At 56.1% G+C, this 55942-nt stretch carries 60 protein-coding genes, 2 tRNA genes and 1 pseudogene (1 of these 63 cut by a window edge); 28 read left to right on the forward strand and 35 right to left on the reverse strand.

What is annotated here, in order from left to right:
* Positions 1-223 (reverse strand): annotated as a pseudogene (locus FYJ63_RS03370) (ornithine carbamoyltransferase); the annotation flags it as partial.
* A 34-nt stretch (positions 224-257) separates the two neighbouring features.
* A complete protein-coding gene (locus tag FYJ63_RS03375) occupies positions 258-1475 on the reverse strand; it encodes an arginine deiminase (RefSeq protein ID WP_154543792.1) in 1218 nt (405 codons plus the stop codon).
* A 276-nt stretch (positions 1476-1751) separates the two neighbouring features.
* On the opposite strand from FYJ63_RS03375, the gene FYJ63_RS03380 reads away from it, so the two are divergent.
* Positions 1752-3380: a class I adenylate-forming enzyme family protein gene (locus FYJ63_RS03380; RefSeq protein WP_338106806.1), complete on the forward strand. Its 1629-nt coding sequence runs from the start codon at positions 1752-1754 to the stop codon at positions 3378-3380.
* Between the two features lie 242 nt (positions 3381-3622).
* A complete protein-coding gene (locus FYJ63_RS03385) occupies positions 3623-4210 on the forward strand; it encodes a dioxygenase family protein (RefSeq protein ID WP_154543985.1) in 588 nt (195 codons plus the stop codon).
* Here FYJ63_RS03385 and lipA read toward each other — a convergent pair.
* Complete coding sequence (gene lipA, locus FYJ63_RS03390; RefSeq protein WP_154543794.1) at positions 4108-5130, reverse strand: lipoyl synthase; 1023 nt, start codon at positions 5128-5130, stop codon at positions 4108-4110. The two genes, FYJ63_RS03385 and lipA, sit on opposite strands and share 103 nt — an antisense overlap.
* A gap of 227 nt (positions 5131-5357) precedes the next feature.
* Here lipA and FYJ63_RS03395 point away from each other — a divergent pair, with 227 nt between their 5' ends.
* The 6 genes from FYJ63_RS03395 (at position 5358) to FYJ63_RS03420 (ending at position 12406) form a co-directional block, all read left to right on the forward strand.
* Positions 5358-6362 carry a LacI family DNA-binding transcriptional regulator gene (locus tag FYJ63_RS03395; RefSeq protein ID WP_338106807.1) on the forward strand — a complete coding sequence of 335 codons (1005 nt, stop codon included), beginning with the start codon at positions 5358-5360 and terminating at the stop codon, positions 6360-6362.
* A gap of 326 nt (positions 6363-6688) precedes the next feature.
* Positions 6689-8461: an L-fucose isomerase gene (locus tag FYJ63_RS03400; RefSeq protein ID WP_154543796.1), complete on the forward strand. Its 1773-nt coding sequence runs from the start codon at positions 6689-6691 to the stop codon at positions 8459-8461.
* An 8-nt stretch (positions 8462-8469) separates the two neighbouring features.
* Positions 8470-9924, forward strand: a complete 1455-nt coding sequence (locus FYJ63_RS03405; RefSeq protein WP_195839324.1) for a rhamnulokinase — start codon at positions 8470-8472, stop codon at positions 9922-9924.
* An 11-nt stretch (positions 9925-9935) separates the two neighbouring features.
* Positions 9936-10586 carry a class II aldolase/adducin family protein gene (locus FYJ63_RS03410; RefSeq protein ID WP_154543798.1) on the forward strand — a complete coding sequence of 217 codons (651 nt, stop codon included), beginning with the start codon at positions 9936-9938 and terminating at the stop codon, positions 10584-10586.
* Positions 10587-10592: 6 nt separating this feature from the next.
* On the forward strand, positions 10593-11921 hold the full coding sequence (fucP, locus tag FYJ63_RS03415; protein WP_154543800.1) for an L-fucose:H+ symporter permease: 1329 nt from the start codon (positions 10593-10595) through the stop codon (positions 11919-11921).
* 59 nt (positions 11922-11980) lie between these two features.
* Complete coding sequence (locus tag FYJ63_RS03420) at positions 11981-12406, forward strand: RbsD/FucU family protein (protein WP_154543802.1); 426 nt, start codon at positions 11981-11983, stop codon at positions 12404-12406.
* 50 nt (positions 12407-12456) lie between these two features.
* Here the strand turns inward: FYJ63_RS03420 and FYJ63_RS03425 are convergent, their stop codons facing one another.
* Positions 12457-12711: an AbrB/MazE/SpoVT family DNA-binding domain-containing protein gene (locus FYJ63_RS03425; RefSeq protein ID WP_154543804.1), complete on the reverse strand. Its 255-nt coding sequence runs from the start codon at positions 12709-12711 to the stop codon at positions 12457-12459.
* A 129-nt stretch (positions 12712-12840) separates the two neighbouring features.
* Here FYJ63_RS03425 and FYJ63_RS03430 point away from each other — a divergent pair, with 129 nt between their 5' ends.
* Positions 12841-13002: a hypothetical protein gene (locus tag FYJ63_RS03430; protein WP_154543806.1), complete on the forward strand. Its 162-nt coding sequence runs from the start codon at positions 12841-12843 to the stop codon at positions 13000-13002.
* A 270-nt stretch (positions 13003-13272) separates the two neighbouring features.
* On the forward strand, positions 13273-13425 hold the full coding sequence (locus FYJ63_RS11465) for a 5-methylcytosine restriction system specificity protein McrC (protein ID WP_407717217.1): 153 nt from the start codon (positions 13273-13275) through the stop codon (positions 13423-13425).
* Between the two features lie 169 nt (positions 13426-13594).
* Here FYJ63_RS11465 and FYJ63_RS03445 read toward each other — a convergent pair whose 3' ends face one another.
* A complete protein-coding gene (locus FYJ63_RS03445; RefSeq protein WP_229769924.1) occupies positions 13595-13816 on the reverse strand; it encodes a hypothetical protein in 222 nt (73 codons plus the stop codon).
* The gene (locus tag FYJ63_RS03450) at positions 13813-14061 is read right to left on the reverse strand and encodes a ribbon-helix-helix domain-containing protein (protein ID WP_154543810.1); all 249 of its coding nucleotides are present in this window, start codon (positions 14059-14061) and stop codon (positions 13813-13815) included. The genes FYJ63_RS03445 and FYJ63_RS03450 overlap by 4 nt, the downstream gene beginning before the upstream one ends.
* 177 nt (positions 14062-14238) lie before the next feature.
* On the opposite strand from FYJ63_RS03450, the gene FYJ63_RS03455 reads away from it, so the two are divergent.
* A complete protein-coding gene (locus FYJ63_RS03455; protein WP_154543812.1) occupies positions 14239-14511 on the forward strand; it encodes a hypothetical protein in 273 nt (90 codons plus the stop codon).
* 208 nt (positions 14512-14719) lie between these two features.
* Here the strand turns inward: FYJ63_RS03455 and lipB are convergent, their stop codons facing one another.
* Positions 14720-15391 (reverse strand): lipoyl(octanoyl) transferase LipB, encoded by a 672-nt coding sequence (lipB, locus tag FYJ63_RS03460; RefSeq protein ID WP_277025867.1) that lies wholly within the window; start codon positions 15389-15391, stop codon positions 14720-14722.
* 296 nt (positions 15392-15687) lie between these two features.
* Here lipB and FYJ63_RS03465 point away from each other — a divergent pair, with 296 nt between their 5' ends.
* A complete protein-coding gene (locus FYJ63_RS03465) occupies positions 15688-16869 on the forward strand; it encodes a sialidase family protein (protein WP_154543814.1) in 1182 nt (393 codons plus the stop codon).
* Here FYJ63_RS03465 and FYJ63_RS11470 read toward each other — a convergent pair.
* The 3 genes from FYJ63_RS11470 to FYJ63_RS03475 form a co-directional block, all read right to left on the reverse strand.
* Positions 16850-17170, reverse strand: coding sequence for a transposase-like zinc-binding domain-containing protein (locus FYJ63_RS11470; RefSeq protein WP_420846015.1), 321 nt, complete (start codon positions 17168-17170; stop codon positions 16850-16852). The genes FYJ63_RS03465 and FYJ63_RS11470 overlap by 20 nt on opposite strands.
* 341 nt (positions 17171-17511) lie before the next feature.
* Positions 17512-17585, reverse strand: a tRNA-Val gene (locus tag FYJ63_RS03470).
* Between the two features lie 120 nt (positions 17586-17705).
* Positions 17706-18527 (reverse strand): copper homeostasis protein CutC, encoded by an 822-nt coding sequence (locus tag FYJ63_RS03475; protein WP_195839325.1) that lies wholly within the window; start codon positions 18525-18527, stop codon positions 17706-17708.
* A gap of 146 nt (positions 18528-18673) precedes the next feature.
* On the opposite strand from FYJ63_RS03475, the gene FYJ63_RS03480 reads away from it, so the two are divergent.
* Positions 18674-19102 (forward strand): cell wall-binding repeat-containing protein, encoded by a 429-nt coding sequence (locus FYJ63_RS03480; RefSeq protein ID WP_229769925.1) that lies wholly within the window; start codon positions 18674-18676, stop codon positions 19100-19102.
* A gap of 34 nt (positions 19103-19136) precedes the next feature.
* Here the strand turns inward: FYJ63_RS03480 and FYJ63_RS11005 are convergent, their stop codons facing one another.
* Positions 19137-19319, reverse strand: a complete 183-nt coding sequence (locus FYJ63_RS11005; RefSeq protein ID WP_195839330.1) for a hypothetical protein — start codon at positions 19317-19319, stop codon at positions 19137-19139.
* Between the two features lie 325 nt (positions 19320-19644).
* Between FYJ63_RS11005 and FYJ63_RS03485 the strand changes: the two genes are divergently transcribed.
* A complete protein-coding gene (locus FYJ63_RS03485; RefSeq protein WP_154543818.1) occupies positions 19645-19989 on the forward strand; it encodes a hypothetical protein in 345 nt (114 codons plus the stop codon).
* Here FYJ63_RS03485 and FYJ63_RS03490 read toward each other — a convergent pair.
* Together FYJ63_RS03490 and FYJ63_RS03495 are read right to left on the reverse strand one after the other, a co-directional pair.
* A tRNA-Met gene (locus FYJ63_RS03490) sits at positions 19968-20044 on the reverse strand. The two genes, FYJ63_RS03485 and FYJ63_RS03490, sit on opposite strands and share 22 nt — an antisense overlap.
* A gap of 269 nt (positions 20045-20313) precedes the next feature.
* Positions 20314-23544: a UPF0182 family membrane protein gene (locus FYJ63_RS03495; protein ID WP_420846017.1), complete on the reverse strand. Its 3231-nt coding sequence runs from the start codon at positions 23542-23544 to the stop codon at positions 20314-20316.
* A 256-nt stretch (positions 23545-23800) separates the two neighbouring features.
* Here FYJ63_RS03495 and FYJ63_RS03500 point away from each other — a divergent pair, with 256 nt between their 5' ends.
* Complete coding sequence (locus FYJ63_RS03500; protein WP_154543820.1) at positions 23801-24487, forward strand: hypothetical protein; 687 nt, start codon at positions 23801-23803, stop codon at positions 24485-24487.
* Between the two features lie 18 nt (positions 24488-24505).
* Here the strand turns inward: FYJ63_RS03500 and FYJ63_RS03505 are convergent, their stop codons facing one another.
* A complete protein-coding gene (locus FYJ63_RS03505; protein WP_154543822.1) occupies positions 24506-26041 on the reverse strand; it encodes an ATP-dependent helicase in 1536 nt (511 codons plus the stop codon).
* A gap of 153 nt (positions 26042-26194) precedes the next feature.
* Here FYJ63_RS03505 and FYJ63_RS03510 point away from each other — a divergent pair, with 153 nt between their 5' ends.
* On the forward strand, positions 26195-27193 hold the full coding sequence (locus FYJ63_RS03510; RefSeq protein WP_154543824.1) for a hypothetical protein: 999 nt from the start codon (positions 26195-26197) through the stop codon (positions 27191-27193).
* Positions 27194-27271: 78 nt separating this feature from the next.
* On the opposite strand, the gene FYJ63_RS03515 is transcribed toward FYJ63_RS03510, so the two are convergent.
* Positions 27272-28699 carry a zinc-dependent metalloprotease gene (locus FYJ63_RS03515; RefSeq protein WP_154543826.1) on the reverse strand — a complete coding sequence of 476 codons (1428 nt, stop codon included), beginning with the start codon at positions 28697-28699 and terminating at the stop codon, positions 27272-27274.
* Between the two features lie 18 nt (positions 28700-28717).
* Between FYJ63_RS03515 and FYJ63_RS03520 the strand changes: the two genes are divergently transcribed.
* The 5 genes from FYJ63_RS03520 to FYJ63_RS11010 all read left to right on the forward strand — a co-directional run bounded on the left by FYJ63_RS03520 (position 28718) and on the right by FYJ63_RS11010 (position 32117).
* The gene (locus FYJ63_RS03520; protein ID WP_154543828.1) at positions 28718-29956 is read left to right on the forward strand and encodes a YlbL family protein; all 1239 of its coding nucleotides are present in this window, start codon (positions 28718-28720) and stop codon (positions 29954-29956) included.
* Positions 29957-29968: 12 nt separating this feature from the next.
* Positions 29969-30727: a ribonuclease PH gene (rph, locus tag FYJ63_RS03525; protein ID WP_154543830.1), complete on the forward strand. Its 759-nt coding sequence runs from the start codon at positions 29969-29971 to the stop codon at positions 30725-30727.
* Entirely contained in the window at positions 30724-31443 is a 720-nt protein-coding gene (gene rdgB, locus FYJ63_RS03530) for an RdgB/HAM1 family non-canonical purine NTP pyrophosphatase (RefSeq protein ID WP_154543832.1), read from the forward strand. The genes rph and rdgB overlap by 4 nt, the downstream gene beginning before the upstream one ends.
* 207 nt (positions 31444-31650) lie before the next feature.
* Positions 31651-31920: a hypothetical protein gene (locus FYJ63_RS03535; protein WP_154543834.1), complete on the forward strand. Its 270-nt coding sequence runs from the start codon at positions 31651-31653 to the stop codon at positions 31918-31920.
* A gap of 32 nt (positions 31921-31952) precedes the next feature.
* The gene (locus tag FYJ63_RS11010) at positions 31953-32117 is read left to right on the forward strand and encodes a hypothetical protein (protein WP_195839326.1); all 165 of its coding nucleotides are present in this window, start codon (positions 31953-31955) and stop codon (positions 32115-32117) included.
* Between the two features lie 55 nt (positions 32118-32172).
* Here FYJ63_RS11010 and murI read toward each other — a convergent pair whose 3' ends face one another.
* From murI to clpS, 3 genes are read right to left on the reverse strand one after another with little or no spacing between them, the layout of a single operon-like run.
* Positions 32173-32979 (reverse strand): glutamate racemase, encoded by an 807-nt coding sequence (gene murI, locus FYJ63_RS03540; RefSeq protein ID WP_338106808.1) that lies wholly within the window; start codon positions 32977-32979, stop codon positions 32173-32175.
* Between the two features lie 4 nt (positions 32980-32983).
* Positions 32984-33847 (reverse strand): DUF2017 family protein, encoded by an 864-nt coding sequence (locus tag FYJ63_RS03545; protein WP_154543839.1) that lies wholly within the window; start codon positions 33845-33847, stop codon positions 32984-32986.
* A 13-nt stretch (positions 33848-33860) separates the two neighbouring features.
* The gene (gene clpS / locus FYJ63_RS03550; protein ID WP_154543995.1) at positions 33861-34151 is read right to left on the reverse strand and encodes an ATP-dependent Clp protease adapter ClpS; all 291 of its coding nucleotides are present in this window, start codon (positions 34149-34151) and stop codon (positions 33861-33863) included.
* A gap of 139 nt (positions 34152-34290) precedes the next feature.
* Here clpS and FYJ63_RS03555 point away from each other — a divergent pair, with 139 nt between their 5' ends.
* Positions 34291-35877, forward strand: a complete 1587-nt coding sequence (locus tag FYJ63_RS03555; protein WP_195839327.1) for an amino acid permease — start codon at positions 34291-34293, stop codon at positions 35875-35877.
* Here FYJ63_RS03555 and FYJ63_RS03560 read toward each other — a convergent pair.
* On the reverse strand, positions 35827-36039 hold the full coding sequence (locus FYJ63_RS03560; protein ID WP_154543843.1) for a hypothetical protein: 213 nt from the start codon (positions 36037-36039) through the stop codon (positions 35827-35829). The two genes, FYJ63_RS03555 and FYJ63_RS03560, sit on opposite strands and share 51 nt — an antisense overlap.
* 21 nt (positions 36040-36060) lie before the next feature.
* Here FYJ63_RS03560 and FYJ63_RS03565 point away from each other — a divergent pair, with 21 nt between their 5' ends.
* Positions 36061-37404, forward strand: coding sequence for a nicotinate phosphoribosyltransferase (locus FYJ63_RS03565; RefSeq protein ID WP_154543845.1), 1344 nt, complete (start codon positions 36061-36063; stop codon positions 37402-37404).
* Positions 37405-37559: 155 nt separating this feature from the next.
* On the forward strand, positions 37560-39377 hold the full coding sequence (locus FYJ63_RS03570; protein ID WP_154543847.1) for a zinc metalloprotease: 1818 nt from the start codon (positions 37560-37562) through the stop codon (positions 39375-39377).
* A 75-nt stretch (positions 39378-39452) separates the two neighbouring features.
* Here FYJ63_RS03570 and FYJ63_RS03575 read toward each other — a convergent pair whose 3' ends face one another.
* From FYJ63_RS03575 to FYJ63_RS03600, 6 genes are all read right to left on the reverse strand, one after another.
* The gene (locus FYJ63_RS03575) at positions 39453-39758 is read right to left on the reverse strand and encodes a DUF3039 domain-containing protein (protein WP_420846016.1); all 306 of its coding nucleotides are present in this window, start codon (positions 39756-39758) and stop codon (positions 39453-39455) included.
* An 89-nt stretch (positions 39759-39847) separates the two neighbouring features.
* Positions 39848-40132 (reverse strand): HU family DNA-binding protein, encoded by a 285-nt coding sequence (locus FYJ63_RS03580; protein WP_154543851.1) that lies wholly within the window; start codon positions 40130-40132, stop codon positions 39848-39850.
* A 170-nt stretch (positions 40133-40302) separates the two neighbouring features.
* Positions 40303-41490, reverse strand: a complete 1188-nt coding sequence (locus tag FYJ63_RS03585) for an LL-diaminopimelate aminotransferase (protein ID WP_229769926.1) — start codon at positions 41488-41490, stop codon at positions 40303-40305.
* Between the two features lie 48 nt (positions 41491-41538).
* Positions 41539-42174 carry an ABC-2 transporter permease gene (locus FYJ63_RS03590; RefSeq protein ID WP_154543853.1) on the reverse strand — a complete coding sequence of 212 codons (636 nt, stop codon included), beginning with the start codon at positions 42172-42174 and terminating at the stop codon, positions 41539-41541.
* Positions 42171-43121, reverse strand: a complete 951-nt coding sequence (locus FYJ63_RS03595; RefSeq protein WP_229769927.1) for an ABC transporter ATP-binding protein — start codon at positions 43119-43121, stop codon at positions 42171-42173. Before FYJ63_RS03595 ends, FYJ63_RS03590 begins: the two co-directional genes overlap by 4 nt.
* Positions 43105-43497 carry a GntR family transcriptional regulator gene (locus tag FYJ63_RS03600; RefSeq protein WP_154543855.1) on the reverse strand — a complete coding sequence of 131 codons (393 nt, stop codon included), beginning with the start codon at positions 43495-43497 and terminating at the stop codon, positions 43105-43107. The genes FYJ63_RS03595 and FYJ63_RS03600 overlap by 17 nt, the downstream gene beginning before the upstream one ends.
* Positions 43498-43661: 164 nt before the next feature.
* Here FYJ63_RS03600 and FYJ63_RS03605 point away from each other — a divergent pair, with 164 nt between their 5' ends.
* A complete protein-coding gene (locus tag FYJ63_RS03605) occupies positions 43662-43895 on the forward strand; it encodes a hypothetical protein (protein ID WP_154543857.1) in 234 nt (77 codons plus the stop codon).
* A complete protein-coding gene (locus tag FYJ63_RS03610) occupies positions 43895-44284 on the forward strand; it encodes a PIN domain-containing protein (protein ID WP_154543859.1) in 390 nt (129 codons plus the stop codon). The genes FYJ63_RS03605 and FYJ63_RS03610 overlap by 1 nt, the downstream gene beginning before the upstream one ends.
* A gap of 229 nt (positions 44285-44513) precedes the next feature.
* Here FYJ63_RS03610 and FYJ63_RS03615 read toward each other — a convergent pair whose 3' ends face one another.
* The 4 genes from FYJ63_RS03615 to dapF all read right to left on the reverse strand — a co-directional run bounded on the left by FYJ63_RS03615 (position 44514) and on the right by dapF (position 47674).
* A complete protein-coding gene (locus FYJ63_RS03615) occupies positions 44514-45755 on the reverse strand; it encodes a Fic family protein (protein ID WP_154543861.1) in 1242 nt (413 codons plus the stop codon).
* 133 nt (positions 45756-45888) lie between these two features.
* On the reverse strand, positions 45889-46098 hold the full coding sequence (locus FYJ63_RS03620) for a helix-turn-helix domain-containing protein (protein ID WP_268233701.1): 210 nt from the start codon (positions 46096-46098) through the stop codon (positions 45889-45891).
* Positions 46098-46577, reverse strand: coding sequence for a DUF2975 domain-containing protein (locus tag FYJ63_RS03625; protein ID WP_154543865.1), 480 nt, complete (start codon positions 46575-46577; stop codon positions 46098-46100). Before FYJ63_RS03625 ends, FYJ63_RS03620 begins: the two co-directional genes overlap by 1 nt.
* A gap of 107 nt (positions 46578-46684) precedes the next feature.
* Positions 46685-47674 carry a diaminopimelate epimerase gene (gene dapF / locus FYJ63_RS03630; protein ID WP_195839328.1) on the reverse strand — a complete coding sequence of 330 codons (990 nt, stop codon included), beginning with the start codon at positions 47672-47674 and terminating at the stop codon, positions 46685-46687.
* Positions 47675-48185: 511 nt separating this feature from the next.
* Here dapF and FYJ63_RS03635 point away from each other — a divergent pair.
* Positions 48186-48566, forward strand: coding sequence for a hypothetical protein (locus FYJ63_RS03635; RefSeq protein ID WP_154543869.1), 381 nt, complete (start codon positions 48186-48188; stop codon positions 48564-48566).
* Between the two features lie 128 nt (positions 48567-48694).
* Here FYJ63_RS03635 and FYJ63_RS03640 read toward each other — a convergent pair whose 3' ends face one another.
* Together FYJ63_RS03640 and FYJ63_RS03645 are read right to left on the reverse strand one after the other, a co-directional pair.
* A complete protein-coding gene (locus FYJ63_RS03640) occupies positions 48695-49912 on the reverse strand; it encodes an NADP-dependent isocitrate dehydrogenase (RefSeq protein WP_154543871.1) in 1218 nt (405 codons plus the stop codon).
* Positions 49913-49996: 84 nt separating this feature from the next.
* Positions 49997-50194 (reverse strand): hypothetical protein, encoded by a 198-nt coding sequence (locus FYJ63_RS03645; protein ID WP_154543873.1) that lies wholly within the window; start codon positions 50192-50194, stop codon positions 49997-49999.
* 37 nt (positions 50195-50231) lie between these two features.
* Here FYJ63_RS03645 and FYJ63_RS03650 point away from each other — a divergent pair, with 37 nt between their 5' ends.
* Positions 50232-51473 carry an ATP-binding protein gene (locus FYJ63_RS03650; RefSeq protein WP_268233702.1) on the forward strand — a complete coding sequence of 414 codons (1242 nt, stop codon included), beginning with the start codon at positions 50232-50234 and terminating at the stop codon, positions 51471-51473.
* Between the two features lie 125 nt (positions 51474-51598).
* On the opposite strand, the gene FYJ63_RS03655 is transcribed toward FYJ63_RS03650, so the two are convergent.
* The 4 genes from FYJ63_RS03655 to FYJ63_RS03670 all read right to left on the reverse strand — a co-directional run.
* On the reverse strand, positions 51599-52825 hold the full coding sequence (locus FYJ63_RS03655; RefSeq protein ID WP_338106809.1) for an ATP-binding protein: 1227 nt from the start codon (positions 52823-52825) through the stop codon (positions 51599-51601).
* A 135-nt stretch (positions 52826-52960) separates the two neighbouring features.
* Positions 52961-54823 (reverse strand): AMP-dependent synthetase/ligase, encoded by a 1863-nt coding sequence (locus FYJ63_RS03660; protein ID WP_229769946.1) that lies wholly within the window; start codon positions 54821-54823, stop codon positions 52961-52963.
* 251 nt (positions 54824-55074) lie between these two features.
* Positions 55075-55455, reverse strand: a complete 381-nt coding sequence (locus FYJ63_RS03665) for an intracellular motility protein A (protein WP_154543877.1) — start codon at positions 55453-55455, stop codon at positions 55075-55077.
* 31 nt (positions 55456-55486) lie between these two features.
* On the reverse strand, positions 55487-55942 hold the end of the coding sequence (locus FYJ63_RS03670; RefSeq protein WP_338106811.1) for a bifunctional phosphoribosylaminoimidazolecarboxamide formyltransferase/inosine monophosphate cyclohydrolase. It continues 1386 nt past the right edge of the window; 456 of the gene's 1842 nt are visible here — the last part of the coding sequence; the start codon falls outside the window, past its right edge; its stop codon occupies positions 55487-55489.

A 55942-nucleotide genomic window follows, 5' to 3' on the forward strand; every position in this document is an offset into this window, starting at 1 on the left:
TCACATGCGCACCCTGATCGTAAGCAGCCACCTCAAAAGAACAACGAGTACGCGTCGAAGTCTTCTCAAAAATCAACGCAATATTCTTACCCTTAAGGTACTGAACCTCGCGACCTTCCTTCTTCGCAGCCTTCAACTGAGCAGCCAACTCCAGGAGCTCAACCCACTCGCCAGGAGTAAAGTCCAGTTCCTTCAAAAAGTGACGTCCATGAAAATCAGTCATGTTTTCTTTCCTTTTCTATCGATTTTGGTGGTTTCTAATCTCGTACAATCGGGCAAGTCATGCAGTGAGAGCCGCCTCGCCCGCGTCCCAGTTCAGCACTGGGAATTTCCAGGACCTCAATGCCTTTCTTCCGCAAGAACTCATTGACGTCTTGGTTTTTGTCGTAGCCGACAATAACGCCCGGTTCCAAAGCCACGAAGTTGAACGCGTCATTCCATTGGTTGCGTTCGGCCTCGATGGAGGGCTCGGAGGTGTTATGTACCACGATACTGTCCACGCCAAGCGCCTTTGCGATGACGTCGTACATTTCTTCTGGCTCGTGGAAGTCATAAACCACTTCGCCCGGCTTGTCGCCAGGAGTCAAAACAGTTGTGGGGCGCAGGCCCATGTTGGGATACTTCACAAAGGTGGCGTGGTCAATCATCGTCATGACCGTATCCAAGTGCATCATGGCGCGGGCTTCGGGAAGGTGAACCGCAATCACCCGTTCCATTTCACCACCCGCAAACAGGCGACGCGCGAGGCGTTCGATTGCCTGGCCCGTGGTGCGCTGGCTGACGCCAATCATCACCGTGCCGTTACCGAGGACCTCAACGTCGCCACCTTCCATCGTCGCCGGCCCCTCGTCCAAACCATCGGCCCAGAAGGTGAAGTTTTCTTCGGTGAAGCGCGGATGCCAGCGGTAAACAGCCGTGTAGTTCACGGTCTCGCGTTGACGGGCCACCATCTTCATCGAGTTAACCGCAACGCCGGAGCCAACCCAGCAGGAGGTGTCGCGGGTAAACAGATGGTTCGGCAGGCAGCGCAAGGCCATGTAGTCAGGGTCTTTTCCGACGAGAACCGGCGATTTAACCTCGCCCATCCGCTTATTTAGTTCCCGCTTGGTGATACCGCCGATGAGTAGCTCCGCTAACTCGCGTCCGTTCATGTCTTCGGCGAGGCGCAAGAAAGCGTCGTTCAAAACGTTGCCGTACCAGCGCTCATCGAAAGTTTCTTTCAAGACGTATTCGCGAGCCGGAGCGATTTCCAGGGTTTCCGCCAAGAGGTCGTTGAAGTCCCAAGTCTTGATTCCGCGCTCTTTAAGCAAGTCGGTGAACACTTTATGTTCTCTTTGCGCCTCTTCGACCCACACCACATCATCAAAGAGCAGGAACTCGGCATTGGAAGGCGTGAGTCTGGATAATTCGCGATGCGGGGAATGCACGATCACTTCCCGCAGTTTCGAGATTTCAGAACTTACGTTTAGGGTCATCTCTGTCTCCAAAAGTTGTATATCCTGCAGTTATTCGGCTTTGAACAACCGCTTGCCTTAACACTACACCAAACTTGTACGCTTGTACAGTACATTTGTACGGAAATTTTTTAGGAAAAAATATTTTTTTGTATCATCGCAGGTCATGTAGTATTTGCAAAAATAAATTTATCAAGAATTTACCTTTATTTTCGGAGAGTTTGTCCTCTCATGGCGTGTCTTTGAGTTTCCCCGCGGGGTGTTCTCGAACCCTTATCGGGACACTAGAATGAGACGGTGCCTAGTGAAACCATCGATTACTCACCTCTGAAATTACTGCACGGGGCTGCGCTGCGCCACCCGGGTAGAAAGTCCCTAATTTGGGTTCGAGAAAAAACTTCTGTCGAAAACCTCCGTGAATCCGAGACTTGGAGCGTGTCCGAATCCTTTGCAAGAGTCGTAGCGCTGGCTCGGGCGTTTCGCGACTGGGGCGTAGCGGCAGGAGACCGCGTCGCCGTAATCGGGAAAAACTCGCCGTGGCATCTCGTGGCCTTTGCTGCCGGCAGCGCCATCCCCGCCATTACCGTTCCGATTAATTGGCAACTTCCCCAAGCGGAACTAGCCGAGACCCTGGCGCATTGTTCTCCGAAGGTCATCCTCGTTGATGAGACAAACCGCGCGAAAGTCGAGTCCGCGCTGGCTCGCGCTTCCGCGGGTTCCACGATTCTCGTCACCTTTGCTGAACTCGCAAGCCTTACGTCTCCGGAAGTTTTGGCGAGATCGGTTTCGAGCGACCCGCTCGCCTTGGCGATTGCGGCCTCCAGAGGGCTCGGGCCAATTCCCGTCTGCGGTGACTCCACCGCCGGCGCCATCATCTACACTTCCGGCACTGCCGCCCGCCCGAAAGGTACCTTGTTGACCTACAAAAACCTCTGGTGGGGGTGCCTGAACTTCCGCGAAGCCTTCGAATACTCCCCCGATTGCGTCGAGGCAGTCGCCGCTCCCCTGTCCCACATCGGGGGGTTCAACGGAACGACTACGGATCTCTTCACGAACGGCGGGACCGTAGTTGTGTTCGAGAAATTCGAGCCACGATTGCTACTCGCGGCGATTGAAGCCTTCGGGATTCAGATGATGTTCGGGGTTCCGACCATGTTCCGGCTCCTGGCTGACGTTGCCGAGGCGAGCGCCTTCGACACCTCGAGTTTTACCCGCGCGCTCGTGGGCGGGGCAGCGTGGGACCGCGAGTTGGCGCGGCGGGTGGTCGAGCTCGGCTGGGGGCCAATCAATATTTGGGGAATGACCGAACAGAGCGCCTCCGGAGCCTGCCTCACGACCGATGTGATGGCGGGTCGTGAGGTCGGAGTCGGGCGGTCGTTTCCCCATATCGAGCTACGGGTGAGTGGCCTTGACGGCGAGCCGGTTCCGGCGGGAGCTATTGGCCAGGTCGAGTGCCGCGGGCCCAGCGTGACTCGCGAGTACTTTCGGGATCCCGAGCTCACCGCGGCTGCGATTGACCCCGAAACCGGCTGGTTTCAGACCGGAGATTTAGTTCTCCTAGATGAAGATGGGTTTTTGCGGCTCATGGGGCGCCTCACCGACACCATTAATTCCGGCGGGGAAAAAATCTTCGCCGTCAAGGTCGCGAGCGTTTTGGCCGCTCACCCGCAGGTGGCGGAGGTCCAGGTTCTCGGAATTCCCGATCCGCTTTGGGGAGAAGTCGTGGGAGCGGTTGTAGTTCCGCGAGGATTTCTAACCCTCGCGGACCTTCAGGATTTCGGAAGACCTACTCTCGCCCCATACGAGCTTCCCCGCCGACTCGCTCTTGTTGACGCGATTCCCCTCAATGCCAACGGAAAGCCCGACCGAGAGTCCCTCCGCGCCCTGTTCGAAACCCACGACGCCTCGCGAGAATTCAGTGACTAGGCGTCCTGGGCGGCCACTTTCGAAGCTAATATTCGGGACGCGATTTTCAAAATCGCAGGTGAACGCGATTTGATTTTATTGCCCTGCTCTAAAAGGGCACTCAAAGTGGCCACCCAGGACGCGGGCATCGGAAAATCAGCCGCATTGCCCGCCTAGAGAGCTAGCGCCGGACGCGGACTCGCGGGAATTAATCGAGATAATTCCGGTTTTACTAGGCAAGAGGAGGAAATTACGTGACTAAAATGCCAACTGTTTTCTTCGGCCACGGCAGCCCGATGATTGCCCTAGACCACAACGAGCTAACCGGGGGGGTCGCCGATTTGGGGCGAACTGTCCTGGATAAATTCGGCAGGCCGCAGGCGATTCTCATGGTGTCCGCCCACTGGTACACGCGAGGAACCTGGGTTCAAAGCACCTCCCGACCTCGCCAGATATACGATATGGGCGGTTTTCCTCCCGCGCTTTACGAGGTGAAATACGAGCCGGACGGGTTTCCTGCCCTCGCTCCGCGCGTCATCGAGCTGTTGGGGAATCGGGCAAATGTGGACGACTCCTGGGGTATAGACCACGGAACTTGGACCGTGCTGGTTCACGCTTTCCCGAAGGCAGACATTCCGGTCGTCCAGCTTTCCGTCAATGCCGAGATTAGCCCCCAAGCAAGTTTCGAGATCGGCCGGCAGCTTAGTTGCCTCGTTAATGAATTCGCGACAGTAACATCCACTCGCGGTTATCGCTCGGCCCGAGCGATAACCGTCTCAGCCTCTTGCCGCGCAGGAGCCTCCCCGAGATCCTCGAGGTGGGCAAACTGCGGCGGAATCAGGCGCTCATAGTGGCGCATGGCCTCCACCCAGAGTTTTCCGGCGCGGTAGGAGGAGCGGACTAGCGGCCCGGACATGCAGGCGGCAAAACCCATGTCCAGGGCGAGTTCTTTCAACTCCAGGAATTCCTGGGGTTTCACCCAGCGCTCCACCGGCAGGTAGCGCTCGGAGGGGCGCAGATACTGGGTCAACGTCAAAATATCGACGCCGGCATCAAGCATATCCCGCATGGTTTTCTCGACCTCGTCGCGTTCCTCTCCGAGTCCCAGAATCAGGTTCGATTTCGTGATGAGCCCTCGCGAGCGGGCTGCCGAAATCACATCCAAGGTACGTCGATAATCGAAGGCCGGTCGCACCGTGCGCATGAGCCGCTCCACGGTTTCGAGATTGTGGCCAAAAACCTGGGGTTCGGCGGCAAACACTTCCTCCAACCCATCGCGGTCTCCCCCGAAGTCATCGACGAGTAATTCCACGCCGGTCTCGGGGCACAGCCGATGCACATCGCGGGTCGCTTCGGCGTAGAGCCTAGACGCTCCCCCGGGCTGGTCGTCACGGGCCACGCCGGTGATGGTGACATATTTGAGGCCCAGGTGCCGGACGGTCTCAGCCAACCGCCGCGGTTCGTCTGGGTCAAGCGGCTCGGGTTTTCCCGAGGCAATATCGCAAAATCCGCAACGCCGCGTGCAAACCGCCCCGCCGACGAGGAAAGTTGCCTCGCGGTCCTCCCAGCACTCGTAGATATTCGGACATCCCGCTTCAGCGCAGACCGTGTGGAGTTTTGCCCCTTGCATGAGCTCGCGCATCTGTAAGTATTCCGGGCCGCTCGTAGCGGTGACGCGCAACCATTCGGGGTGTTTTTCCCGCGGCGTTTGCGCGTTTCGCACCTCAAGGCGCAAGGGCTTGCGCGTGCGTGCGGATTGGAGTGTCGACAATTTTCCCCCTCGGGTTTTCCTCCCCTCTATTTTGTCACACTTCCTTGGCTCCCGCGATTTGGGCATCGTCACAGTCCCTTGCAACACTGCCCCAAATCGCAGGAGTTGCATTGAGACTTCCCCAAAGCGGGGAGACTTCCCCTGTAGACATCCGAAATCGGGACGCAGCCCCTCGTTTAGAATACGAGCCGGAGCAATCCAGCTTCTATCTGGGGTAAAATGCTTTAGTGACCAAGCGAATCGTGATGAAGGACGTAGCCAATCTGGCGGGAGTGTCCGCTCAGACCGCATCTCGGGTTCTCTCCGGAAAAGGCTACGTTTCTGAGCAAACACGAGCGAAAGTTCAGCAGGCAGTCAGTCAACTCGGGTATCGTCCCAATATCGCCGCCTCCTCGCTGGCCTCCGGAAAGTCCCAACTCGTCGGGGTGCTGATTGTCGGGGAGCTTTCCTACGGGCGAGCCCTGGCCTACATTCGTTTCGAACAGTTGCAGAGCAAGAAATGCCATTTCGTGGTTTCAGCATCAGCCGAGCCCACAGAAAGTGCGGAGCTGCGAGAATCCCTGGACTTCCTCCAATCCATTCATCCCCAAGCCTTGGTCATCATCAGCCAAAACCAGGCGGCAGTCAACTTGCTCCTTCCTCATCTTTCCCAGCCGGCAGTTATCGCCATGAACCATCCCGTGCCGAGTTCTGAGGTTGGCAGAGTCGAGTTGGAACAAGTTGACTCTACTACCGCCCTGTTGACCCACCTTTACGAGCGAGGTTGTCGGCGGATTGCCCACCTCAGCCCCGATATTGATGAAGTTGATGCCATAGTTCGAAAAAACACCTATATCGATTTCTGCCAGAAAAACTCCTTGGCTCCGCTCATCATTCCCGTCCGCGATTGGTCCGCTAAAGCCGGCTTCGCAGCCGCTCACGCCCTTGCTAAGGGAGCCTTTGATGCCATCTTCGCCGCCAACGACTATCTGGCGCTGGGCGCTGCGGAATGCCTAGAAAACGACGAGAATCTCCTTCCCGGCAGGGATTACGCTCTGGCCGGTTTTGACGATCTGGAAGCCTCGGTCTATTCTCGCGGCGGCCTCACTACCGTACGCCAGAAATTCCCCGAACTGGCAACCGCAATCGACTCCCAGATTGTGGATCAACTTGCCGGACGCCCGCCCGCAGTCGTAAAGATTGAAAATGAGCTAATCGTGCGGGGTTCTTCCGCAAATTTCTCTCGTCACTAAGTGATAACTAAGTGATAGCAGCAAGCCGGTCCAACCAGTGTCGGCACTCTCCTGATTTATCTTAACACACCCGAACATTATATGTTAGCGTTAACCTTTTACCCCTTAATGGATTAATATTCTTCACCAATTGTCCGGAGATAAGATTAACTGTATCAAAACTCTAAACTCCCTCTATCACAGGGTTTATCTCTTAAGATCCTCCGTCTAAAAATCCCCAAAAATTAAACCCTAAAAAACCCTTGACACCTGAAATGTTTGCGCTAACATTAAATCGTTGGTGACGGGGAAGTCCCAACATTCAACGAAGAAAATCGGAGGAAATCATGACGACAAAGCCAGTTATAGCCGTACGCCCCATCATTGATGGGCGTCGTCGCGGCGTCAGGGAGGCATTGGAAGAACAAACCATGCAAATGGCCCAGACTGCGGCCCAACTCATTCGGGATAACCTGAAGTATCCGGATGGCACCCCTTACGAGGTCGTAGTTGCTGACCGCACCATCGGACGCGCCGGAGAGTCCGAGGCCGTCCGCGAACAGTTCGCTCCCTACGATGTTTGCGGCGAGCTCACGGTGACACCTTGCTGGGACTATGTCACTGAAGTTTTGGATATGGATCCGACCATCCAGCACGCCCTGTGGGGTCTAAACGCCACCGAGCGCCCCGGCGCGGTGACGCTCGCCGCCGCAATGAGCGCCTACGCCCAGTTCGGCATCCCCGCTTTCGGCATTTACGGGGAACACGTCCAGGAGGCCGATGATACTGAGGTTCCTCCGGAGGTCAAGGAGAAGATTCTCCGTTTCGCCAAGGCTGCTGTGGCCGTCGGCCAGATGCATTTCAAGAACTACCTCCAGATCGGCTCCCAGACAATGGGCATCGCCGGCTCCATGATTGACCGCCAGTTCTTCCGCGACTACCTCGGGATGGGCGTGGAATCGGTCGACATGATTGAGATGGATCGCCGCGTCAACCTCGGCATTTTCGACCCTGAGGAGTATAAGAAGGCTCGTGCGTGGGTCAAGGAGAATCTCCACGAAGGCGACGACATTGTCAACAAGCCGAAGTACTATCTCTCCGACGAGGAGCGGGAAGCCCAGTGGGATTACGTCACCAAGATGGTTATCATCGGTCGCGACATGATGCTCGGGAATCCGAAGCTGGCAGAAATCGGCTTTGACGAAGAGGCCGCCGGCTTCAACGCGATTGCCGCCGGTTTCCAGGGCCAACGCCAGTGGACAGACTACAAGCCGAATGCAGACTTGTTGGAGACCTTCTCGAACACGACCTTCGACTGGAACGGCCCGCGTCAACCCCTGACGCTCGCCACGGAAAACGACACCTTGAACGGCACCACGATGCTGTTGAACTACCTCTTGACCAACCGCACCCAGATGTTCTCCGACGTGCGTACTTTCTGGTCTCCCGAGGCGGTGAAGCGCGTCACCGGACACACCATGACCGGTCACGGCGAAGTCGGTTTCCTCGACCTGCGTAACTCCGGAGCTACCACCTTGGATGCCACCGGCGCCATGACAGACCAGGATGGCAAGCCCTGCATGAAGGAATGGTGGAACGTCACGGACACAGACATGAAAGCGGCTCTTGATGCCACTACTTTCCACCCGTCCAACAAGGAATACTTCCGTGGGGGCGGCTTCTCGACCCACTTCGCCACCAAGGGCGATATGCCGATGACGATGGTGCGCTTGAATCTGGTGGCTCGTTCCACTCCGGTCCTCCAGATTGTGGAAGGCTGGACCGTGGAAATCCCCGATGAGGCGCGAAAGATTATTGAAGACCGCACCGATCCGGCGTGGCCGACGACCTTCTTTGCTCCGCGCCTGACCGGCCAGTTGCCTTTCGATTCGACCTACAACGTCATGGACGCCTGGGGCGCTAACCACGGCGCGATTGGCTACGGGCATTTCGGAGCGGATCTCATCACCTTAGCTGCCATGCTGCGGATTCCGGTCGCGATGCACAATATCCCAGACACTGACATCTATCGTCCGCGGAACTGGAATATGTTTGGCACCTCCGACCTGGAAGGCGCCGACTTCCGGGCTTGCGCCGCCTACGGACCGCTTTACCGCTAGGGGCATCCATGCTGAGTGCTTTAGCGATAGACATGGGGTCGTCCTCCCTGCGCGCCTATTTGGGGATTTGGGATGGAACTAAGAACGCCCTGGATCTGAAGGAAATCGGACGCCAGCCAATCACGGCAAAACGCTCTGATTCCGGCACGCTCTATTGGCCGACCGCTGATTTTATCGAGATTGCGCGCCAATTTGCCCTCGACGCCACGAAAGAGCTCGGGAAACCGCCCGACTCGGTCGGGGTGGACGGCTGGGGCGTAGATTTCGCATACGTCGACAAAACCGGTCGGCCCTTGGGAAAGGCGATTGCCTATCGCGATGCACGAGGCACGCAAGGCCAAAAGCTGGTGGATCGCCACTTCTCCCGTCCAGAGCAGTATCAGTTAACCGGGGTCTTACCCCAAGACATTAACTCGGTCAACCGGCTAGCTCTGGACGCGGAGGATGGCATCCCCGAAGGCACGGATTCCATCATGTTTTTGCAAGACCTGGTGGCGAGATCCTTGGCGTGGAACGACCTCCCCGAGTGGGGAGCGGCCTACGATCCGGGATCTTGGGCCTCGCTCGGGATTGCTTCAACCTCGGGGCTGATGGAAAGCGGCAAAGGCCGGTGGAGCAGGGAAATCGTCCAGGCTATCGGGCTTGATGAAACCCTCCTCCCCCAGCTAAGAGGCGAGCCTTCACTGCGCGCTAAACGCGGCGAGACCGTGTTTATCCTTTCCGGATCCCACGACACCGCCTGTGCCGCCTACGCGATTGCTCCCCACGGGGGCGACATCTTCGTGTCCTGCGGCTCCTGGGCGGTGGTGGGAGCCACCACCTCCTACCCCGTAAACACGGAGGACGCCTTTGCTGCCGGCATCACCAATGAGTCAGCAACCGGCGGGAAGAATCGCGCCGAGCTCAACCTCACCGGCATGTGGCTCGCCCAGGAATGCCGCCGCACTTGGGAAGAAGAGGGCCGAGACGTGTCGTTTTCACATCTCGATACCATCACCCAAGAGGCGCAATCACGGAAAATCCTGATCGATCCGAGCGACCCCAGGCTCGCGGCCCCGGGCAATATGCCAAACCGCATTCGCGAACTCGTGAAAGACGATTTCGGAATCACCGGTCTCACCGACGGGGAGCTGTTGCGGCTCATTGATGAATCATTGGCCGCAGCCATTGTTGAATCCATCCACCTTTTACGGTCCTTGGCCGGCGGAAAAGGCGCCGTCACAATCACCGGCGGCGGCACCAATGACGCCTTCCTCATGCAGGAAATCGCCAGTCGCCTTGGCCAAAACATCTGTCTCGCAAAATGCGAGGCCTCCATTATTGGCAACGTGTTTGCCCAACTTAACCTCCTCGGCGTACCACAAGTCGCGACGCGGAGCTGGCTCGAAGGGGCGGAGTTTTGTCAAACCGTCGCCCCCGAGCTTAGAAAAAATCCCCTGAAAACTGGAACAACTCGAAACTGAGAGGAAAACTCATGAGTACTGAACAAGAACTTCGCGAAGAGATTTGTGAAATCGGCCAGAAAGTCTGGCAGCGCGGCTATGTGGCAGCCAATGACGGCAATATCTCCGCACGCATGGAGGACGGCAACATCCTCTGCACCCCCACGGGCATCTCTAAAGGCTCGCTCACGCCGGACATGATTTGTAAGTTGGCCCTCGACGGCACCATCCTGTCAGAGAATCCCCCTTACAAGACATCTTCCGAGGTCAAGGTCCATCTGCACCTCTATCGCGCCGAGCCGAAAGTCATGGCGGTAGTCCATGCCCACCCGATCTACGGCACAGCCTACGCGATTGGTGGAGTGGAACTGGTCAACAAGCGGATGCCGGAAAATGTGTTGGCCATGCCGGTGATTCCGGTCGCCCCCTATGCCACGCCTTCCTCCGAGGAACTCGCGGAGAATATTGAGCCCTATGTCCATGACTACTCGGTGTGCCTGATGGAAATGCACGGCGCGTTGTCTTGGGGGCCGAGCCTGCTGGCAGCCTATCAAGGGATGGAACGCCTGGAATACACCGCGAAACTCACCTATCTGTGCGACCAGATGGGCTTCAAAGACCGCGAACTGGACGACGCCGAAGTGAAGAAGCTCATCGGTATGCGCCCGCAATACGGATTGTGAGCTGCCATGAGCGAAAATAACGTTACCGCTCCCCCGCCTCCCGCTGGGGGAGAAACCTCCAAGAAATCCTCCGGTTTCGTTTATCCGGGTTTGACGCTTCCCTTCGCGTTGCTGGTCTGTTGCTTCGCCGCTTGGGGAATGGCAACCGACCTCACCGCGCCGATGGTGAATGTCTTCAAACAGGTTTTCGACATGAACACCGTCCAGGCCGCCTTGGTGCAGTTCGCCTATTACGGAGCCTACTTCTTGCTGGCTATCCCCGCGGCCTTCATCAACTCGAAGCTGGGATACAAGGGCGGTGTCGTCATCGGCCTCGTGCTGGCGGCCTCTGGCGCGCTGCTGTTCTTCCCCGCTTCAAAGATCATGACCTACGGGATGTTTTTGGCAGCCTTATTCGTGATGGCTGGCGGCCTGTCGATTCTCGAGACGAGCGCGAATCCTTTCGTGATGTCCCTTGGTCCGGAGCACAACGCCACCAGGCGCTTGAACTTCGCCCAAGCCTTCAACCCGATTGGTTCCAACCTCGGCGTGCTCATCTCGACCTTGGCGATTGCGCCATTCATCACGGATGCCGTCCATAAACAGAACATGAGCGAAGCCGAGAGACTGGCCACGGCTTCCACCGAGCTGGGGCACGTCATGGTTCCCTACATCTGCTTGGGGTTGCTGTACTTGTGCCTGGGATTAGCGCTGTTTATGGTGAAAATCCCGAAGACGAATGCTCGCATGAGCGAAACCGATGCCACCGGCTACCGCAAAGGTGTTTTCGGGCGGCTCTTGCACAACAAAGTCTATGTTTTCGGCGTGATTGCGCAGTTCTTCAACATCGCTGCCCAAACCTGTATCTGGACTTTCATCGTTTTCTACGTGAAGTTCACTTTACACATTGACAATAAGGACGCCGGCTGGTGGCTCCAAATCGCCCTGTTGTTCTTCCTGATCATGCGGTTTGTGATGGTGTGGCTGATGGGACGCTTCGACGGTCGCAAGATGATGGTTTTCATGTGTGGACTCGGGATTGTCTTCACGACAATCGGGATTCTCTCCGGAACCATCGTCGGCGCACTGTGCATCGCCGCGCTCTCCGGCTGCATCTCGCTGCTGTTCCCGACCATCTACGGGGTCGCCCTCACCGGCTTGAAGGAAGACACGAAGTTCGGGTCTTCCGGCCTGGTAATGGCCATTGTGGGTGGCGCGCTGATGCCGATGGTGCAGGCGCGGGTTCAAGATCTCACCAATCCGCAAGTCGGTTTCATCGTCGTGCTACTTTGCTTCGTGATTGTGGGTTCATACGGTCTCTTCGCCGTGAAGAACCAGGTTATGACACAAGACTAGAAAAACTAATTGAAACTCGGATCCCAAAAATATCTTGGAATCCAGAAAAGGAGACAAACATGTTGAATAAAATCCCAGCCATTTTGAGTCCGGAGTTGATGAAAACTCTCATGGAAATGGGTCACGGTGACGAAATCACCTTCGGGGATGCTAACTTCCCGGTCATGGCTCATGCGAACCGCGTGGTTCGCGCTGACGGCTTGTTGATTCCCGATCTTCTTAAGGCAGTCATGGAGTTCCTGCCGTTAGATCATTACAACGATTGGCAATACGCGCTTTGTGACACGGTCGGGGACGATCCGACACCGTCGGTGTGGTCTCAGTATGACAGCATCATCAAGGCAGTCGATCCTGGCGCGGTCGTGAAATACGTAGAGCGCTTCGACTTCTACGATCTCGCCCGCCGATCCCATACCACGGTCTTGACCGGTGAAACTGCACTTTACGGGAATATAGTCCTAAGGAAGGGCGTTGTCGTGATTTAGGGAAGTGGCGCGCAACGCGAAGCGTTGCGCGCCCGTACCCGAATGGCGGGTCACCGCCTGGGGCGTCTTCGAACCGCATCCATAAGCTCATACATGAGGTCATCATTGAAAGTGGCTTCGCTCACTGCAACGGGTTTGCCGTCAATAGGGCTCTTTTCCAAGCTAGCCTTGCGCCCGCCCGGGGTGATTTGCAGCCCCGCCCCGTATAGAGAAATGTCAACGCGATTCCCCGCTTCCAAACCGAGTTGGTCACGCAAGGGCTTTGGCGCCACAAGGCGCCCCACTTTGTCAATCACCGCTTCCATGCCCCACTTTTACCATTCAATTGGGAATTCAGTTCCAATTAACTCCCTACACTACGAAAGGCATTTTTCGTCTCAAGGGCGACTGCTAGGCTGGTGTCAACATTGAAATCTTGAGGAAAAGACCAGACGATGAGCGAGCCGCAGTTCACTTGGATGGATGTTTATACGAAGTTTGCCGACCGGTTGATGGACTTCAAGAACGACCGCAAGACGCTGATTGACGGGCTACAGCACGTGTTTTGGGAAATAGGAATGAAATTCCCACACCTTGATTCTGTACCAGTCCTCTGACATTGAACCGTTTACTGTTTTTGGTCTGTTCAACAAGGGCATCGTGGATTCCTCACGTAAAGCAATTATTTTCGGGTTGTCAAACGAGTTCCAAGTAGCCGCACAGCCTGTTGAGGAATTTGACGGTATTCCAATTCTCATGCCCCAATTGGCAACGTATTACGGTTTTGAAAATGACCCCAAACATATGCTTATCGCGAACTCACGAGGGGAGAATATGCAAATCTCGAGCGTGAAGAATTCGACAATATTCACTCCCTTTTTGCGGCGATTCTCTCTCTCGGAATTGGACGCCAAATCAAGCAAGGTTTGCATAGGGAATATCTCGAGACCCAAGATGAGCTCGCAACGATTCGTGGGCGGGTCGACATGCCGGGCACAATCCGCAACCGCCCCGGGAATGCTGCTGTACGCGAAGACTGACGAGGACGTGCCCACGGAAACCACCTGGTCAATGAGTGGCAACTCAATCGGAATCGGAGTCCTCGACCTAAACCAAGACTTCAACCGCATCCGCGCTCGGCTCGACGACATTGTGGCAACGCACTTCCCGGCTATTCGGAAAGCAAGTCAAGATACTGCTGGCGGGCTTTCATGGCATGGATGACGAGCTAATTTCCGCTATCGAAAAGCAAGACCACGATTTCAAGGAGCCTTCCGACGTCATCGAACCCGAGTCGTAACTCCCGACCAGGATTCTCTTCATCAAGAGGCTCAACCCAAAGAGGAATGAAGCTGCTTGCAAGATGCCATCATCGGTGGGTCGCTGGGCTTTTTGGTGTTTTCGAGCGGATTCGTGGAGGGAAATGCTCATGCGAAAACTGCTTCACGGATTAACTCAGAACGCGAAACGTGGCGACTTGCCGCGCGTGAGTCAATTACTTGCAATTCTTCGGCGGTAAATCGCACTGCCACGACCTGGCTAGGCGCTGCGCCCCTTCCAGGGCGTCCCCGCCCTCGCTGCTTCAACACCGCAACGTCATAACCACGTTCAGCCTCATCGGCCCACTGGGCAATCTTCTGTTCAGTAACTGTCTGGCCGTTAATCGTCTCACTCATACAATTATCGTAATACGAAAACAGTCGAATCGCAACGTCTACAATCCGCAACTCTCCACAGAATACCCGCGTAGCCCCACCTTGGGCTCCTATAATTGCCTAAAGGCGAGTTGGCGGGGATTGCAAGGGTGGCAAGGAATGTGAGCGTGAGGGCTTTCCGTAAATGGCTTGAGGCCTATGAGGCTGATGGTAGGGCGGGTTTGTATCGTTCAAATCGACATCATCGTCAACGCCGATCTGGACATCGTCGATACTTACGAGAAGCCTGCGCTAATTGATGAGTGGCGAAAAATCCCAGAGCTATGGGACAAGGTTCGCCGTGATGTTGATAAGCATGCCCCGCCGACACTTACCTTCTTACAGGTTCCGCCACTTTTCAGAGACTATTCGCAATCGTCAACCTTTTCAACCCGCTCAGGCAATTTGCCAAGAAACCGAAGCTTCACCTAGTCGACCCTGCTCTGGCTGCGATTCTTGCTGACGTTGACAAAAAGGGGCATTCTGCGCGGCGAAGTCTCCACGTTGATTCCCAATCCTGGAACCGGAACTCAGCAGGGTGCCTGATTTGAGTCCCTTGCCGTCCAAAGCATGCGCATTTATACCCAAATGTGTGAGGCGAACACTTATAATTTGCGCACATCCAGAGGCGCGCAGGAAGTCAATCAATAAGTGCCTTGAGCTTCACTTCGAGCTGTCGAACTAAAACCTCCGCCGCCGTCGGAAAGTCCGTCTCCACGCCTTCCTCGTAAAGCGAAGTCACCCCCGCATCCGCAAGCCCGCACGGGATAATCCCCGTGAATGCCCGCGAAAAGTCTGGATGAATATTCAAGGCCAGCCCGTGCAAAGTTGCACCCTGCACGACCTTCAGCCCAATCGCACATAGCTTGCGATCCATGCCCACACCTCGTTCGAAAGCAGTCATCCGTGTAGCATCGCGATACCGCAGCCACACTCCGGCGCGCCCCTTGATAATCTCCACCGGAAGATGCCACGTTTCCTGCACCCCATCAATAACCGCGGCCTCAACAGCGCGAATATAGGCAATCAAATCGATAGGTTCGCGGAGCTTCACAACCGGATAAACCACAAGCTGCCCCGGCCCGTGCCAGGTTAAGGACCCCGCCCGATCCGTGCGAATCACCGGCAGTTCCTTGTTCAAGATGTCTTCTTCATGCGAGTTGCGCCCTGCGGTATAGACCGGCTCAAACTGCCCCAAAATCAAGGTTGATTCGAGCTCACCGTCCCGTACTTTCGCCCAAGTCTCGCGCTGAATTCGGTCGGCTTCCTCGTATTTGACCAGTCCGCGTGTAAGTAAGTTCTCAATTCGCACTCTGTAAGTTTAGCCGCTCCGTGGCTTCCATACCCTCGCGAGGCCGACAGTGTGAATCGGCTTCGCGCCCCGAGTGCCCTGCGCCCCCGAGCATCTTGGGCCCCAAGCGTCCTGGGGGGCCATTTTGATCGTGATTTACACCAACCATTAATTCCATAAGCGCAGTTCAAATGGATTTCACAGTCCGCGGATATCCGATAAAGCTCCTCAAAGTGGCCGCCCAGGACGCACCTCCAATCCACCAGCTCGAAAAACGTCGAAACTATCCCCTCCAAGCGAACCATTAGACTGGACGGGTGTTTCCTCTCGCCACCAGCGGCTCGTATCCAGACCTGGATTCTACCTCCGAGGGCGCGCTGCCCCCGAACCCGTGTTTCCGGATTCCAGCTCTGGCTGCGTTTTCCGCAGCTTCAGCTCATCCTGGCCGACTTCTCGCGGCTTTCGATATCCGCCCAGATTTCCATGATTTACCCGGGAAGATCGCTCTCGGGACTCGGTTCTCTGACGACTCGGGGAGAACCTGGTCCCCCCTTCAAGTTCTGAAGCCTGCAAGGGATGGCTGGGGTTTTGGGGATGCGAGTCTCATCTCGACTTCCCGTGGCGAAATGCTGGCCTTATTTGTAGCGAGCCGCGGACGCAATTTTTGGGATGAGGCGGAAGCAGGCGCGGAGTGGAGGCTTCTCCAAGGTCACTCCCAAGATGGCGTCACCTGGGATTTCACTGATTTAACCGCACAACTCTGGGACGAGTCCACCGGTTCAATGTTTTTCGCTTCCGGAAACGGCATCGAGCTCCGCGAGGCACGCTCGCGGGGGCGACTCTTACAGCCGATTGTGTGGCGAGCGCGCGGATCGACTGAGACCTTGGCGGGCGTGGCTATCTCGGATAATGGAGGCCAGTCTTGGTCTCGACCGCGGGCCGCCGGATTCAGGCGTCCCGTCGGCATTCCGGGCGGTGACGAGAGTAAGGTCGTGGAACTGCCAGGTGGCGATGTGCTTCTGAGTTCACGGGCTTATCCGAGGCGCCGCTGGGCGATTTCGTGCGACGGCGGCCAGAGTTTCGGATCGGTCTGGAGCGAGGTGGCGGATCCGGGATGCAACGCCGGTTTGGCGGTTTTTGACGATGAGATTATCCTGACGAGCCTGTTCCCGCCGGCATTGGTGGAGGATTCCGCGGAGAGCCAACCAATGGGAACGGTTCTTTGTTCGCAAAACGGCTCGCGTTTGGATCCTTCCGCTGGAAAAAGTTCGAGTCGCCAAGACTGGTCAGCAAGGAGCAACCTGGTTCTCAGGCGCGGCAAGTGTTCCGCCGTTGATTCCGGAAAACCGAGACTAACTTGGTCTCCGCCTCGAGTGATTGATTCTGGGCAGGCAGCTTATTCCGTAGCGATACCCCTGGGAAACCATATCGCGATAGCCTGGGAGCGGGGACAAAACTCCCCCTACGGTTCTTTGGCTTTCACCATTGTCGACTATTGACCAATGCGATATCAGAGGAACTCTTTACTGAACGAACGCTTGCTAAACTAGATGAATATGCGGGTCGAAGGACAAATTGTGTGTCTTGGATATTATTTTTAGGATTTCTTCTGGAGTGGCGGCGACTGTCGGCGCGTGTTGGTAGCGCCACCAGGAAATGGTTGAGTTCTTTAGCAGAGTTATCAATCTTTCCGACCTTAGACCCGCCGCACTCCTTACAACGCCAACGCTGAGAACCGGAAGAAGTCTTTCCATTACGTTTCAAAGGAGTATTACACGCCGGGCATTTCATCATATTCATGCCATCAGCATGAACCGACCAACTTTCAACCCGACTTTCCCCCGCCAACACAAGCAAAACACGGGAAAACAAACACACAATTTGACCGACCCCAAAGTTCAGCCAAACCAACTTTCAACCCGACTTTAAGGCTCTACAACAACAAAAATCCCGGATAAAAAACACACAAAATGTCCTTTAACCCGGTTTTTCGGAGCATCCCTGCCACCAGCATGAACCGGTGAATTTTCAACCAGACTTTGCCCGAAATAGCAACAAAAAACCCGAATTAGATCAACACGTAATGTCCTATAAACCACAATTGATTTTGGGATAGACCTCGCCTATCCCAAAATCAATTGTGGACCCAGAGGGACTCGAACCCCCGACATCCACGGTGTAAACGTGGCGCTCTAGCCAACTGAGCTATGAGTCCTCGCGGAAAAGACCGCGAATATGAGTTTAACATTTTATTCCGCAAGTGCCTACTGGGCCCCGCCCGAATCTCCTCCAATTCCGTCTTAGAACTTGCTAAGCCCTTGACGACTGGCGGTTTCTAGTCTCGTTCGACGGCCTCAACCCAGCTCGCCACCAATTCCGCGGAGACTGGATTATCGAATGACTCCTCCGGTCGAACTCCGGATCCCACATGGAAATTCTTAATCCCGAGTGCCTTTAGCCGCGGGATTCCCTCCAGACTCAACCCGCCACCGGCCAGAATCACCTCTCGCGCCTCGGGGCGGCGCTCGACTAGCTCCCGAAAATATCCTTCCGGATCTCCCGCGGTCGGCGCCCCTCCGGAGGTCAAAACCTGGTCCGGTGGAAATATGAGTTCATCAAGGGACTTCCAGGCAGCAAGATAGTCGGTGACTTCATCAATGGCCCGATGGAAAGTGTAAGGGATTTTCCCCTGGATTCTACCGAGAATCTCATTGGTGGTTTCCACGTCAATCTTTCCCCCGCGAAGAAAACCGAGAACAATCCCGTCGGCTCCTGCCTCCACGAATTGACTCGCCAGAGCCTGCAGCTCCTCGAGACGATCAGTGCCAAAACCATCCTCAAGCCGCAGCATCGGCCGAACCGGAATCCCCACTTTCCACGCGATTTCTGAAACAAGCTCCGGGCTCGGGGAAATCCCCGCGAACTCCATCGACCCCACAAGTTCGACCCGTCCGGCCCCGCCTTCCTTTGCTGCTCGCGCGTCTTCTGTGTTCAAAGCGATAACTTCCAGCATCTTGCCCCCGTAGTTGTCCTTATCGAAAGTGTTTTCCCCAAATATATTACTTGAGCGATTCCTGCTTCGAGGGGTCCCCGAAGTCGCGCCGAGAGCCTTGCTGGGCTCCAAAACAGCACTCGCTCTGAAAAAGATCTCATACACACACGCCGAGGTCATATCGATTAATGATTACCTCTTTCGAGAATAAATACTGAGAAACCTTCTTGATCTCACCAATTCGAGGGTAGAATTCTTGAAGAATCCTCGGCTTTTTAGTGACGGTCGGCGATTTCTTGAAGGACCATTTTATGTACACGAAAACAGTTCTAGCCGGATTTGCAGCCGCGAGCCTTCTCACGACGCTTAGCCTCCCTACCGCCCAGGCAGGAGAGATGCCTTACTCTCGCTTGGCTGGTCCTACCGGGGTGGAGACGTCCCTGGCTGTTGCGGGTCACGTCTATCCCGGTGCTTGGTCTACAGTCTATGTCGCGTCTAACGCCAACCCCGTGGACGCTCTCCCGGCTGCGACTATCGGCAATGGTTCGATTGTCTTAACCGATAACAAGACCCTAAGCCTTGGTGGCAAGATCCCCTCTAAGATTGTCCTGCTTGGCAGGACAGGCGCGGTAAGTTCCGCTATCGAGCAGCAGGCAAACAACCTGGTTGGTGCTTCCAATGTTTCCCGCCTCGCTGGTGCTGACTGTAACGCTACCGCCCGTGAGATTGCTAAAGAATGAGTTCGGGTAAACGGCACCCCCAGCGTTGCCTATATCACCAAGAACGCTGGATCCGGTTCCCCTGACACGGATGAGTCTTAGCCCATTGACACAGCTTCTCACGCAGAGCCTTGTCCGGATCATCGACCCGTTCCCGGTTCGGTTTACGACGAAACACGCTACGCGACAAACCCGCAAGCTTACAGGCCTTACCCTCGCTAATATCAAGGCGTTCCATCAAACAAACCACGCCCGCCCGGCGCCTAGCCGGGCTCAGAAGTTTCCCTCAGCCAACTCCCTCAACGCTGCCTTCTCCAGCGCTTTCACAACATCTTCCGAACTATAACTCCGCCGCTTACTCACCATGACCTCCATTCTGCCAAAAACGGCCATCAAGAACTCTCAAAACAAACGAACCTAAATTACGGGGTCATGCCACCTGGCCCAATACTGAAGTCTGGACGCAAGGCGGGCTATTACCCAGGGACGCACAAGGTAACGTTCTTACCAACGGCTGTATCGCCTATACCGGGAACAACGACCCAGTAACCGGCGATAAACTAATGGCTCCTGACGAAACCATGACTGGCGTTAAAGATTCGTGGAAACTAAACGAAGATACCCACGAGCCTAACAACCGCGAACTAATTGACGTTTGGCTGGACAACTCTGACGTTGGCTGGCTCATTAACGACAATGGGCAACCGATTAAGACCGTCCTTACCGGGACGCTCTACTACTTCGGTCTGGAAAACGGCAAGACCACAACATCAGAAGCGGAAACCACAAACCCAAAACATTTTTACGGCATTTTTACGGCAAATGCCCTTTCGGGGAAACGAAACCCCCGACCTGTTGGAGCAAGTCTCCAGGTCGGGGGCGGTATTGGTAGCGGGGGCAGGATTTGAACCTACGACCTCCGGGTTATGAGCCCGGCGAGCTACCGAGCTGCTCCACCCCGCGTCATTGACCCGTCTACTTTACCAGGAAAAGTCCCTGTTCTCAACTCGAGGGGGCTCGGCGCGCCAGGAATTCCGCCAATCCGTCGAGGAAGGCGCTCCGAAAATGTAGCTATGCTCAGAGCACTGCCATATATTCCGGCGCTCTGAGTACAGCTGCACTTTATGCAACAAAGTGAGCGCTACGCCGTGGGGTCAGACCCTTTGGCTACGTTCCCTTCGGTCACTAAGCCAAGAGGTCTGACCCGTCGGCTACGCTCTAGCCCACGCGGGTTACGGCGCAGCTGCGGTTGCCGCAGGTGACGAGGTTGCCACCGGTCGGGCAGGGGTCGCGTCGGGTGCCGCCCCGACAGCTGCGGCCGCACCATCACCGGTACCAGCGGCGTCACCAGCCGCAGCCGCACCGCCAGCCGCAGCCTCACCTTGGAGTTCCACGGCCTTCTGCAGTTGCGCCTTCAAATCAGTCTGGGCTTTGCCATAGGCCGCCCAGTCTCCGGCCTTCATCGCTTGATCGGCCGCGTCCATCGCAGACTTCGCTCCCTGTAGAGCCTGTTGCAATTGCTGGGCCGGAGTCAGCGTCGGCGCTGCGGGAGTCCCGCCGCCACTAGCGGCGCCTCCCCCTTCTTCGGAAGTCACCGCCCCGGAGTCTCCGCCAAAGAGCTGGTCCAAAGATCCCTTCAAGGTGGGAGCAAACCCAATCTTGTCCCCAAAGGATGTCAACACGAACCGCAACAGCGGATAGGTAGTCCCGGATTTACCTTGAACATAGACCGGCTGGACATAGAGGAGCCCCCCGCCGACCGGCAAAGTCAGGAGGTTCCCGCGGACGACTTCCGTGGATTGCTGAGACAAGAGGTTCAAGGTTCGAGAGACGTTATCCGTGGTCTTGAACTTGTTGGAAACCTGGCCGGGACCCGGCACCGCCAAATCCGAAGGCAGCGACAAGAGTCGTATCTTCCCGTATTCCGGACGGACCTTGCCCGCCTCTGAGCCGGTTTCCGAGTCAACCGTCAAATATCCCGTCAACACGTTACGATCCGACTGGCCGTAAGGAATATAGGTGGAATACAGCGAGAACTCGGTAGATTCCGCTCCCGGGGCCTGCATCGTCAGGTAGTAAGGCGGCTGCAAGGCCGACATCACCGTAGTCGAGCCCTCGTGGGTCGGGTCATCAGGCAGCTTCCAGAAGTCCGAGCCGGAATAGAAAGACCGCGGGTCAGTCGTGTGGTAGCGAGCAATCAGGTTGCGCTGCACCTTAAACATGTCCTCCGGATAGCGGAAGTGCGCCATCAAATCGCCCGGAACCTCCGAAACGGACTTCAACTGTCCGGGGAAGACCTTAGACCAAGCGTTCACGACCGGATCTTTGGCGTCCCACTGGTAGAGGGTCACCGACCCGTCATAGGCATCAACCACGGCCTTCACCGAGTTCCGGACGTAGTTAACGGCATTCGGAGCCCCGAACGAGTATTGGCTCGTCCGCGAATCCATAATCGAGTTCGTGAAATCAATGTGGGTCGAGTAGGGGTACGAATTGGAGGTCGTATAGGCGTCAATAATCCACACGACCCGCTTCGGGGTCTTCGGATTTCCATCCATATCGACCACCGCCGGATAAGCCTTGGAGTCCAGGGTCAAATAGGGAGCCACCTTCGCGACCCGCTCCTCCGGATTCCGATAGAACAAAATCTGGGAGGCCTCGTTGACCTGCTGGGAGAAGAAAATCTCCGAAGCCTGGAACTTGATGGCATACATCAAGCGCTCCCACGAGTTTCCGACCGTGGGCCCGCCGTCACCGGTGAAGGTGTTGTTGACTCCCTTATCTTTGGAGGTGTCGGAGGGATAGTCAAACTCCTGTTTCGGGCCACCCTTTGGTGAACCGACAATGGAGTAGTCCGGAGAATACTGGCCGAAATAGATTCGCGGCTCATACTCGCCCAGTTCCCCTGTCGAGGGGATGCCGTGTTCCCAAAATGCCGGTGAACCATCGGCGTTGACCTTCGAGCCGTAAGCCGTTACGACCCCGAACCCGTGGGTGAAGACGGTATGTTGGTTCACCCAAGACTTTTGGGAGTCACCAAGCTGGTTGGTGTCGAGTTCACGCACAGCGATGACTGTGTCTTGCGCCTTGTCATTAATGACATAGCGATCCACCGCGAGGTTAGGCGCGAACCGGTAATACTGGCGGTTTTGTTCCAACTGACCAAAGGTACGCGACACCACGGAAGGATCCAACAAACGAATCGAAGCGGTCGATTCGCTGTCTTGGCGCAACTGGCCAGCTGTTGCTTCGGTGGAGGCTTTGTAGGTTTCTTCCTTCACATCCGCAATCCCGAAGGCATCACGAGTCGCCTTAATGTTGTTAGAAATATAGGGAGCCTCGAGTTCCTGGGCCGAAGGATCGACCTGGAATCGCTGAATCAGGAAGGGATAGAGTCCCCCGACGAGAATCGCCGACAGCACCATGACCCCGACACCGGTGGCCGGAATAATCCAGGACTTGCGGAACGCTCCGATAACGAACAACACCGCGATAACCAGCGAAATCCCAACGAGAATATTTTTCGCCGGAAGCACCGCGTGAATATCCGTATAGGAAGCGCCCGAGAATTTGTCGTGGGAACCCATCAGGAGCTCGAAACGCTGGAGGTAGTAGCGCAGCGCGAATACCGCAGCGAGGAGCGCCAACAGAATCGAGATATGAATTCGAGTCCGGTTCGGGATCTCATCAATCGAGGTGGAGAGGTTTCCTTGGAGATAGTAGCGAGCCAAGGTGAAAATCCCCGCCATGACGAGAATATTGAAAACCAGCATCGTGACCTGGGAATACACCGGCAGGGAGAAAACGAAGAAGGAGGCGTCTCGCCCAAAGATGGGATCCTTGGTTCCGAAGTCGGTCCGGTGCCACCAAGCAGCAAATTGCTGCCATTGAGAGGCAAGCGGGAGCGCCACAAAAACCCCCGCCACCAGTGGTGCAATCACGATGAGAGCCTTGCGCCACGGCTCAAAACTGTCGCGCAAGGAGGTCACGCCGGGGCGGGCTTCGCGGCGCATATCGCGACGCAGTTCTTCTTCAAAGGCGCGGGAGGCCTTTTCATCAAATTCAGCATCGAATTCGAGGTCGAGATCCACCACGTGGTCTTTGTCGTCTCCGGTTTTGTCCGTCGGCGAGGTCTTGTCAGTAGCAGGTTTTTCTGCGCTATCTTCAGCAGCCTTCCGCTTCTCAGCCTGGCGTTTCGCCTCGTCCATTTTCTTTTCGGCGTTACGCCGGTTGGCGGCTTTCGCGCGCTCCTCAGCGTACGGACTGGCCTTGCCGGCAACAGCCAAACTAATCCAGGTGACTGCCGCTGCGAGCAGGGTCCCGCCTACTACTAGGCCGATTCCCCAGCCCCAAGTGGTGAGGATCACCGAAAGTCGTTGCAACTGGTTGAACCAGGCAAATTCGGTCCAAATCTTAGAAAGAAACACCACGACCAGGGCGACAGCGGAGATAATCGTCACCACTATACCGAGAGTCTTGCCCGCGCCGGAGGACTGACCTGCCGGATTCGAACGGGGCTGACGTGGCGGACGCGGTCCGTTCCCGCCACCACCGCGGCCGCCTCCGGGAGGACCTCCGAAGAGCGAATCAATTATTGTTCCATTTGAACCGTTCGGTCCCACTAAGCACCTCATTTTCTTGTAGCTACATCTGTCCCCATCTTTCCACATCTGGGCGCGCGGTTCCATTCGGGGCTGCGGATTTTGGGATAATGAAGCCATGAGCGATACCCCTGATCCCTTGTCCGCGATTCCGAGCAATTCCCTTTTGGGAGCTTCCTTCACCCCCGATGAGCCCGACAAAGCCACTGCCGCGCCGAACCCGTCCGGGGAGGAAACCGTCCCCATTCCCGCAGAAATCCCCCAGATTGTCCGCGCGACTTGGGAGATTGATTCTCAAACCCCGCCTTTGGAGAAAAGGCAAGACGGTCGCCTGTTCACGATTCATAAACTTTCCGAGGTCGTGGAGATGGTGAAGGAACATGTTGAGCCTGCAGAACTCGAACAGATGCGCCAGGTGGCGACGGAGAACCCGACAGCCTTGGCGGCTCTGCCTTTCGCTCTTCCCGATGAGGACGCAGATTTCCTTTCCCAACTCGGGCGTCTCGTCTGGACGGACGATATCCAAGGGGTCGCGGTTTTATATGAGACGGATGCCATGCTGACCGCGGAGGAAATGCAGAACGCCCCTGAGGATCCGGCAGAACGCGAAAAATACGTCAAAGACCTCACCGCTAAACGGGAAAAGTCCCGCTTTGTGGTCGCCGCCACCCGCACCGAGGCTTGGTCGGTGGTTCACCCCCACTTTGAGTCCAATCCCGAGCAGATGGAGCAAGGACCGGCCCTGGTGATGGATCTCCTCCAGCTCATCACCCGCGGCCGCGGAGCTTCACCGGAAGAAAACTGAGGTTCTTCGCGTTACGCCTTAGTGGCGAGCCGGGGACAATGCCTCAACCTCGCCCCGCGACCAAAACGGCGCCAGGAAGCGACACGCTTCCCTGTCTCCTGCGCCTCCGAAACGCTTGGCCTTGGCAAAAGACACGGTCAGCAAGGTCCTCGCGCGGGTCACCCCCACATAGGTCAGTCGGCGTTCTTCCTCGATTTGCGCCGGCGTCACCGCGAGGCTGATCGGCAAAATCCCCTCGCTCGCGCCCACTAAAAACACCGCCTCCCATTCCAGACCTTTCGCGGAGTGCAGGGAAGCCAATGTCACCGCGTCGGGGCGCGCACCTTGCTCTCCTCCCGCTGGAGAATCCGCTTCGAAACCGCCGCGCAACTGGTCTTTCACCACGTGACGCAGCCCGACTCGCGTCAGTTCCACTCCGAATAGCGCCGCTTGGGAATTCGTCCGGAACAACACCGCGATATCGCTTGCTGACATCCCCTCTCCCACCAGCGCCGCGGCGCGACGGGCCACCTCCCGCGCTTCCGTCTCATCGTCCTCGGCCATAAACCACTGCACTGCCGGCCCGTTCTCGCGTTGGGAAACCAGTTTCACGGTTCCCCCCAGCGGTTCTCCGTCCGCGCCTTTCGCCCCCGCCAAAAGCTGGTTCGCCAAATCCACAATCTGGGGAGTGGAGCGATAATCCCGCGTCAATTCCACCACTTTCGCCTCGGGATATCCCCGCGTGAAATCGGTCAGGAAACTCGGGGTCGCGCCAGCAAATGAGTAAATGGTTTGCGCCGCGTCCCCCACCACCGCAAGATTGCGCCGCTTCCCGAGCCAACGCAGCAGGAGATAGTTTTGCAAGGGTGACACGTCTTGGTACTCGTCGACCACAAAATGCTGGTAGCGAGCCTGTACCGCGCGGGCCACATCCTCGCGTTCGTCCAGCATTCCGGCACAGACCAAGAGAATATCCTCAAAATCCAGCGCCTCCGCATCGGCTTTCGCATCCTCGTAGGCATCCGCTAAATCCGCGATGCGCTCCGGTGGGAGATTCGCGACTCCCACTCGCCCGCTCACGCGCGCTACCGCGGGATAGTCTTCGGGGGTCAGCAAGGAGACTTTCATCCATTCAATTTCCCCAGCCAAGTCTCTCACCTGCGCCTTTGAAGGATCCAAGCCTAGCCTCGCAGCGGCGGCCGTCACCAGGCTCGCCTTGCCGCTCACAATTCGAAGCATCTTGCCGCCCACGACTTTCGGCCAAAAATAGCGCGCCTGTGCCAAGGCCGCTGAGTGAAAGGTTCGGGTCTCCACCCCCGGAACTCCGAGAGCCTCCAACCGAGTCCTCATTTCACCGGCCGCTTTTTGGGTGAAAGACAGGGCGAGAATATTCGCGGGGTCAACCTCTCCAGTCTTCACCCCGTAAGCAATGCGATAGGTGATCGCACGCGTTTTGCCGGTTCCGGCTCCCGCGAGAACACACAGCGCCCCGTGCTGGTGCGTGGCAACTTCACGCTGAGAGGGGTCGAGTTCCTCCAACAGCGCTTCTGGGTTGGTGTTTCCTGCTTCTGCCAAGTGTTTTCATTCCTCAAGAGGCTAGGGGTCTTTTCTCCCCATCCTAAATGATTCTCCAGACACCCCCGAAAGTTTTCCACAGGCTGTGGAAACGCATTTGCAAAAGTTCTTTTCGTACAGTAAATATTATCAACAAGCAACTAAAGGAGAGAAATGAAACTACATGAAGGCTTACACGTGGCCACTTTCCAAGACGGCAGAACCGAAATCTGCGCGGGAATGGAGACGATGCTGTCATTCCCTAATCATCCCCGCAAACGCACCCGCCTGGTGCAAACCTTGGCGAAGGGCATTTCGCGGTCGGATTATTTTCAATTTGCTAAGAACCTTGGGGTCGGTCGCACCGAGGCCCAAGAGATCCTGACCCAACTTCACCGCGCCGAGCTTCTTACTATTCGAGAACCTCGGCTGGATGCCGGTCCGGAAGAATCCCTGTGGAAGCGCATCGGGGGCAACGCCATGCAGGAAACCTACCGGCAGCGTTCCCGCCTGAAAGTGTCTTTGAACCGCGACACTTTTTTGACCCGTCTCCTCGGCGCGGAACTGGCTCGAGCCGGAATCGGCACCTTGCGGGTTTCCGCGGAGGACGGAAACATGAATCATGCCGATGAGAGCCGAGAGTCCGTGGCGTTTAAATCCCTAATTCAAGGACTGGGTTTCGGGACCTCGGTCACTCCGCCGCGGGGAAAAGTCGATCTCGCAGTGCAGTTGAGCTGGGGCTTTCCCGATCCGCTCGCGGCCGCAAGTGCGATGCGGCGCAACATCGCGCACCTGCCGGTCGTGGCCGGCAATGACTATATTGAAATCGGACCTCTGGTCGTGCCGGGACTCACCCCGTGTGTGGCCTGTGTGTCCAACCATCGCCGCGAGTTCTATCCCGACATGTTGGAGCACGCCGTGAGTCTTCTCGAGGTGGAATTCCCCCGTTTGGAGACCTCCCTGGCCACCGCGGGAGCCGCGCTCGCGGGGAGTATGGCTTTAGCCTTCCTAGACCACCGCGCCATTGCCTCTGGACAGGTCACTCGGGTGGACGTAGACGGAGGTATCGAGGTGATGACCTACGACACTCATCCGGACTGCGCTTGTTGCGAGCTCCCCATGGATATCGAGGTTCCAGAAGAACCGCGTTTTTCGCGCCGTAAGGTCTCTTGATGAACGCCGCCAGAAGCGACATCCACTTGCTGAACCAGACCAAGTGAACCCCACTTAGCGAGCCCGCCCTCCGCGAGTTCACTCGGATTTGGCGTCACCCTCGGAGTCCTCACCGGGCTCCAAGCCTTTCGCATAACCGAGCGTCCCGTCCAGCAAAGCCTCCAAGGAGGCCTCGACTTCATCAGCGGGGCCTTCTCCCGCAAAACGCGCCACGAAGCCCTCAACGTCATCGAAATCAGTTTCCTGGGGCAAAATATCGGGATGAGCCCAGAGCCCTTCGGCGCCTTCCTCTCCGAGTTTCGCCGTGAGCTTTGACCACAATTCGCTGGCCTCCCGAAGCCGCTTCGGGCGCAACTCCAGCCCAATCAAGGCCGCGAAGGCTTTTTCGGCCGGGCCGCCGTTCGCGCGCCGCCGATTCATCATCTCTCGCAAGGGGGCGAGTTCCGGTAGAACTCCGGCGAGGCAACGCATCGTCACCAGATCGACCCAGCCTTCCATAATGGCGAGAATCGTTTCCAGGCTCTGTTTCGCGGCCGTCTGTTTACCGGTCGTCTCCGGAGTCAAGAAACCCTTCCCGAGAAGCTCATCCATCGCCCCCGGATTCATCGGATCCACCGAACGCATGGCTTCTTCCATTGCGGACAGGTCAAAAGTAATGTCCTTGGCGAAATCCGTAATCGCCTTGGTGACATAGACCCGCAGCCACGGCACCGCATGATAGAGCCGCACAAATGCCACTTCCCGCGTGGCGAGGAAGGTCAACACGGGCTCGAGGTCAAGGCTGATATCTTTCGCGAATTTCTCGACATTTTCCAAAACCAAGGCGGCTTGGTCCGGTTTCCCCACCGGCAGCCCGATATCAGTAGACCCGAAAGATTCCAAAGCGAGACTCGCCCAGGCTTGGCCGAACTGCAGCCCGAAAAGGTTTGCTGCCAGGACGCGAATCAGCCCACTGACCTGGAGGGATCCCGGGTCGCCATCTTTGGAAAACAAGCCCATCAACTGGCGTAGTTCCGCTGGACCCTGGGCTATCTCCACGCGCAAATCCCCGTCCGCAAGGTGACTTTGCATCGCCCCAGCCATGGCCGCAGTGGTGGAGTCCGCCACGGGAGTAACGAGGACTTTCCAGACGTCTTCGGAGGCATCGAGCCACTTCGAAACATCCCACGCCGCGTAGTCGGCTTCCGGCGGAGTGAGAGAGGTCACCGGATCAAGGCGCAAGTTGGCTTGCGACAGGGCATCGCGAACCCGCTGGGCGTCTTTCATAGTGGTCGCCGGGTGTCCCGTCCCGATTTTTCCCGCCGCGGTCATCTTCGCCAGTTGCCAATTGACTGATTCCTCAGAGCTCGTCAAGAGAGATTGCAGGGGAAAAGCAAACACTCCCTCTCCGCCGTGGAACGCCGAAAAAGGCGCGCCGGAGCGAATCTTTTCTTCCATTTCCCGCGACTTGTCTTCACCAAAAATTCGACGCAGCATTTCCTGCCAATCGGAATTGTCCTCATTCATGAGACTATAGTAACCGTGATGAACGGAATTTCTTGGGGCAAAAATCATTCTCCCAGACGATTTGGGGGCAACCTTGCGGATTCTCCCCTTCCGGAAACCGACGCGCCCACCCCGAAGCCAACCGAGACGGAACCCCCGGAACTGCTTGCCAAGAGGGCTCACCGCGCCCAAAAGAACCCGCTGGCTTTGAGCCGCTGGGTTCTCGCTTTCGCCCTGATCTTGATTGCCGCGTTTTTCCTCTTGTTCTTCCCGTATCCGGTCGTCATCAACTCCCCCGGGCCAACCTTTGATGTGTTGGGAAAAAACGACGGCGACATCCCCCTGATTGAAGTCAAGGGCGCGAAAACCTACCCGAATAACAACGGCGAGCTCCGGATGACGACGGTCTCCACACTCGGAGGGCCCGGATCGATGGTCAACGGCCTCGATGTTATCGGAGCCACCTTCGACAAAAACTCCGAGATTCTTCCCGTAGAACTCGTCTACCCGAAGAGCCTGACGAGTAAAGACATTGAGACTATTGGGGTTCGCCAGATGGACCAGTCCCAGCTCGCAGCCGAAGCCGTTGCCCTGCAATCGCTCGGCTACAAAGTGGAGGCCACCTGGAGCGTGGCTGAGATTCCTAAAGAGGCCGGCGCCTTCGGCATCCTTGAAAACGGGGATGTCCTCGAGACTATCCGCCACGGCGAGGACCAGCCTTTAGAAATCACCACGATTGAAACTTTGCGGGACTACCTCGCCACCATACCGGCAAAAACAGAAGTGACGCTGTCGATTCTGCGCGACGGCAATCCGCTGGAAGTCACCTTTCCCACCATGAAGAACTCCCAGGGCAAAGGCTCCCAACTCGGGATTCTCCTTGATTCCAAGGTCAACGTCCCCCTCGACATTAAGTTCCATCTCCAAGACGTCGGCGGTCCGAGCGCCGGAGCCATGTTTGCCTTGGGAATCGTTGAACAACTGACTCCCGAAAAAATCACCAGTAATCATCCGGTAGCGGGAACCGGAACCATCGACTTATCCGGAGCTGTCGGGCCGATTAGCGGTATCGCCCAAAAGATGGCTGGTGCCCGCGCGGATGGGGCCGAGTTCTTTCTCGCCCCCGCCGCGAACTGCGATGAGGTGGACGGACACATCCCCGCGGGACTGAAGGTCACTCCCGTGGCCACCTTTGATGACGCCCTGAGAGCACTCAAAACCATTCGTGAGGACGCGGGTAAAGATTTGCCGAGTTGTCCGTCAAGGGTCCAAAAATAATAAAGTGAGACTATGAGAAAAGACGGCAGAAAAAACGATCAGCTTCGTGATATGACTTTTCACCTCGATTGGGTGAGCGCCCCGGAAGGAGCAGTACTGGTAGAAGCGGGAAACACGCGGGTCTTGTGTTCTGCCAGCCTCACCGAGGGAGTTCCCAGGTGGCGACGCGATTCGGGGCTAGGTTGGGTGACTGCCGAATACGCCATGCTGCCTCGCGCCACCTCTACTCGCTCCACTCGCGAGTCGGTGAAAGGCAAACTCGGAGGAAGAACCCAAGAGATTTCGCGCCTGATTGGTCGCGCGCTAAGAGCCGGAGTGGACTACCAAGCCCTGGGGGAAAACACCATCGAGATTGACTGCGATGTCCTACAAGCCGACGGAGGCACCCGCACGGCGTCGATTACCGGCGCTTGGATTGCCTTGCAGCGGGCCATCAAAGTCGGAAAAACGAACGGTTTTATCCCCGGCGAACCCCTGAAAGACTCGATTTGCGCGATTTCGGTTGGGATTATTGACGGCGAGCCACGCCTGGATCTCCCCTACGAGGAAGACGTTCGCGCCGAGACCGACATGAATGTGGTCATGACCGGGGCCGGTAAACTCGTCGAAGTGCAGGGAACCGCCGAGGGCGCGCCTTTCAGCCGAGAAGAGCTCTCCCAACTGTTGGACTTGGCAGCAAGCGGCTGCGAGGCTTTGACGCGAGCCCAACTTTTTGCCGCCCAGGCGCCGCAGGGTGCGAGGGTAACTTTGGTAGACGGAGTTGTCGCATGAACATTTTGGCTACCACTTCGGGACTTCCCGACAAGGACGCAGCAAAACTTGCAGTTCCACCCCACGCCCAGGTCGTAATGGCGACCGGTAATGCCCACAAAGTGAAAGAAGTCGAGGCGATTCTTCGCCCCCTGGTGCCTTCCTTACGGGAAGGCGGGATTGTCGCCTCGGGAGAACTCGGGGCGCCCGAGCCGGTGGAAGACGGGACGTCTTTTTCCGCCAACGCGCTCATCAAGGCGCGCAGCCTCGGTAAACACGTCACTTTGCCGGTTCTATCCGACGATTCCGGGTTGACAGTTGACATTCTGGGTGGCGCCCCGGGAATTTTTTCCGCCCGCTGGTGCGGACATCACGGAGACGACAAGGCGAACCTCGACCTCTTGTTGAACCAACTGTCCGATATCCCCGACGACTACCGCACGGCCGCTTTCGTTTGCGCCGCAGTCCTGCTCGTCCCCGGAGGCGGAACCTACCTCGGCAACGGGGTCATGGGCGGAAGGCTCATCCGCAAGCCGAAAGGCAAGAACGGTTTTGGCTACGATCCGATTTTTGTCGCCGACGGCCAAGACACCGATAAGCCGCTGACAAATGCGGAACTGAGCCCCGAGGCGAAGAATGCTCTGTCTCACCGCGCGGCTGCCTTTTCACAACTGGCTCCCCAGTTGGAAGCGATTCTCTCGATTCGCGCCTTACATCCGCGGGACCCAAGGTCCTGAGCCCGCGGCTGATTCGCGTCTTGTTGGTGTCTGGTTCAAGCCCCGCACAATTGTCTTAACAATCTACTGGAAGGGTCCCGAAAATACCTTGAAATTTCGGGAATTTGTGGATTTTTTCCACTTCGACATGCGACAATAATAAAGGAGGACACGGAACGTCCTCAGGTTGCGTTTAATACGTGACCAAAGCGAGTTTCAGGAGGAATCATGCTTGCTGTTGATGCTGCCGGAAGTTTGAACCCGGCCTTAACGAACCAAGCTTTTGTGCGTCCGGCATCCGAGCCGAACCCGAAAGCAGATAAGCCAGAGCCTGTCTCGAACACTGTGAAAACCGAGGCCGCGGCTACTGGCTCGCACAGCGCTTTGAGCGCCAACGTGGGCGAATTCAAGCCGGTGGTAGGTCCTTCACAGCCTACCCAGAGCCATCTGCCTAACACCTACAAGTCTTCGTCTTCCAACTTGGACGTTTACCTGTAGAGACGGCACTAACCCACGAGAAAGGAGCAAACATGAATCCTATTTCCGGTGCAGCGCCAGTTATGGACGCCCAAACTATGAAAGAACTGATGGGCGTGGCGGTTGCCGCGCAAACCACGCAGGCCACCAAGATGGCCACTGCGGCGGCGGCACTAAAGGTTGCCAACGCCAACGCGGGCCTCGATGTGTGGGCCTAAGTTCAATCCAGAGCTACCCAGCCGCGTCAACATTGTTGGCGCGGCTGTGGTTTTTCTAAACCTGTCCCACATTCGCCACTTCTGGACCGAGGAAACGGCGGGCGAGACCGCGGAAACTCTCCGTGTCTCCCGTGGCGAGAAACTCGTAGCGGGGCTTTTGGCCGGTCGTGTCGTTTTCGTTCAGCCAATCGTTTTCCACCAGCGACCGGTACACGTCGTGGGCGGTTTCCTCCGCGGAACTCACCAAGGTCACCTCCGGACCCATCACGTAGCTAATGACGCCGGCCAGCAAAGGATAGTGGGTGCAACCCAAAACCAAGGTGTCCACTCCGGCAGCCTTCACCGGTTCTAGGTATTCGCGCGCCACTGCGATGAGCTCCGGACCGGAGGTTATCCCCCGTTCTACGAAGTCCACGAAGGCCGGACAGGCCTTTGCGGTGACCTGCATCTGCTGATAGGCGTTTAATGCCCGCTGGTAGGTTCCGGTTTCGATCGTTGTGGTTGTGGCAATAACCCCGATTTTCCCGTTGTGGGTGGCGGAAACCGCGCGGTGAACCGCCGGAGAAATCACTTCGAGGACAGGAATTCCCTGCTCCTCATAGCGCTGGCGAGCATCGAAAACCGCGGTTGCTGAAGCCGTGTTACACGCCACCACGACCATCTTCACTCCGCGTTCGACAAGCTTGTCCATCACGTTCAGAGCCAGGGTCTTGACGGTCCCCACGGGTTTGGTTCCGTAGGGGCTGTTCGCGGTGTCACCGATATAGATTACGGATTCACCAGGGAGCTGGTCAATAATCGAGCGCGCGACGGTTAAACCGCCAAGTCCGGAGTCGAAAATCCCGATGGGAGCGTTGTTCACGGGGCTATTCTCCCACTTCAGCATCGGATCCCATAACCGCATACATGAGCGTTTCGAGCCACCAAGACAGCGCGTTGTAGATGCTCGCAATGGTGATTTCATAGGCGGTGTAGATCCCATTTTTCGGATCTGACTCGGCCATGAGCTGCACTTCTTCGGCTCGCATATCGTCCTCGATACCGAGAGACCACCCCAGGGCGAGACGGGCGTCATTTATTGCCGTCACCCAGACTTTCAAAGTGTCCGGTTTCACCACGACCGGACTGTGGTGTTCCGCCGCCCAGGTCAAGCCAGCAGCCACCACCCGCATAGCGGCGGTCTTTTTCGCCGCTAAATCCGGGGTGGTCAGCGCGCGCAGCTCTGCAGCCTCCTCGGAATCCTTGCTCATTGGTCGGAGAATCGCGGCAATATAGGGGTTCGCGGGGGCAGGACGGGTCGAAAGCGGGTCGAAATCGAGCTCAGCCAAGCGCTGTTCATCGGTCAGCCCCTGGGCATTGGGTTCACTCGGGCCATTGGCAGGTTTGTCAGCGCGTCGCAGAGCCTGCGGGTCAACCGGCCCCTCCTCCGAAGGGAGTTTTTTGCCCCGTCCCAGAGGTTCAGCTTCACCGCTGGTTCGGTCTTCCGGAAGTTCTTCGCGCGAAGCAATGGAAGACACCTGATCTACTCCGAGCAGTTTTTCAAACATCAAAGGGTAGTGTTTGGGAGTATCCCCATCAAGATTAACCCCCATCATGTCCAAAACATCGCGTTTCTCTTCGGCCTCCATCGCGTCAGATAGCTCGGAGAAAATTCCCGCGAGTAGCGTGGCTTCCTGCGGTTCCACGCGGGAGGCCCATCCCGCACTCGGCAACGGTTGAAATGCTTGCATAATATCCCGTCCCCTAGTCTGCTTCCTGCTCCAAGGTGGCCCACAGCCCGTAGCCGGTCATCGCCAAAACGTCTGCTTCCATCTGTTCGCGCGTTCCGGCGGAGACAACCGCGCGCCCTTTGAAGTGAACTTCTTCCATCAAGCGCACGGCGCGCTCTTGAGAATATCCGAAATAAGTTTTGAAAACCCAGGTCACGTAGGTCATCAAGTTGACGGCATCATTCCACACAACAGTATTCCATTGACCGGGCAAAACGCGGTCGAGTTCCGCTACGGAACCTGGGGCATACTCGGTGCCTGGCATTGGAATCACCCTTCCAGGTTAAGGGTTTTTTGCCTTTCTTGCAGGTCGAATCGCGGGTGGATTTTTGGACAGACTTTTGGTTTGCTTCCGAGTTGAATCTAAACTGACGAATAGCGATTTATTGATGAAGGAACCCTTGATGACAACTGAGACCCCTGGTGAAACCCCTGCCCGCACTACTTCCACAGACACCGATAACCTCCCCCACCACAATGTGAAACTCAAGCGCGGGATGCGCCAGCGGCACCTGTCGATGATCGCTATTGGGGGCTCGATTGGTACCGGTCTATTTGTGGCCTCCGGAGCCACCATCAGCCAAGCCGGTCCCGGAGGTGCACTCCTGGCCTATTCCCTCATCGGCTTGATGGTGTTTTTCCTCATGCAGTCCTTGGGCGAGATGGCAACCTATCTCCCGATTGCGGGCTCTTTCGGGGAATACGGAAGGCGTTTTGTCTCCCCCTCCTTCGGTTTCGCTATGGGATGGAACTACTGGTACAACTGGGCCATCACCGTCGCCGCGGAACTGTCTGCCTCCGCGCTAGTCATGAAATATTGGCTTCCCGACACCCCGGGATGGATTTGGTCGGCGCTGTTCCTGGCGATTCTCTTCACAATCAACGCGCTTTCGGCAAGAGCCTACGGGGAAGGCGAGTTCTGGTTCGCTCTCATCAAAGTCATCACCGTGATTGTTTTCATCATCGTCGGTTTTGCGATGATTATCGGGATTCTCGGGGGCCAGCCCGCCGGTTTCGAGAATTGGACGACAGGCGAGGCTCCCTTCGTAAACGGAGGGATGGGTATCTTAGCCGTGTTCATGATCGCGGGTTTTTCCTTCCAAGGCACCGAGATGGTCGGGGTGGCCGCCGGGGAGGCAGAGAATCCGGAACGCACGGTTCCCAAAGCCATCAACACGGTGTTTTGGCGGATTCTCCTGTTCTATGTCCTCGCAATCGCCGTGATTGCTTTCCTCATCCCCTACACAGATTCGCGCTTGTTAAACCCCGATGAGTCCATTGCTCTGTCCCCCTTCACTCTCGTCTTTGAAAAGGCCGGAGTGGCTTTGGCTGCGGGAGTCATGAACGCCGTCATCCTCACCTCGGTTCTTTCCGCGGGGAACTCGGGGCTCTACGCCTCGACCCGAATGCTCTACGCTTTGGCTTTGCAAGGGCAAGCCCCGCGCTTCTTCGCCTACACGACGCGGCGAGGCGTGCCGATGAATGCGCTCCTAGCCACCACCGCCATCGGATTTTTCGCCTTCCTCAGTTCTCTCATTGGGGACGGGGCGGCCTACACCTGGCTCGTGAACGCCTCTGGCCTTGCCGGATTCATCACCTGGGTTGGTATCGCCTGGTCGCACTACAAATTCCGCAAGGCCTTCCTGGCCCAGGGCCACAGTGTCTCGGAGCTGCCTTTCCGGGCCGCGCTCTATCCTCTCGGCCCGATCATTGCCCTCGCCATGTGCGCTTTCGTTATTATCGGTCAAAACTACGAGGCCCTGTTGGGACGCGGCGATTTCGTGTCACTGCTGTCTTCCTATCTCGGACTGCCGCTGTTTATTGCCTTGTGGGTGGGTCACAAGCTCATTACCCGTGCTCCGGCAGTTGATCCGCTACAGGCTGATTTCACTCGTCCCACCGATTTTGAGCAGGCGGTTTTGGCCGGCACGGTGGAAAAGTTACAGGAAAGTCAGGACAACGGCGAAAACAACTCCGCCAAGAAAGAGTAGTCCCATCAAGCCCACCAGGACTTTCGTGGCTCGCCCGCTGCCGAGTTTCGATTCCGATTGTCCGGAAACCAAGGCTTCGAGGTCTTTGGGTTCATCGGTGGCGTGAGAGATTTCGGTTTCGGAAGTTTCTAATCCGTCACCATTCTTAGGGTCTGGGGTCATGAGACGATTATAGTTGTGCCTATGGAAACAAGGCCTTCAACCGCATTACTGACTGACATGTATGAACTGACCATGGTGGACTCCGCCCTTGAAAACGGGATGGGGGATCGCCAGTGTGTCTTTGAGGTATTCACCAGGCGCTTTCCGGCGGCGCGCCGTTTTATGGTGATGGCTGGGGTAGCAAGAATTTTGGAGGGGCTCGAGCGTTTCCAGTTTGATGAATCCCAACTGCGCTATTTGGCCAACAACAAGATTGTGGGGTCGAAAACAATTCAGTTCCTCGAAAACTACCGCTTCACCGGCGATATCATTGGCTACCCCGAGGGGGAAGTTTTTATGGTCAACTCCCCCATCTTGACAGTACAGGGGACTTTCGCCGAAGCCTGCTTATTGGAAACCTATTTGTTGAGCGTCTTGAACTTCGACTGTGCGATTGCCTCGGCGGCTTCGCGGATGACCATTGCCGCCCACGGACGCCCCTGTCTGGACATGGGGGCGCGACGCGCCCATGAAAGAGCGGCGGTTTCTGCCGCCCGCGCCGCCCAGATAGGGGGCTTTGCGGGGACCTCCGATTTGGAGGCCGGAAAGCGGTACGGAATTCGCGCCATCGGAACTGCCGCCCACGCCTTCACGTTGTTGTTCGAAACCGAGGAGGAAGCGTTCCGGGCTCAGATCAAAACGATGGGACCGCAGACAACACTCTTGGTTGACACCTACGATGTCGAGGCGGCAGTGGAAACCGCCGTTCGAGTTGCTCGCGAGGCAGGCGGGGAGCTCGGGGCGGTGCGTCTCGACTCCGGCGACCTGGTGGCGGGAGCCTTCAAAGTCCGCAAGCAGCTCGATGACCTCGGCGCCAAATCGACGAAGATAACCGTCACCAATGACTTGGATGAGTATGCCATCGCGGGACTCGGGGCAGCACCGGTTGATTCCTACGGGGTTGGCACCAAGCTCGTCACGGGTTCGGGGATTCCGACAGCGTCACTGGTGTATAAGCTGGTGGCGCGGGAAAACGATTCCGGGGTGATGGAGCCGGTAGAAAAGAAGTCGGCGGAGAAATCCACCAAGGGCGGACTCAAGTGGGCGGGGCGTGTTGTCGAGGACAACACGGCGCAAACCGAGCTTTTGGTGACCGGAACCGACGAGGGCGGGGCTAATCAATTTTTTGCCGAGCGCGGAGCTAGGGCTCTGCAACAGACTTTCGTCAGGGGCGGGGAAATCGACACCTCCTGGATCGGGCAAGAAGCACTAGCGCGTGCCCAGCAGCGTCACTTGGATTCTCGCAATGAACTGCCCTACCAGGCTTGGCGTCTTTCAGAAGGTGAAGTCGCCATCCCGACGGAGTTTGTTCACCTTGATCAGTAATTTTGTGTGTTGTTACAGACAAAGCTGTTTCGGGACTCGGAGTATCTCGCGGTTTTTCCCCGATTTAGCTCCGATTCTTTTCCGCCGCTCAGATTCCTGTTAGTATTTTTTAAGGAATTTAACTCTTAACGGACAGAATATTTATAAGGCTTGCAATGAAGAGAAAAAATCTGATCGCGACTGTTAGCGCCTTGGCTTTAGCCGCCGGCGCCGTCGGTTTGGCGCTCGTTCCGGCTCAGGCTCACGACCATGACTACACCTACGTCACTGCCGCTGATTGCCGCGCGGCAGATAAGGCTCTAGCTGCCGGAAAGCCTCTCCCTAACCACCAAAAGTGGTATATGAGCCAAAGCTCTCTGGTCAACGACAACATCTTGGAGATTTACCTCAACGGGACGCAGTATGAGCGAGCTGTGCGCGATGCGGCTCAGATCTGGATGGATTCAACCAACCACGCCGTAGATATTCGCTTCGTGGATCAGCCAACCGCGAATTCAGTCAAGATAGTTGACGATCCGAACATGACTAACGCCGCTGGCTACAACCAATTCAATCCCAACATCATTTCCTTCAATGCTTCCGTTCTGAGGATGGATAACGAAGAGAACTACGTCAAAGGTGCCCGGGCGGTTGCTTTGCACGAGATCGGTCATGCCATGGGTCTGGCGCACGGCTGTCTGGGTCACTTGATGAGTAATGGCGGGACTTTCGCTAAACCGCAGTCGAGTCTCCCCACTGCTATGGATATTGCCGCTTTGGTGCAGAACCTGCGGGTGCCCTACTACGATTCACCTTCCCCCGCTGAACCCACTCCGCCGGTTGAACCCACTCAGCCGGTTGAACCCACTCAGCCGGTTGAACCCACTCCAACGGAGACGGAAACCGAGACACCAACGCCTTCCGAGCCGACTGCAGAACCCAGCACTGAGCCGAGTGAGGAACCGAGCGAAGAACCCAGCACCGAACCGAGCACCGAGACGACCACTGAGCCGACGACTCAACCCACGGCTCAGCCGACGGAGCCTCCGACACCAACGGAAACTCCCGAACCTTCCCCGACTGCTCCGGAGACCCCCTCAACTTCTGAAAGCGCAGAGTCTGTCGTCCCCCAGTGGCCGGTGATCAACAAGACAAGGTGCGGCAGAACGTCTTGGATCCTGCCCTCGACGGAGGGGCTTAGCTATTCCTCGACCTTGTCGCCGGACATGTCTACTTTGACGGTTCAAGTCACTCCGCTTAGCGGATTCCAGATTGCCGCCGGGAATCCCGCAGTGAAGTCTTTTGATGTCACTCCCACTCGTTGCGAAACGATTCCAACGCCTGCAACCCCGGTCACGCCCGAGCCGACCACCCCGGCTCCGGTCACCCCGAGCCCGAGTGAATCTCCGGAGCAACCTGTTATCACCCCAACTGCGGATCCGATTCCGAGCGTCGTCACGCCAGTGCTGCGTGTTGCCATCCCTCAGGCTCCGGTGGTTAATAAATCTGTTTGCAACCGAGCCCGGTGGACTATTCCTGCCACCGAAGGCATCAGCTACCAGTGGCGTTATTCCGCCGATTACACGAAGCTTCTGGTGACGGCGACACCGTTGGACGGCTACCGAATTAAACCGGGTGCCACCAGCGAGTTTGAAGCCGATGTGGTGCCGGTGCCGTGCCGGGCAACCCAGCCGGCGACAACTCTCGCTCAGGGGGTGCAAACCAGAGCCAGGGCAGCTCTCACCCAAGGTGTTCAGCCGAGCGTGACGGCGACTCCAACCCAGGGTGTCTCCACCAGGCAGAGCGCAGCCCAAGACCAGGATGCGCAACCGAAGGAGCAGGCGACGCTGTCCCAGACCGTCGCTCCGACGCCGACTCAGGCTGAGGTTTCGCCGCAGGAAACTAAACAGCAGGAAACTAAACAGCAGGAAACTAAGCAGACTGCCTGGGATCGCGTCACCGCGTGGTTACGCGCCCTGTTTGGAATCCGCTGAAGGAGCCTGGGGGTATTTGAGGGGAGCCTCCTTGCGTTCCTCCCTCGAAGCGTCCTCCCCCGAGCGGAGAACTGGTTACTTACCGGTGAAAGGCCAGCCGGGTCCTCCGGAGTTGTCTCCCTGCATGGATTTCATAATCTCCCTGCAAGCCGGGCAAATCGGAAAGTTTTTCGGATCCCGCATCGGAACCCAGACCTTTCCGCACAGCGCGACGACGGCTTGGCCGGTGACTGCGGAGGCAGTGATGCGGTCTTTGCGGACATAATGGGCATAGCGCTCATTGTCGCCAGGATTCTTTTTCAGCTCAGTTTCAGTGCGTTCGAGAACCGCTGTGCCCCCCATGGGTTGACTTTCCATTGCTGAATCACTCATAGCCCCCATTGTAGCGTCTGGAAAACCACTGGCGCTTGCTGAGCATAAAAACAAACCGACCGGCTCTGGTGAGCCGGTCGGTAAGAGTTCCAGGTTGCTTACTTGTTGGAAACAGCCTTCTTCAGGGTGGAACCAGCGGAAATCTTCACGCCGAATCCAGCGGGGATCTTGATTTCTTCGCCGGTGCGCGGGTTGCGTCCGGTGCGGGCTGCGCGGGAAACGCGCTCCACGTTCATCAAGCCGGTGACCTTGACGGTTTCACCGTTCTTAAGGGATTCGATCAAGATGTCCTGGAAAGCCGACAGCGCAGCATCGGCCTCAGTCTTGGACAGGGCAGCGCGCTTGGCAATCTCAGCAACAAGTTCAGTACGATTCACGGACATTTGTTTCCTTTCGGATAGTTGAATCTTGGGCTCCACTTTGGTGAAGCCATCTCTTAGAGACTACGCAAATCTAGCCCATTTGTCTCGTTTTTAGCAAAAAATTCGCGAAATTCCCGCGTGTTTTCTCGGGATTCGTTTACTTGCGTCACACAAGTCACAGTTGTTACGCCCTACATAGCGGATTTCATGCGATTCACGGCCTCGAGCAGGCTCTCGTCCGGAGTCGTGAGGCTCATACGAATAAAGCCCTCACCGTCCGGGCCGTAACCCGAACCCGGCGTGACAATCACGTGCGCTTTCTCAAGTAGCGCCGCCGCGAAGGATTCCGAGGTGTATCCCTCCGGCACTTTCGCCCAAACATAAATCGTTGCCTTTGGCGCCTCACACTCCACACCAATCGCATGAAGGGCGTCAACGAGCGAATCGCGGCGTTTTGCATACAGCGCACACATTTCCGCGACGCAATCCTGCGGTCCGGTCAAAGCGGCAATAGCGGCCTCCTGAATGGCAGTGAACTGGCCGGAATCCAGGTTATTCTTCACTTTCCCGAGAGCCTGAACTGCGGTTTCGTTGCCGACGGCAAAAGCGATACGCCAACCTGTCATGTTGTAGGGTTTAGAGCAAGAGAAGAATTCAATAGCGACATCGCGGGCGCCGGTACGCTCCAGGATGCTCGGAGCGACGTAACCGTCGTAGGACAGGTCGGAATAGGCATTGTCGTGGGCGAGCAAGATGTCATGCTCCTTACAAAACGCAATCGCCTTGTCGAAATATTCCACGGGAGCAATCGCGCCGGTCGGGTTGTTCGGGTAGCCCAGGAACATAATCTTCGCCTTTTCGAGCACCTCGGCGGGGATATGGTCGAAGTCGGCCAAGAAGCCGGTCTCTTCCTTCATCGGCATGAAGTAAGTGTTGGCGTTTTGCAGGGTTGCCCCGATGGAATAAACTGGGTAACCAATCGATGGCGCGAGCACATAGTCTCCGGGGTTTACAAAGGCCGTGTGGAGATGCGCAATGCCCTCTTTCGAGCCAATGAGCGCCAAGACCTCGCGGTCAGGGTCAACGTCTACCCCAAAGCGCGTTTTCATGTACTTGGCTGCAGCCACACGGAAGGCCGGGGAGCCGGCGTAATCGGGGTATTGGTGATTCTTCGGATCCCTGATTGCCTTCGCCATCGCTTCGACAATATGGTCGGGCGTGGGCCGATCCGGGTCGCCAATCCCCAGCGAAATCACGTCGATGCCTTGGGCCTCCAAGTCATCGCGCTTCCGGTCTATCGTCGCGAACAGGTAGGGGGCAATCTGTTCGAGGCATTCAGCAGTCTGCATGGGCGGGGTCCCTTTCAATACGTTTGTCATTTTCCCTTATCCTATCGGGGGCTTGCCCCCTACCTGAAACGCGCGGCTCTAGTTCACCTTGCGACGATAGATTGCCTGGGTCACGAAGAAAGAAGCCGCGTTCAGGGCAACGGTTGCTACCAGGAATCCAATCGTTATTGCATCAGTTTTATCTGACAAGGAAGCAAAAAACTCCTCATTTAGAATTCCGCTCTTCGCCAAGCCCGTCGCCCCAAGCCCAAACAACATGAAAACCACAGCGTATGGAATGAACGCCATGTCTGGCCCCAGCAAGTAGGCTGACGGAGTCATTAGAGATGAAAAGAACGTCATTCCGAAGAGACATGCCGCAGCTATCAGCCAGACAGGAGCCTCAATGCGAGGGACGAGGAGGGCCGCCGCAACCAACCCAGTAGCAAGAAGCGCTATCGCCCAATTCCACAGGAATTTTTCCAGAACAATCACCGACTTACGCAAAGGCACGGCCTGAACATAACGGTCGACATGGGATTTCATGTCGGTTGTCTGCCCTGCCATTCCGCCCGCTACGGCGCCAATGATCACGATGGAGGCTGACCACCCCAAGAGAAATTCAAGATTGAGTTTAAACAAGGGACCAAAGAGTAAAACCAGGAGAATCATACCTAGCAACAGGAGATAAGAGAATCGGTGGGTAATCCAGTCTTTGTAGAGTAGTGCTTTCATTTTTGCGCTCCTTTGATGAGGTAAACCATAATGTCTTCAATGCTGGGCTTTTCCAGGGTGAGCCCAGCGGGTACTTTGTCGCGTCGCACGAGTAAGGTGTCACCAAACTCTGTGTGGCGCCGGCCAAGAATGGCTTTGGGGTCAAGGGCGGCAATCTGATCTGCGCTTCCTTGCAACAGGGCGTAGCGTTCTTTCATCTCATCTTTCGGCTCCATCAGGAGCAGTTTCCCCTCATGGATAAAGGCGATGTAATCGGCCGCCTTTTCTAGGTCGGACAAGATGTGGGACGAGAACAGCACGGTGTGGTTTTCGTCTTGCAGGAACTCCAACAGGATGTCAAGCACTTCGTCGCGCACCACCGGATCGAGTCCGGAAGTTGGCTCATCCAGAATCAACAGTTCTGCTCCGTGCGAGAGCGCGCAAGCCAGTCCCAACTTCATCTTCATGCCGCGGGAAAACTTTTTGATAGTTTTCTTGGCCGGAAGACCGAAACGCTTTACAAAACCCGCAAAAACCTCACTTTGCCAAGCCTCACCGTAAAGGTACTTATTGAAACGTTCAACTTGTTTCATCATGAAGTTTTCCGGCAGGTACAGGTCATCGAACACGAATCCCACCCGCGCCTTGTATGCCGGATTATCATGCAACGGATCATGCCCGAGCACCTCCACCCCGCCACCATCCGGCTCCAAAATCCCGTGCAGGCACTTGATGGTGGTCGACTTTCCGGCGCCGTTTTCCCCGATCAGCCCCACGAAGGTCCCGCGGGGGATGTTGAGATTCAGGGGCCCGAGTTCGAAAGTTCCGAGCCGTTTCGTGAGCCCCTCGATTTCGATGGCATTGGTTATCACCTTGTCAGCAAAGGCAGCGCTCGCTGGCATTTTGCTGACTTGTGCGCTGTGGCTGAGACCGTTTTCAATGGGCGCGTCTTTAGTTAGCGCTTCCATGGGAAGATTCCTCTCTTAGTACGTCAATCATGGTGTTCAGTTCCGCGCGGTCCACCTCGGCGAGAGCAGCATATTTCAGCGCTTCACTAAGGGATTCTTCGAGTTTGCGGAGATATTCCTCGCGTAAAAGCTCGCTATTCTGAGCCGCGACGAAACTGCCTTTGCCCACAACAGAATCGATAAAGCCTTCTTTTTCAAGTTCGTCGTAGGCGCGTTTAGTAGTGATGACACTGACGCGAAGCGCCTTGGCGAGCATACGAATGGATGGGAGCTGCTCCCCCGCCCGAAGTTCGCCCGTAACCATGGCCCGTTTCAGCTGGTTTTTAATCTGCAGGTAAATCGGGTCATCGCTGGAGTTTCGTATCTGGATGTCCATGCGTCACCTTCTTCTGTTTCTTTATTGCGCGCAATATGCATACCGTTTTTGGTGTGCATATCCATTATGCACACCTGGCACGCCTCTGTCAACAGACCAACACCACTTTGTGCGATCAACTGAAAACTATTGCTGGGATTGCAACGATAGGCGATAATTAAACTATGGTTTTCACAATCGACTTGCCCCCGGATGTCGCCGCGAAGGTCAGCCAGCTCGCCAAGGAGAGCGGCACCGACGACGCGACCCTTGTTGCCAGCTTCGCCGAAGAGGCTGTGAATAAACCTCAAGAAACATCAAAAATTATCTTCGATTCCGTCTCCGGCTGGCCGGTTCTAACTGGAGGCAAGCGCATGACCCAAGAAGAGATTTTCGACTTTCTTCACGAGGAAGACTGATGAAATACCTTCTTGACGCGAACGTCCTTATTGCAGTTTCGAGCGACACGCACCCTGACCACGAGAAAGCCTTGACTTGGATTCGCAAAGGCGGGGATTTCCTGATTTGCCCCATTGCGCAAGGCGCTCTCGTGCGCTATTTTCTTCAGGTTGGTCATCCCATCGAGACCGCACGAAATTACCTCCTGCAGCTCAGTTCTTTCGAAGGTTGCACAACGATCACGGATGACCTCACTTACGATAACGCGAATCTCGAGGGCATTACCGGACACAAGCAGGTCACGGACGTTTACCTTGCTGAACTGGCAAAACATCAAGAGGCCTTACTCGCCACCCTGGACCAAAAGATTGCCCTTTTGCGCCCCGATTTAGTTTTTCTCGTAAGTTGACCAAATTTGCTGCGATTGTTCTTGCTGCGTTCTTGAATCAATTCCATAGGCAAACTTATGCAACTCTTCGGCCAAATATGCGTTGACTGATTGCCCAGTTTGACTCGCCACAGCCCTGGCTCATTTTAGAATCTCGGTGTCAACACGAATAGTGAGCCGAACCTTATTGCTTTTTGGTTTCCCCTGCTTTTCGTTTTCGCAACTCATGTTCCTATTATTATCCACACTACTATTCCAAACTCCCCATTAGTGCATTCTCTGCTTGGGAAGAAAGACGGACGAAAAGAGGGCGTTGGCGGGTGATTTCCGCAAACCCTTTTTCAACCAAGCAATCCAGCGCCCCGCGGATGGTTCGCCAGTTTCTTGGAGCGCCTTCAATGTCGGCAACAGCGCGAAGTTCCACGCCTTGACTCAAACCAGCAAGGTTACCCCATGCCAGAAGCTCAAGAATTGTCTTCTCGTTGTCGCCAAGGTCATATCGAACAATCACGCCGACCCCTGAGTCCCGCAGATGCGCGTGGAGATTCTTAAAATCACCGGCTTTCTCGCGTATTTCACCCAAAAAATCTTCCATTGAATTCCCAAGCTCATCAAGCAGGAAAATCAGGAATCCAGTAGCCTCACCAAGGTTGAAGGGACGCTCAAGTTCACGGAACTCACGCAGGTAATCGCGCCGCTTTTCCTCAAGTCGTCCGGCGAAAGCCAGGGCGGAGAACCGGCTCAAGATGGTCGAGAGTTCGACCGCCATCAAAAGCCGCCCGGTTCTCCCGTTTCCGTCGTAAAACGGGTGCACGAGCTCGAACATGATATGCCCCAGCAGCGCCGCCACGAGTCGCGTCGAGGATGGCCTCTCCCACTCCCCCAGCATGGTTTCCAGACCGTCAACAATCTTCTTCTCCGGGTGCATTCCACGGTAGAGAATCCTTTGGCCAGTTCCGTAAACGTTTATCGGTTCAGCGCGAAACAGCCTCCCGTCGGGCTGTTCCTCCGCCGCAATATTCGGCGCCACCGCCTCGTCAAAAATCGTGCGAATGCCTTCGAGGCTCATCTTCGGAAGCTGCCCCTTTACAAACACCCGCTCATAGAACCCGGCGAGCCCAACATATTTGACAGTTTTCTTGGCCCGCGCCGAGTTGGCAATAAACCCGTCCTCCATCTCACGGCGTGAGGAATGAACCCCTTCGATAGTATTGCTGGACACCGCGTTGCCCATCGACAGGGCACGTAGACAAAGCGTTGCCCCTATTGGAGGCATATCAGCCTCAATCCCGCGCACTTCCCGGTCCAGGGCATACACGCGCTCCGCCGCCGCCGCCAGTTCTGGGGTGATTACATAAAACAGCTTGTTTTCCCCGACTGGAAAATCCAGGAAAACCACTCCGGGAGAGTGCAAACGCCGCTCACGTTCCCACTTCAGCTCATCCGCGTCGAGTTTGTGACTGAGCCTGTAAAGCGACTGATAATCCGCCATCTTCACCCCTATACGTTTCGAAAATACAAAATAGACAAGCCTCTTAACGTATCTAAATTGTAGTTTAGCCTATTTTTACAAAATAGGCAGCCAGTAACTGGTGACTATTTTGCGCGGCGACGCTTCGGTTGGCTCAATCGGGGTCAGGGACGTATTCGAGAATGTCGCCGGGCCCGCAGTCCAGCACGCGACAGATCGCCTCCAGGGTGGAAAAGCGGATCGCTTTGGCCCGCCCGTTTTTGAGCACCGATACGTTTACCGGGGTGATCCCCACGGCGGCGGCGAAATCTTGGACCGAGAGTTGTCGTTTGGCGAGCATCACGTCTAGATTCACGTTGATCATCAGATAACCCCCTCGAGCTCCCCGCGATCCGCCAGCGCCGCGTCGAAGAGGCTCTTCGCCAGCCCCACCAGAGAGAACAGCCCGACTGCGAGGAGGCCTCCGCCGAGGAAGGCAAGCGCCATGACTGGTGAGCTCGCGGGGGTAGACGCGGCATGGAAACCGACTGCACAGACAATTCCGGGACCAATCAGCACCATCGCCTGAGCGAGGCTAATCCACTTGCGGGTTGCTGACTTGAAAAACGTCCCGCGGGCAACTTTCAAGACAAATACGAACAACACCACCAGCAAAACCTGGGCGCAAAGCACCGCGGCGACTGCGGCAATGGAATAGGGAAGCACCAAGTCGGCAACTTCCGGATTCTCGCGGCCCACGTACCGCGCCTCTTCCACCAGCACCCACTGCATGAGCACACTGATGGGAAGCGCTAAAACGAGCATCACTTCGGACAAAACTGCATATACTTTCAAAAATTTCATATATCGATTATCGATAAATACCTATCGTTTGTCAATAGGTGTAGTGCTGAAGAATTGCAGTTATAAAAACCCCTGACGCAACTGGCAAAACGGTCGCGACGGCGCCTTTACCCCATGCTTCGGTCGGGGATTTCGATTACTCCTTGGAAGGACTCAGTGGCGGGGCCGGTCATATAGACGTGGTTGTCCGCCCGCCACTCGACGCGAAGGTCGCCCCCGCGCAGGTGCAGGGTGGTGTCGAGCCCCCCGCGGCCGGTGAGCGCCGCCGCTACTGCTGCCGCGCAGGCCCCGGTCCCACAGGCGAGCGTCTCCCCTACACCGCGCTCGAAGACACGCATCTCGAGCTCTTTGCCGGACTCGGACGGCACGATGAACTCGATGTTGGCTTTTTCGGGGAAGGCCGGGTTGGACTCGAGGAACTTCCCGATGCGGTCAATCTCCATGTTGGCAAGATTGCGTTCGCTGGCCGGGGCGCCTCCGAATAGTTCCGCGGGCACGTCGCGCCAGTCATCTAGGAACCAGATCGCGTGTGGGTTGCCCATAGAAACACAAGTCACCAAGATGTCTCCCCAAGGCGTGGCGATGTTCAGGTTCGACAGGAAGCCAGCGCCAGCCGCCGGAGTCGAATCGGGCGCGATCGTGTTGGCTTTGCCGGTCACAGGCACACGCTCCGGGTCGAGAATCGGCTCCCCCATGTCGACAGTCGCCACGAAGTCTTTGCCCGGCGCGGCCGGGGTGAACTTGATTGCTTTCGGGCCAGAACGCGTGTCGAGAATCAGCTCCCCCGCACCCGGGTCAACAATCCCGCGCTCCACCAGCCACTTGGCGGCGACCCGCGTACCGTTGCCGCACATCTGGGCAAGACTCCCGTCGGCGTTGATGTAGTTCATGAAGCCATCCGCGCCAGGTGTTTGCCCAGGCTCAACAATAATCACCCCATCGGCGCCAACCCCGAAGTGACGGTCACAGACTGCAATCACTTGTTTGGCGCTCAGGCTCAGCGCGGCGCTACCGTCGCTGACACCACCTTGCCCGAATCCATCAATCACCACGAAATCATTACCAGTTCCGTGCATTTTCCGAAACTCAACGCGCATTGCCGCTCCCTTCATCCAGAAGCAAGTCTAGTCGACACTTCTGTTATTTTGCATCTCCTCACTAAGAGAATATCTCAGAAATTTACAGGTAATACTGCAGGTCAGTACAGAAAGCATAGAGACAAGAAGCACGAAGAAAGCAGGACCCGAAACTGTAACATTTACCGCAATTTCAATTGCGGTAAAAATTAGTAACACACCAAAAATTGTCGCGAATCCAATCTCGCAAGCCTTAAGAATGCGTATAGTGCGGTGAAGCGTCCTGGGTTTTGTTCAACATGATTGTCTCCTTCACGAAGTAAATGTCCCCTGCCAAGTCGGGGCTGACAACCACACTAACGAATCAGCTTTCTTGAAAACACCCACATTTATAGGTGCTTGCTTACCTACATTTGTAGGTGTTTTGTCCAGGCTTACTCCGCTACATTTTCACTAGGTTGCAGTCTTGCAGCCAAGGGGACCTATTTTCAGTAAAGTATCATCAGAATAGAATGAGACGGAGGAACTTTCTATGCCTACCGCACGTAAGAAAAACATACTAATTGGAATTTTTACCACGTTACTAGTTTGCGCCATTGCCATTGCAGCCCTGGTAGTGGTGAAAACTAGCGGAGACAACCCCGACTCTTCCGAGGCGCGCAGCTATGCGCAATCCGTGATTTCTGCCATAAATAAAAGAGAATACGCAAATCTGGAAGAATTCTTAGGAAGTAGCGTGGCTCGTGACACTCTCCTTGGGGATCTGGAAGAAAAAACTGTAAGTCTTGGCCAATTACACATCTACAACAAGAATTCTTTTATGTTTTCAGTTGTCAGTGAGGGAAAGCCCCCGGGACCTTATATTTACGCGACGAGAGATAACAACGGGAAATGGCAAGGCAACGTCCCATAGCCCTTGTTGAAATCGACTCACTGGTGAAAATTAGAAGTCGCGCTTCTAATTTTACCAGCTTTGGGTCGCATTAAAAAGTTTTGAGCCCCGGTTTCCCGGGGCCCAAAACACTCGCTCTAAGCGATGGATTACTTCAACCGCGCCTGGAGGTTCTTGTCCAGCGCGTCCATGAATTCATCCGAAGTCATCCACGGGGTGTCCTTGCCGACCAGGAGCGCAAGGTCCTTGGTCATTTGGCCGCCTTCGACAGTCTTGACAATGACATCCTCGAGGGTGTGGGCGAACTCGGTGACCTCCGGGGTCTCGTCCAACTTGCCGCGGTGTGCCAGCCCGCGGGTCCACGCGTAAATCGAAGCAATCGGGTTGGTGGAGGTCTTTTCCCCACGCTGCCAAGCGCGGTAGTGACGGGTCACAGTGCCGTGCGCGGCCTCGGCCTCAACCGTGCGCCCGTCCGGGGTCATCAACACTGAGGTCATCAAGCCGAGAGAGCCGAAGCCCTGGGCGACCGTGTCGGATTGGACGTCGCCGTCGTAGTTCTTGCAAGCCCAGAGATAGCCACCTTCCCACTTCAGCGAAGTCGCCACCATGTCGTCAATCAGGCGGTGTTCATAGGTCAAGCCCTCCGCCTCGAACTTCGCTTTGTAGTCCTTCTCGTAAACATCAGCGAAGATATCCTTGAACTGGCCATCATAGGCCTTCAAGATCGTGTTCTTCGTGGAGAGGTACACCGGATAATGCCGATCCAGGGCGTACATGAAGCAGGCGTTGGCGAAATCGCGAATCGACTCGTTGAAGTTGTACATGCCCATCGTAACGCCACCGGCTTCCGGCATGTGGATGACTTCGTGTTCAATCGGCTCGCCGCCGTCGTCCGGAGTCCAGGAGATCATGACCTTGCCGGCGCCTGGCACCTTGAAGTCGGTCGCCTTGTATTGGTCACCAAAGGCGTGGCGCGCGACCACGATTGGCTTTGTCCAGCCCGGCACGAGGCGCGGGACGTTGCTCATGATAATCGGCTCGCGGAAAATCACGCCGCCCAGAATATTGCGGATGGTACCGTTCGGGGACTTCCACATTTTCTTGAGGCCAAACTCTTCCACGCGGGCTTCATCAGGGGTGATGGTCGCACATTTCACGCCCACGCCGTATTCCTTGATGGCATTTGCTGAATCGACCGTCACCTGGTCATCAGTCTTGTCGCGGTTTTCAATCCCCAGGTCGTAGTATTTCAAATCCACATCGAGATAGGGGAGAATGAGTTTCTCGCGGATTTGCTGCCAGATAATGCGGGTCATTTCGTCGCCGTCGAGCTCCACGACCGGATTTTTTACCTTGATTTTCGCCATTTGTCGCTCCTTGTATAGCTTGTAAGCATCACTGCGCACCCGGCGCAGCCGAGATTGTCGGAATTATTGCCGTCAAATGAAATTTTACTCGATATCGAGATAAATTTCCACGCGCTCGCCGCCTATTTTTTCTTGCCCCGTTTTTTCTTCCACGGACACCCACAAGCTGGTGAAAAGTTCTGGGTAAAAGCGGTGAAATGTTCCGGGTAAAACTGGTGAAATGTTCCGGGTAAATGTATAATATCGTTGTAAATACTGGATTTCAGGAGGCAAATTGCTCACCCCGAACGCCTACCGACCAAGACTAATAGATGATGCCTTGACTGACCTACTCGACGCCTTCGGCGCGGTATGTGTCCAAGGGCCAAAATGGTGTGGAAAGACTTGGACTTCATTGCATCACGCCAAATCGGTCACTTATCTTTCCGACCCGGCTGGCAATTTTTCCAACCGAGAGCTCGCTAAGGTTGATCCGCAACTCGTCTTAAAGGGTGAACAACCGCATCTTGTTGACGAATGGCAAGAAGTCCCGCCGATTTGGGATGCAGTGCGTTTTAGCGTCGACAAAACCGGCGCCAAAGGACAATACTTGCTGACTGGATCATCCACCCCGCAAAGAAAAGGCATTTCGCACAGTGGCGCCGGACGCATTGCCACCATAAATATGCATACTATGTCCCTGTTTGAAACTGGTGACTCTTCCGGGAAGGTTTCCTTGCGAGACTTGTTCGAAGGACCACTTTCCCCAACCCCTACCGGCGAGGTAAGTCTCGAGGACCTCGTGCATTTTTGCACGCGAGGCGGCTGGCCGGAAAACGTACCAGCCAACGAAAAAACTGCCCGCCAACTTCCAAAACAATATTTGCAAAGCATTGTTGAAGACGACACTTCCCGCATTGATGGAGTGAAACGAAACAAGGACAAACTTTGGGCTTTACTGCATTCTCTAGGACGCAATGTTGCCACCACTGTGTCGAATCGAACCCTGCTTGCCGATATGGAGAAGCACCAAGACACTAAGGCGGATGAGAACACACTCGCCGAATATCTTGATATTTTCAACCGCCTATTCCTGGTCTGGCAACAGTCGTCTTTCCACCCTCAGTTGCGTTCCTCACGGAGGGTGTTACGTTCGCCGAAACTGCATTTTGCCGATCCTTCCCTCGCGATTGGCGCACTTGACGTAACGCCGTCCGCCCTGATTGGCGATTTGCAGACTTTCGGTTACATTTTTGAATCCCTGGTTGCACACGATCTGTTGATCTATGCAAGCGCCAACGAAGCCAGACTCTTCCATTTTCGCGACGCTAAGGGCAATGAAATCGACTCAATAATCGAGTTGAACGACGGGCGTTGGGGCGGCTTCGAGGTGAAATTGGGAGCCAACCAGATTGACGATGCCGCCGCAAATCTCTTACGAATGAAAGATATCTTCGCCCGCGAATCCTCGGGCAAAAACGGGGTTCCAGCTCTGCTGTGTGTCATTTGCGGAACATCGAACGCGGCTTACACAAGGGAGGACGGTGTCACAGTCGTGCCCATCACCGCGTTGCGAACTTAGGGATAATTTTTGTGTTTTCGGCTACTCAGTAGCCGATTAATCCGCCACTCACTAGCCGAAAACACAAAAATAGAATTCGTTCCACAAACCAAAAATAGCGCGGGGCGCGAGGAAAACCCCCGCGGCTAACCCATAAGCCAATCGACCAGATTGCGGTGAATGATGCCGTTGCGGGAGCGATCGAGCGGATCCATTGAGAGCACAAACTTGGGATAGTTGTCCCCTATCGCCTCGAGCGCACCAAACTCGCGTTCCACGGTTTCAGTCCCCGCCAGCAGGTAACAGACCTGGTAATAGGAAATTTGCCCGTCTTTGCGCGCCACAAAATCCACTTCCCTCGCCGACTCCCCATCCTGGGGAACCGACCCAACATAGACCTCATAGCCTCGCGCAACCAGTTCAGAATAAACAATGTTCTCAAGCGCCTGGTCGATATCCGCGCTGTTTGAGAACCCAAGCATGGTGCGCAAACCGAGGTCGGCGGCGTAATACTTCTCTCCCGCCCGTAATACTTCCTTGCCACGCACGTCAAAACGCGCCACCCGGTCAACCAGGAACGCCTCCTCAATGAACCGCAGGTAGTTCAGCACCGTGTCCACGCTCACGGCCCGATGCTCACTTTTAAGGAAACGGCTTATTGAATTGGCCGAAAAAGTGTGGCCAATATTGCCAAAAGCAAAACTCAAGACCCGATCAAAGGCATCAACGTCGCGAACCGCGTTATGTTCCACCACGTCGCGGCGAACCGCCGAGTCGTAAACACCACGGAGATAATCCAAGGAATTTTCCCGGTCAAAGTCATAGAACTTCAAAACCGGGTAACCCCCAAACTCGAGGTAAAGCCGGAAGAGCTCGTCGGGCGAGAGCCCCTTTTCCCTATAAAGCTCCGCAGACTCGCGGAAGGTAAAGGGCCGCACTCGCATGGATACGTACCGCCCGGCGAGGTTGGTCGCCAGGTCACCCGACAACACGGTCGAATTCGACCCGGTAAGGTAAATATCAGCATCCCAACTCACCCGCAGCGCATTAACCACATCCTCCCAACCGGGAACGTGCTGCACTTCATCAAGGAAGAAATAAGTTCGCTCTTTTTTGTCAGGTGCAGCCTCCCGCAGATAATCCGCCAGGTCATCGGCTCTGCGAATCCTTAAGCCATCGTCGGATTCCAGGTTGAGTTCCACGATCTTCGCCACAAGTTTTTCCGCGCGCAGCCGCTTCGCCAACTGGGTCAGCAGGGTCGACTTGCCGCAGCGCCTCACCCCGGTCAGCACCTTTATCACGGGCACGTCCACCTGAGCCCACAAACGCTCAAAGTAAAATGGCCGCTCAATGAGCTTTTCGGTCGTTTCCACAAAACACCCCTTCCGCTACCTTATCGATTATACTCGATAACTTCCCGAAATGGAAGGTGTTTATCGACTGCGGTCGATAAAGAACCGAAATAACGGGGATTCTATCGACCACAGTCGATGGGTTCAAGCCAGCCCCTACTGCACCGACTTTGAGGCATAGAGATCCTCGATCTCGGCAGCAAAAGCCACCGCAGTCTCCTTGCGTTTCACCTTCAAAGACGGGGTCAGCAAGCCGTTTTCCACGGTGAAAGCGGTCGGGAGAACCTTGAATTTCCGGATTGATTCAGCGCGAGACACCCGCGCATTCACCCGCTCCACGGCGCGACTGATTGCCGACAGCACATCGGGATTCCTTGAGGCCTCCAAAACATCCATCGAAGGCAGACCGTGGTTCTTGAGCCATCCGGGAAGCATATCTGGATCCAAAGTAATCAGAGCCGAAACAAAGGGCTTCCCCTCCCCCACAACCATGACCTCGCTGATAAGCGCATATTGCCGCAAAGGATCTTCCAAGGCCGAAGGCGCGACGTTCTTCCCACCCGCAGTAACGATGATGTCTTTCGCGCGTCCTGTAATCCGCACAAAACCTTCCTCATCAATAGTCGCGAGATCTCCAGTTTTAAACCACTCCCCATCGAAAGCAGCAGCGGTTTGTTCCGGATTATTGTGGTACCGCTTGAAGATAGACGGCCCCTTCACCATCAGCTCACCCGCCTCCGACACCTTCAAGAACAGCGAAGACACCCCTGGACCCACGGTTCCAATGCGATAGTTCTTGATGGAGTTGAAGCACATCGGCGCACAGGTTTCGGTGAGCCCGTAGCCTTCCAAAACCGGCATCCCGATCCCGCGATAGAAATGCCCGAGGTCTTCCGACAGCGGCGCGCCGCCGCTGATAATGAACTTCATGTTCGGCCCAAAGAGAGCCAAAATTTTGCCATATACCAGACGCGCATACATCCAGCGCCGTGCCCGCAAACTCCGCGACGGACCCTCCGCAGTATCGAGAGCTCGGGAATAGGACTCGGCCACCTTCACTGCGCGAGCAAACAGGATTCGCGTAAGGCGATGCCCGCGTGCCGCAGCTTGGGCGGAGTTATAGATTTTTTCTAAAACGCGAGGAACCACCATGACATAGGAGGGCGCGAATTCTTGGAGGTCAGCCAGGAGGTTCTTGATATTCGGGGCGTGACCGAGAGTCCCTTGGCCCCAAACTTGGATGAGTTGGAGGAACTGGGCCAACACGTGAGCGAGCGGTAGGAACACCAGCAGGCGGCAAGACGGATAGCCGGCAATCTCCGGCATCCAACGCATCCCATTAGCCATGAGTTCTACCCAGTTCCCGTGGGTAAGTTCCACCCCTTTCGGTTTCCCGACCGTCCCGGAAGTGTAGACAATCATGGCGAGGTCATCAATAGTGAGCGCCTTCGAGCGGTCCACTACCTGAAAATCGGGAACATCTCCGCCAGCCTCTTTAATGCGCACCACCGCAGAGTCCTCGAGGCACAACACATTTTTAAGCGACTTTCCCGAGTCCTTGGCTGCGTTCACGCGATCGCGCATGGCCGCGGTTTCCGTAACGACCAGCGCCGGATCTGCATCCTCGAGAATCCAGGCGATTTGCTCGGTGGAATCAGTCTCATAGATCGGCACCAAGGTCAACCCCGCGCAAAAGCCCGCGTATTCAATCAGCATCCACTCGTAAGACGTGTAGCCCATGATAGAGAAGCGATCTCCGGGTTGGAGACCCATCCCGATAAGCCCGCGCGCCACCGAATGCACGTCCTCGTTGAACTCTGTTGCGGTCATGGAACGCCACCCACCAAGCTCGGTTTTCCGATCCAGGAGTTTCACGTTTGGCAGGCGGCGAACCCGGTCAGCGAGCATCCACGCTAGGGTCTGGTGTTTTTGGGCATGGAACCCCGGCGGATTGAACCAAACCTTCTCCCCGTCTTCAACGACGAATCCCGGTTTCCGCGGGTCATCGTTCGGGGTCAGAAGGGTTTCAAATTTGTATTCAGAGGATTTCCCTGCTGGCGTCTTATTCTGAGCTTGTTCCGTCACAAAGCTCTACTTTAGTCTGCCGTATGCCCTAATTTCCAGCAACAGAAAACGGTTTTAAGCAACTTTGGACATTTGCAAGGACGAATTCAAGTTTTTCATCTTCCGTCAGGAATTCCAAAACTCCCTTACCTGGTCTTTTATTTCCAGAACTAAAAGCCTACCGAATGGTAAATGTCCAGAGTTGCTCAAGTTGGAAGAAACAAGATGACGGCGATAAGCGAGACTGCTGCGACAAGAAGTGCTAAAACATCAAAGACTCGACCGCGAGCCCGCGTCCAGGCATGGGGGTTCACGGCTCGGAATACTCCGGCCGCCAACAGCCATGCCACCAGTACCCCGAGAGCCGGTTCCCACCAACCGCTAATTGCCAGCGCCACCACCATCAGCAAGCATCCGGCCCACAACACTACCTGCCAGCGAGAGGGCGCATCAAAGGGGTGGGAGCCATTCCCCCGCGGAACTTTCACCGGTTCGGGTGGTGCGACGGAATCAACAGGCTCCCAGGGGAGAGCCTCTCGAGGCTCTCCCCTGGGAGAATCGCCAGGAAGCGCGTTATCTGCGGTCATCACCAAAGTATTGTCTTGGCTTGTTGAGGGATTAGTGGAAGAAATGACGCACTCCGGTTGTGAACATGGTCACTCCGGCCTTTTCGCACACGTCAATAGTCTCCTGGTCGCGAATCGAACCGCCGGGCTGGACGATGGCCTTCACTCCCGCGTCGATCAAGATTTGGGGGCCGTCAGCGAAGGGGAAGAAGGCGTCTGAAGCCGCGACCGCCCCGCGCGAACGCTCCGGTGGAGCCGCCACGGCGATGTCTTCGGCGCGAGCGCCACCGGCCACATCGGCTTGGTTGTCCGCGGCCGCATCACCTGTTTCGCGTCCGCCCAAAGTGTTGGCGCGCTCCACGGCGAGCTTGCAAGAATCCACGCGGTTGACCTGCCCCATACCGATACCGACCGTCGCGCCGTCTTTCGCGAGCAAGATCGCGTTTGACTTGGTGGCGCGGATGGTCTGCCAGGCAAACTCTAGGTCAGCCAGGGTGGCCTCGTCCAC

Source organism: Mobiluncus porci (assembly GCF_009695935.1).
GTDB lineage: Bacteria > Actinomycetota > Actinomycetes > Actinomycetales > Actinomycetaceae > Mobiluncus > Mobiluncus porci.

Coding starts and splice junctions, on each gene's coding strand:
- FYJ63_RS03635 (WP_154543869.1), top strand. CDS start 48,186: ATGCCTACCGCACGTAAGAAAAACATACTAATTGGAATTTTTACCACG.
- FYJ63_RS03590 (WP_154543853.1), bottom strand. CDS start 42,174: ATGAAAGCACTACTCTACAAAGACTGGATTACCCACCGATTCTCTTAT.
- FYJ63_RS03580 (WP_154543851.1), bottom strand. CDS start 40,132: ATGTCCGTGAATCGTACTGAACTTGTTGCTGAGATTGCCAAGCGCGCT.
- FYJ63_RS03535 (WP_154543834.1), top strand. CDS start 31,651: ATGCTTGCTGTTGATGCTGCCGGAAGTTTGAACCCGGCCTTAACGAAC.
- FYJ63_RS03555 (WP_195839327.1), top strand. CDS start 34,291: ATGACAACTGAGACCCCTGGTGAAACCCCTGCCCGCACTACTTCCACA.
- FYJ63_RS03450 (WP_154543810.1), bottom strand. CDS start 14,061: ATGAGTGAGACGATTAACGGCCAGACAGTTACTGAACAGAAGATTGCC.
- FYJ63_RS03600 (WP_154543855.1), bottom strand. CDS start 43,497: ATGGACATCCAGATACGAAACTCCAGCGATGACCCGATTTACCTGCAG.
- FYJ63_RS03560 (WP_154543843.1), bottom strand. CDS start 36,039: ATGACCCCAGACCCTAAGAATGGTGACGGATTAGAAACTTCCGAAACC.
- FYJ63_RS03595 (WP_229769927.1), bottom strand. CDS start 43,121: ATGGAAGCGCTAACTAAAGACGCGCCCATTGAAAACGGTCTCAGCCAC.
- FYJ63_RS03385 (WP_154543985.1), top strand. CDS start 3,623: ATGCCAACTGTTTTCTTCGGCCACGGCAGCCCGATGATTGCCCTAGAC.
- FYJ63_RS03520 (WP_154543828.1), top strand. CDS start 28,718: ATGAACGGAATTTCTTGGGGCAAAAATCATTCTCCCAGACGATTTGGG.
- FYJ63_RS03565 (WP_154543845.1), top strand. CDS start 36,061: ATGGAAACAAGGCCTTCAACCGCATTACTGACTGACATGTATGAACTG.
- FYJ63_RS03485 (WP_154543818.1), top strand. CDS start 19,645: ATGGCTCCTGACGAAACCATGACTGGCGTTAAAGATTCGTGGAAACTA.
- FYJ63_RS03455 (WP_154543812.1), top strand. CDS start 14,239: ATGAGGCTGATGGTAGGGCGGGTTTGTATCGTTCAAATCGACATCATC.
- rdgB (WP_154543832.1), top strand. CDS start 30,724: ATGAACATTTTGGCTACCACTTCGGGACTTCCCGACAAGGACGCAGCA.
- FYJ63_RS03510 (WP_154543824.1), top strand. CDS start 26,195: ATGAAACTACATGAAGGCTTACACGTGGCCACTTTCCAAGACGGCAGA.
- FYJ63_RS03515 (WP_154543826.1), bottom strand. CDS start 28,699: ATGAATGAGGACAATTCCGATTGGCAGGAAATGCTGCGTCGAATTTTT.
- FYJ63_RS03410 (WP_154543798.1), top strand. CDS start 9,936: ATGAGTACTGAACAAGAACTTCGCGAAGAGATTTGTGAAATCGGCCAG.
- FYJ63_RS03400 (WP_154543796.1), top strand. CDS start 6,689: ATGACGACAAAGCCAGTTATAGCCGTACGCCCCATCATTGATGGGCGT.
- FYJ63_RS03500 (WP_154543820.1), top strand. CDS start 23,801: ATGAGCGATACCCCTGATCCCTTGTCCGCGATTCCGAGCAATTCCCTT.
- FYJ63_RS03570 (WP_154543847.1), top strand. CDS start 37,560: ATGAAGAGAAAAAATCTGATCGCGACTGTTAGCGCCTTGGCTTTAGCC.
- FYJ63_RS03375 (WP_154543792.1), bottom strand. CDS start 1,475: ATGACCCTAAACGTAAGTTCTGAAATCTCGAAACTGCGGGAAGTGATC.
- FYJ63_RS11470 (WP_420846015.1), bottom strand. CDS start 17,170: ATGAATATGATGAAATGCCCGGCGTGTAATACTCCTTTGAAACGTAAT.
- FYJ63_RS03480 (WP_229769925.1), top strand. CDS start 18,674: ATGTACACGAAAACAGTTCTAGCCGGATTTGCAGCCGCGAGCCTTCTC.
- FYJ63_RS03605 (WP_154543857.1), top strand. CDS start 43,662: ATGGTTTTCACAATCGACTTGCCCCCGGATGTCGCCGCGAAGGTCAGC.
- FYJ63_RS03425 (WP_154543804.1), bottom strand. CDS start 12,711: ATGGAAGCGGTGATTGACAAAGTGGGGCGCCTTGTGGCGCCAAAGCCC.
- clpS (WP_154543995.1), bottom strand. CDS start 34,151: ATGCCAGGCACCGAGTATGCCCCAGGTTCCGTAGCGGAACTCGACCGC.
- FYJ63_RS11005 (WP_195839330.1), bottom strand. CDS start 19,319: ATGGAACGCCTTGATATTAGCGAGGGTAAGGCCTGTAAGCTTGCGGGT.
- FYJ63_RS03545 (WP_154543839.1), bottom strand. CDS start 33,847: ATGCAAGCATTTCAACCGTTGCCGAGTGCGGGATGGGCCTCCCGCGTG.
- FYJ63_RS03640 (WP_154543871.1), bottom strand. CDS start 49,912: ATGGCGAAAATCAAGGTAAAAAATCCGGTCGTGGAGCTCGACGGCGAC.
- FYJ63_RS03610 (WP_154543859.1), top strand. CDS start 43,895: ATGAAATACCTTCTTGACGCGAACGTCCTTATTGCAGTTTCGAGCGAC.
- FYJ63_RS03615 (WP_154543861.1), bottom strand. CDS start 45,755: ATGGCGGATTATCAGTCGCTTTACAGGCTCAGTCACAAACTCGACGCG.
- FYJ63_RS03420 (WP_154543802.1), top strand. CDS start 11,981: ATGTTGAATAAAATCCCAGCCATTTTGAGTCCGGAGTTGATGAAAACT.
- FYJ63_RS03625 (WP_154543865.1), bottom strand. CDS start 46,577: ATGAAATTTTTGAAAGTATATGCAGTTTTGTCCGAAGTGATGCTCGTT.
- FYJ63_RS03430 (WP_154543806.1), top strand. CDS start 12,841: ATGAGCGAGCCGCAGTTCACTTGGATGGATGTTTATACGAAGTTTGCC.
- FYJ63_RS03620 (WP_268233701.1), bottom strand. CDS start 46,098: ATGATCAACGTGAATCTAGACGTGATGCTCGCCAAACGACAACTCTCG.
- FYJ63_RS11010 (WP_195839326.1), top strand. CDS start 31,953: ATGAATCCTATTTCCGGTGCAGCGCCAGTTATGGACGCCCAAACTATG.
- FYJ63_RS03445 (WP_229769924.1), bottom strand. CDS start 13,816: ATGAGCATTTCCCTCCACGAATCCGCTCGAAAACACCAAAAAGCCCAG.
- FYJ63_RS03405 (WP_195839324.1), top strand. CDS start 8,470: ATGCTGAGTGCTTTAGCGATAGACATGGGGTCGTCCTCCCTGCGCGCC.
- fucP (WP_154543800.1), top strand. CDS start 10,593: ATGAGCGAAAATAACGTTACCGCTCCCCCGCCTCCCGCTGGGGGAGAA.
- FYJ63_RS03585 (WP_229769926.1), bottom strand. CDS start 41,490: ATGACAAACGTATTGAAAGGGACCCCGCCCATGCAGACTGCTGAATGC.
- dapF (WP_195839328.1), bottom strand. CDS start 47,674: ATGCGCGTTGAGTTTCGGAAAATGCACGGAACTGGTAATGATTTCGTG.
- rph (WP_154543830.1), top strand. CDS start 29,969: ATGAGAAAAGACGGCAGAAAAAACGATCAGCTTCGTGATATGACTTTT.
- FYJ63_RS03575 (WP_420846016.1), bottom strand. CDS start 39,758: ATGGGGGCTATGAGTGATTCAGCAATGGAAAGTCAACCCATGGGGGGC.
- FYJ63_RS03665 (WP_154543877.1), bottom strand. CDS start 55,455: ATGACCGCAGATAACGCGCTTCCTGGCGATTCTCCCAGGGGAGAGCCT.